Genomic DNA, 57,671 nt, shown 5'->3' with positions numbered 1-57,671 from the left:
CTTCATACTCGCACTAGCCATTTATCTAAACTATTGGCAAAAGCCTGTTTATCCGCTTGAGAAAAGGTATCCGGCCCACCGGTATGCACGCCAGAACCCCGCAAGTCTTCCATAAAATCCCGCATCGTCAGTTTTTGTTTTATATTATCGACCGTATAGAGCTCGCCGCGAGGATTGAGAGCCAACGCCCCCTTTTCAATGATCAACGCCGCCAAAGGAATATCTGCGGTAATCACCAAATGCGTTGGTTCAACATGATCAACAATATATTGGTCCGCCACATCAAAACCTGCACCCACGCGAATTTGGCTGATATAGGGCGATGGCGGTATACGGATCATTTGATTGGCCACCAGCACTAGCGGCAAGGCTTTGCGCTCAGCCGCCCGAAACAGCATTTCTTTAATAGGATTGGGACAAGCGTCGGCATCGACCCAAATTTTATAATCACTCAATGTTATTTACTCAATACGTTAATGCTGACTGACAGTGGAGTATCATATTTGGTTTAACCTAAGCTATGGTGCTAAACGGTCAATATCCCACTCAGCTTGATGACGGGTGTAAATAAAACGATCATGCAGCCGATGCTCACCGCCCTGCCAAAATTCGATACTTGAAGGCCGCACTAAATAGCCCCCCCAAAAACTGGGTAATGGCACATCACCTTTGGCAAACTTAGCCTTCATCTCGAAGAACTTGCCCTCGAGTACTTGTCTGGCGCTCAGTTTACTTGACTGCTGCGACACCCAAGCGGCAATTTGGCTGTCCTTGGGGCGAGTTAGAAAGTATTTAAGCACTTCGGCGGTAGAAAGCGCCAGTGCCTCACCTAATACTGATACCTGACGCTCTAAAGGATGCCAAGGGAAATGCAAACTGATTTTATTGTTAGCAGCGATCTGCTGGGCTTTGCGGCTACCTAAGTTAGTAAAAAACACAAAACCTGTGTCATCAAAACGCTTAAGTAGCACAATCCGTTGAAAGGGTTGGCCGTGCTCATCAACCGTTGCTACGCACATGGCGGTTGGATCGCTAAGCTCCGCATCCCTTGCCTGCGCCATCCACAGTTCAAATAAATCCATCGGATTTTGCGGTAAATCGGCACGTCTTAAGCCGCTTTTGGCATACTCGCGGCGAATATCACTCAGATCTGTCATCAGGTTTCCTTAAGCAAACGGGCAGTCCAATCGTGACAATAACCTTAATTACATCCAAAGGTCATCGCATTAATGACATAAGTTTATCACGCATAATAGAAAGCGTAGCCTTTCTCGGCATCAATAATCCATAAAAATGCTAAGAAAAAAGCCAAGACATACGCCTTGGCTTTTATCATTAACTTGAACGCGAACATCGACTTATTGATAAGTGCTCATTACAGCGGTTAATGGTAACCGTTCAACTTAGTTACTTTTTAACTAAGCCTTTGCCAACGGCCCACACATGTAGCATTTCAAGGCCCAGCGTTGCGCCGGCTAATGCCGTAATGTCGGCAGAATCATAAGCGGGCGCGACTTCTACTACATCCATACCCACAATGTTCATACCACGTAAACCCCGGATGATTTTCATCGCTTTATCGCTGCTTAAACCACCGCATACAGGCGTGCCAGTACCAGGGGCGAATGCTGGGTCTAAACAGTCGATATCAAAGGTTACATATAACGGCATGTCACCTACCCGAGCACGAATTTGTGCCACTATGTCATCGGCGGTGATGTCGTTAGCGGTGGCGGCATCAATGACCTGATAACTATGGGTTTCACGCTTGTACTCAGTACGAATACCCACTTGCACAGAATGCGCAGGGTCGATAAGCCCTTCACGTGGTGCATGGTAGAACATAGTGCCGTGATCGTACTTGCTACCTTGGCTATAAGTGTCGGTATGTGCATCGAAATGCAATAGTGCCATTTTGCCGTATTTTTTATAGTGGGCACGCAGCAAAGGCAGCGTCACAAAGTGATCGCCACCAAAACTTAACAGGGTTTTGCCAGCATCCAGCACTTGAGTCGCAAAGGCTTCTAAACGCTGGGTAAAATCTTCAGCATCACCACAGTTAAAGACTAGGTCACCTGCATCAACAATGTTAATACTTTTACTTAGGCTAAAATCCCAAGGCCAACGAGTGTCTTCCCAGGCTAAGTTAACCGATGCACGGCGGATTGCATCTGGGCCCATACGGCCGCCAGAACGTCCTGTGGTTGCCATATCAAATGGTAAACCAATCACAACAACGTTAGCATCACTTTCCAGTGGTTTGAAGTTAAGCGGTTGGCGTAAATAACCAAACGCGTTGGAATACAGTGAATAATCTGGTTTATCAGCAATCGTGGTCATACACACTCCCAAAAGCAAACGCCAAAAATTTACATGAGTTCAGGGATCAGCACTTCAGTTTGCAACTGCTGATAGTGACTAAAACCGATATGATAACCTTGCTCAGTCGTGAATGAGCCACTCGCTAAGCATAAATGGGCAGGAAATTCCTGCGTTGAATAATCAGTATTAAAATTGATAATATCCCAGCTCTCGGGGGCAAACAGCGTTAATAATCGCCCCAACAGATGGTGAGAATACCGCGCTAAATCAAGATTAGTTTCAAAACTCACGTAAGAGCTTGCACAAGTCTTGTCGCTTTGTGGCGTAACATGCAAAGTAACATAATATTTTCCCCACAAGCCGTTCATCGAAAAACCTGTAGGGGTAAATAAATGCGCGTCTATCTCAAATTCAGGAAATAAATACTTAAATCTAAATGCAGCGCACAACTCATCACAACTGTGTGGGCCACCATTAAGATAGTCGGCGAGCTCGCCACGAATGTGGTACATCAATAGCTCACTCGTGCAGTCATTTTTTGCTGCTTGATAATCGCTATCAGAGCAGAAAAAATAATGATGGTGACTGTCTAAATGCCCCACTCGACACGCATTACCTGCAATACGTTGCCGCAGCTTGCTAATATCATCAGCAAAACTGCTGGCTTGCAAATGTGCTTGGTATTCATTTTTTCGCTGGTAACTCACCAGCGCCATTGAGGATGAACCAAGCGCATCAATAAAATAACAAGCGGCGTCCACTAAGGTGCTAGTACCGCAGGTAAGTATAAGGAACCGGTCATGCCACACAAACAAGCTAGACTCACTCAATAGATAGGCATCGCACTTGGGGTTACTGATGTGCGACAGTATTTCAGCATGGGCGCAGTTGACTAAGGCCGACCAAAAACTCACATCGAGTTCGCGTAAATTCGGCGTAGATGCCGTCACGATAATCTCCAGTTTTTTTTCTGAGCCTTCAAAAAACATCAAATCCTTACCCCATTTGTCGTTGATATTGATAACTTATTCTTGCTATACCTCGTCATTAAACTGGGTCAGCTTTTATGGGCGCTAGAAAGCAAAAAATCAGCCTAAGTGACCTTAGACTGATTTATGTTAACACACTAAATCTTAAGAAAAATCTTCTAAGTAAGTGTAGCCTTTGAGGCCAACTTGCAGTTCTTCCAAAATTTGTGCACGTTCATCTTCGGCAATATGCATATTCACTAACTCTTCATAGGTACGCATAAAGGCCACCGCATCTAAGTTAACGTAACGCAATACGTCGGCAACCGTGTCACCTTCCAATACCGATTCAATGTTAGTGACACCGTTCTCTTCGATACGAACAACCGCTGAGTTTGTATCACCAAACAAGTTATGCATATCACCCAAAATTTCTTGGTATGCACCCACAAGGAAGAAACCAATAAGATATGGACTATCGGCGCTCCACGCTGGCACTGGTAGTGTGGTTTCAATCCCTTGACCATCTACGTATTGATCAACAATACCGTCAGAGTCACAGGTGATATCGAGCATCACAGCACGGCGCTCAGGGGCTTTATCTAAACCTGATAACGGCAATACTGGGAATACTTGATCAATACCCCAAGCATCGGGTAATGATTGAAATAATGAGAAGTTAACAAAAAACTTATCAGCTAACTTTTCATTGAGCTCATCAATAATCGGTCTGTGATAACGGTTTTTCGGACTCAATAACCCTTGCACTTCATGGCAAACTCGTAGGTTAGCCTGCTCAGCCCACGCACGCTCAGCCAAAGTTAATTGACCTAAAGCGAATAACGAATGCGCTTCTTGTAAGTCACTTTGACTATCGTGATAAATCTCAATTAGCGCACGTTGGTCAGCACGGCCGCTGATCTCAGACCATGAATGCCACATATTATGTAATAACTGTGGTGATTCTTCTGCTGGCGCTTGAATATTCTCAGGATGATACGCTTCAGTACCGATAACATCGGTGATCAACACTGCGTGGTGCGCGGTTAAGTAACGGCCAGATTCTGAAATAATACGTGGCATAGGCTGCTCGTATTCATTACAGATGTCAGTCAATACATTAACAATATTGTTAGCATATTCGGTCAGACCATAGTTCATTGAATTATTACTTTGGCTACGTGTGCCATCGTAATCCACCGCTAAACCACCGCCGACGTCAAAGCAATTAACGCTCGCGCCTAATTTACGTAATTCACAGTAAAAACGACCCGCTTCACTCACACCTTGGCGAATATCGCGGATGTTGGCAATTTGCGAACCTAAGTGGAAATGCAACAACTGCAACGAATCCAGCATATCATTTTGCTTAAGCTGTTCAACCACCAGCAAAATTTGCGCAGCAGATAGACCAAACTTAGATTTTTCGCCGCCGCTCGCCTGCCATTTGCCTTTGCCTTGAAATGCCAAACGCGCACGCAAACCTAAACGCGGCGTTACGCCCAAACGCTTAGACTCAGCCAACACCATCTTCAGCTCAGACAGTTTTTCTAAAACGATATAAACCTTATGACCCAGCTTTTCACCAATCAGTGCTAAGCGGATATATTCGTTATCTTTGTAACCATTACAAACGATAACTGAACTGGCTTTTTGCGCCATGGCTAACACAGCCATCAGCTCAGGCTTACTGCCCGCCTCTAAGCCCAGTTGTGGCACTTCTTTTGATGCCTGACTCGCAAGGATCTCTTCTACCACGGTTTGCTGTTGGTTTACTTTAATTGGGTAAACCAGCAAATAGTCCGCCTGATACTCATATTTTTGTATCGCTTGGTCAAATGCTTGGCACAAACTGTTCACTCTGTGGTGCAGAATTTGCGGAAAACGAACTAGCACAGGTAAAGCGACGCCCGCTTTAACCATGTCTTTGGCTAGCTCATTTAAGCCAATCTTGTAATCAGGATTTTGTGGATCCGGTGATACTGTTACTTCACCTTGATCGCTAATCCCATAAAAACCTTGGCTCCAGTGAGTAACATTGTACCCAGCACGAGCATCATCAATAGACCAATCATTCATTATTATTTAGCCCGTCTAGTAAAAAATGGGTTAAACGGTTATGGCTTTATAGCACAACCGCCCGTTCGACAAACCCAGGCAAAGGGACACCTTACCTGACATACACGAAGGTGGATTTCACCTTCTCCTTAATGCCGCAACGTCACGTTATTGTAAGTGACATTGCCGCGATTTTCATTAACGCGCAAGAGACAATTCACCTCAGCGCATTTTATCGTATCTTCTTGAAGGTAAAATAATTACCTTGCTTCAGTAAAGCTATCTTTACTTGCTTCATGTGTATTGACCCTAAGGCTAAACAGTACAAATAGCGCCAAAAAGCCAAATAAAGTCCTCAGCCATATTCTTAAAACATCAAACCAACAAGCAGCTTAAGACGTTCGCAAGAAGTTAAGACCTTCAGAAACGGGTAACACTAATAGAAAACGACAACCGATAACACTGAACTCGCGAAAACGCTAAACCAGTTTATCTCTAGGCAAGATTATTTTAACAGGGGACTATTGGCTTCTTCGCGGCCAGAATTGATGCGGATCAACGTGAGATGCTTAAGGCCGGTATCATCATATGGCACAACAATCGAGTGTTGGCATTGTGACACTTTGAGGCAAAGTGTAAAAAATGGATGCTTGTGCATTAGCTAATAAAAACCCTCTTAACCCCATGTAACTTGATATTTGTTAACTACATGGTTAATGACGACTGAACCATAAAAGCGTATTACTCACGTAATATTTTTCGAGTCTGCAACGAGCAATGTCGCTGAACGGCGCAATTAAACCGCGCTATGTCTTAGAATGCAAGTAACAATCTCATTTAATCTTTTACATTAAAATATAATAAACACTCACGCAACAAACCCTAGATGCATCACGCAATAACCACATTATTTATCAGTGACTTACGAGGATAACTCTAGTGCAAGCCTGTTCAATATTTTTTAATGGCACTTGTAACAATTTCTAGTATTTCCCCTTACAAATAGCCCTAGATTTTGTGTGTAAATCCGCAGTGAGTAATAAAGCGTTTATAGCTCGCCCAACATCACCGCTGGACTTAAGTCAAATCTGCGCGGATTAACCACCTAATTAGGCGAAGATAAAACCTAAAAACAATAATGCTGCAGTTTCAGCAGCAAAACATATATAATCGCAGCCGAATCACATTCCATTATGCACAGAGAGATACATGGTACAGATAGGTAAAACCTGCAAACTTGAGGTTGTAAAACAAGTCAACTTTGGTGTGTATTTAAACGCACACGAATTAGGGCAAGTACTGCTGCCAAACAAAGTCACCCCTAAGGACTGCCAAGTCGGTGATTTGCTTGACGTGTTTCTGTATCTAGATTCTGAAGATATCGTGATTGCTACCACGCGGCGCCCACTGGCTCAGGTCGGCGAATTCGCTTACTTAAAAGCCGTCGCAACGGGTCCTTATGGCGCCTTTTTAGACTGGGGATTAGATAAAGACTTATTATTGCCCTTTGGTGAGCAACACAAACCTATCGAAGAAGGCCGTTCTTATCTGGTCTATGTACACGCAAACCGCGCTGATGAGCGCATCATGGCCTCATCAAAAATCGATAAATTTCTCGATAAAACTGAACCAGACTATACCGTTGGTCAGCAAGTTGATTTATATATTGGCGGCACCACAGACTTAGGCTACAAAGCCATTATTAATCATGCCCATTGGGGAGTGATTTTTGAAAATGAAGTATTCCAAAAACTGCGTTTTGGCCAAAGAGTTAAAGGCTTTATCAAACAAGTGCGCAACGATGGGAAAATCGATCTTGTGCTGCAACAAGGCAGTAAAGAAGAGTTAGATAAACACGCCCACATTATCTTAATTAAACTCAAACAAGCTGGCGGCTTTTTACCCCTGACCGATAAAACCGATGCTGAAATCATTTACGATCAGCTTGGCATGAGTAAAAAAGCCTTCAAAAAAGCAATAGGCGGTCTATTTAAAAGTAGCCGACTGAGTATCGATAATGACGGTCTGCGTTTAACTGAAACGGCAGAATAATTAACTCTATTCAGCACTTAGCATTAAAGTTGTACAGTTTAGCGCCACTAAGGCAGAGTTCGACTGACAACTCCTAGGATATTAAGCATGGCTCTGTTATAAACAAAGCCATGCTTTTTTCTTTGGAGCTTATATGGAACTCACGTTACACGAAGCCAGAGTCATCGGATGCCTGCTTGAGAAAGAAATCACCACCCCAGAGCAATATCCACTCTCGTTAAACTCACTCACCTTAGCCTGCAATCAAAAAACCAGTCGCGAGCCGGTACTCGATCTTAGCGAAACCCAAGTACAAATTGCCCTCGATTCCCTCACTAAAAAGCGTTTACTTAGTGAACAATCGGGATTTGGCAGTCGTGTGGTCAAATATAAGCATCGATTCTGCAATACTGAATTCAGCGAACTGCAACTGTCACCCGCAGCGCTCGCCATTGTCTGTTTGCTGTTATTACGTGGCCCACAAACACCCGGAGAGTTACGCACTCGCAGCAATCGTTTGCACGAGTTTAAAGACGTTGTCGAAGTAGAAGATTGTATCCGCCAATTGATGAGCCGTGAAAAACCGTTTTTAAAACAATTGCCCAGAGAAGCTGGCCGCCGCGAATCCCGCTATATGGAATTGTTCTCAGCAGCTTCTGCGCAGTTAGAAAGTGTTAGCTCATCATTTCATGTGACGACAAGCAATCCCCATATATCTGCCGAGTCTGAGCCACCTGCGCTAGTCAAAAGAGTGACCGAGCTTGAGCAGCAAGTCGCCGAGCTAACACAAAAACTCGATGAGCTAACACAAAAACTCGATGAGCTAATCGCCTCGTTGAGCTAAGTATTGTGGAAACATGTGCCATTTACATCTAAGTCGAATGGCACTAATAGGCTGAGCCATTGTCTACCTGAGCATGTCTATCGATGCGTATTCACCCAAGGGCAGATATTTAACCTCCCTAAATTTTAGCGCCAAGAATAATAGAGAAAGCACATGACCCATAATCCACCGAGTAGTTTCAACAACATGCTTCTCATCGCCATGTTTGAACTGCGAAAATTTTTATTCAACACCCGAGGGATCATCGCCTTACTTGCCTTCGCTTTAGTCTGGGGCGTATTACTGCTATATCCCATTCAAAGCGCATCAGCCATGTTGTTGCAGCCTAATGTGAAAGATATCATTGATGGCTTATTTGGCGTCAACACCCTCAATGTACTCTTTGAGTGGCCGGTAGCAGAAATGGCCGTGTTTTGGTGTTTTGCACTGTACTTGTTCCCGATGTTTAGTATTTTAATTGCTGCGGATCAATTTTCCTCGGATAAAACCCGTGGCACACTGCGGTTTTTAACCATACGCACCAGTCGCGACAGCTTATTATTTGGTCGTTTTCTCGGCCAAATTTTAATCCAGAGTTTGCTTATCCTATTAACGATTATCGCCACAGTCGTACTCGCGCTCAGCCGTGACAGCCAACTCTTGTTACCAGCATTAAGCTCTGGCGCCTTAGTTGGCCTTAACCTCATCATAGTGATCTTGCCCTACACGGCAGTGATGACCTTATTGTCTTTATATGCGCGCACGGCGCGCCAAGCAATGGTGTTTGCCACTATCTTATGGACTGTGATTTCTATTGCTATCATGATATTAAGCAGTCAAGCGAGCGTACTGGCACAGCTACAATGGATATTACCCGGTGCTCAGTTATCGAATATGCTCAATACTAATGGTCTTTACAGCTTAGTCTACGCACCTATTCCACTGTTACAAACCGCTGCAGCCCTCTTGCTCGGCAGAATTTATATGCAAAGGAGCTCGCTATGAGTCTGATCCAATGCCAAGGACTATCACAATTTTACGGCAGTAAAAAAGCGCTGAATAATGTTAACTTTAGCCTAGAAGCAGGAGCACCTATCGCGCTTGTAGGTCCAAATGGCGCGGGTAAAACTACCCTATTTAGTCTGTTATGCGGTTATTTATCCCCAAGTGCTGGCAGCATAACCATACTCGGCGAAGCGCCTAACAGCCCTAAGCTACTGGGTAAAATTGCCGCGCTGCCGCAAGATGCTGCACTGGATCCTAACCTGACGATTGTGAGCCAACTCTGCTTTTTCGCGCGGCTGCAAGGTATGAGTGCAGAACAAGCCAAACATGAAGCGATTCGCGTATTGGCTTTAGTTGATTTAGCCGATGTTGCAGAACAAAAACCACCGAGCCTCAGCCACGGCATGAGTAAACGGGTATCGATTGCACAGGCGCTAATTGGCTCACCCGAGTTAGTGTTATTAGATGAGCCGACCGCGGGACTCGACCCTGCTAATGCAAAAAAAGTCCGCGAACTGGTCAAAGCTTTATCGCCCACTACTACCTTTATGATCAGCTCCCATAATCTTGATGAGCTCGAAAAGCTATGCGATCAAGTGTTGTATTTAGATAAAGGCCAGCTAAGCCAAGCCGTATCGATGCATGCATCGACCGGTAGCGATTACCTCACCTTAACCATGCAAAGCTGTGATAGTGAGTTACTGCAAGCGGAAGTGGCCAAACTGGCGGGTGTGGTCAACATTAGCTCAAAACAGAGCAATGTATTTATTATCCAGCTTGCCATTGATGAAGATAAATCTCAGGACAGCGATATTGAAATGCATCTATTTAGCCTCTTCAACCAACATAAATGGCAATATAAAATGCTCCTTAAAGGTCGCACGTTAGAAGAAACCCTATTTTCGTAGGTTAAACACTTATCGCTTAAGCGCAGTACACTTTGCGTTTAAGCGATAACGCTTAAAATAAAAACCTAAAACCAACAATGTTTACGACAAACTATAAACATCAATTATCTTACGCACTACAAACCTGCCAATAAATAACCACTCTCGCACTCTGCACTCGCTATGACTTCCAATATGATAATACGCTTGTTATAACTTGCCCTCGATTGAACTTAAGCTGATTTCAGAGGTTTGTATGAACAAAGCACAACTTGTCCGACGTATTGCAGCTGAGCTTAATGCCTCACAAGCGAGCACTAAACCTGTGGTTGAGCAGATATTGCAACAGATCCACATAGCCTTGAGTGAAGGCGAAAAAATCTTCCTGCCACAATTTGGCACTTTTGAGCTGAGATACCATTTAGCTAAAACCGGTTGCCATCCGCAAACGGGTGAGGCCATTGAAATTGACGGTTACAACCAACCAAGCTTTAAAGCCTCAACCACATTAAAACTGCAAATTAATCGCTAGAATTGAAGAAAGTATATGAATTTTTGTGCAAAAAAACCTCCGCAAGCGGAGGTTTGGGTTACCCAGGGAGGCGGATAACTTAAAACTTTTGGTTAAGTCTCAGGTAATAAGTACGACCTAACACATCATATAAACCTACGTTCACATCACGATAATCGGCATAGTTGTAGCTGTGTGGTGTTTCAGCATCAAACACATTATTAACCCCTACTGTAATTGAACCGTTATAAGCATGACTATAAGCAAGTTGGATATTATGTTTAAAGTAGCTAGAGTAATCGACATAACGGTCGGTTTCTTCTAACTCATTATAATAACCCGCTGATTGGCTACCGATATATACAACTGTCCAAGCGGCTGAGAAATCGTCATATTTCCAGCTTGTGGCAAAGTTACCACGCCAATCTGGAGTATCAGTCAGACCCGCATAATCAATCATTTCAGCATCGGCATTATCTTGCTTTTTAAAGTCAAGCACATGCGTCAAGTCCAGCTTAAAATTGAAATCACCAAAACCGGTCTCAAAGTTGTATGCCGTCACAAAATCAATACCAGAGGTTTCAACTGTCGCTAAGTTGCGAACTCCAGCTTCAATATATTCAATTTTGCCATCTGGGCCACGAGTAACATAGGGAGATGAACCACTTTTGATTTCATCACGTAAGATATCATCGACATCAATAGATTCAATCTTATTGTCATAGGTAATTGAGTAATAAGACAGTTCTAAGTTCCATGCATCACTAACGTTCCAGACGCCACCCAAGGTTAATGAATTACCTTCTTCCGCTTCTAAATCTGGATTACCGCCGTACCAAGTTTTATGTTGGTTATTGGTATTACAATATATTGCATCCACATTACCAGATTGATTACACCAGAGAGAATCAACACTCTTCTCAAAACTTAAAGACTGAGACGAGAACATTTCGCTCATATTAGGTGCGCGGAATGAGTCACCATAGCTCGCACGCAACAGTAAAGTGTCCACTGGTCGCCAGCTCAAACCAAACTTAGGCACCACGGCATCGAAAGTTGATGAGTTAACCACGGCACCTTGAGGGCCAGTTAACGCACCTTCCTGCTCATAACGCTCATAACGCACTGCCGCAGAAAACTCAACATTGGCGGGTAAACCAACTTGAAACTCTAAATACGCCGCACTACGATCGCGTGTGGCATCAACATCATCACCACCTGAACCACCAGAAATAATTCCCGCAGCTGACTCTGGATCGCTGGTTTGCTTGAACTTGATCATTTCATATTCAAGTCCACCCACCATAGCCACAGAAAAATCGTCTTCTTCTATCAACAAAGCAGAAGCCAATCCATCAAACTGTGTACTTTCAAACTTGCCTTGATAAACTCCTGTATGCGCCGCTTTACGATACAGTTCTGTCATCTGCTGATTCCACTGCTCATAATTCATACCAGAGGTATTAAAAATATCATATTGCTCTGAATCAATTCCCTGTTGAATGATATCGTCGTTTAGCAAGTTATAATTAAAGCTATTAGTTGTCGATGCAGCGTGCTGAGCATTTAATTCCCAATCAATCCCGTCGCCAACATTAATCGTGCCCAAGAAACCGGCTAAAATATCAAAATTATTGGTTTCAGTTAACGTGTCACGCTCGCCAAGTTGCGCACCGCGCATATAAAGCGTCATATCCTCACCGATAGGATTAAATTTATTACCGGCATCCATTACAGGGTAATTAGTCGATACTGGCGTGCCCGCATAACGAGACTCAGTTTCTGCTAATGAAGCGGATGCCCGACCTCTAAATTTAATATCTTCTGTAATTTCATAGTTGAAATTAGATAAAACAGAATTACGAGTTTGGTCACCAAATAATTTAGTCACACTGCCAGGATCATATAAACAACGACCACTCGCATCATCCATTGATGTATTTTCGGTTTGTTGGCATAAATCCGCATTACTGACCCAACTCGAAGCCGCTTTACCATTAGGCACCGAGCTAAAGCTACTCAAAGAGTTATAACTTGGATCGTTAACTCTCCAAATATCACGATCCATTACAGCTTTAGTATCATAATATTCATAGGTTAATGTAATGTTGCCTTTGTCTGTATTGTAACCCGTTGCAATTGATAAACGATTGGCGTCCCCACCTTCTACACTCGGTTGCTCAGTACTGTAATCAAGCTGCACTCCTTGGAATTCTTTCTTGGTGATGATGTTAATCACGCCAGCAACCGCATCAGAACCATAAACAGCTGAAGCGCCATCTCTAAGAATTTCAATACGTTCTACAATAGCCATTGGAATTGAAGATGTATCTGCCACAGAGCCTGAGCTCGAGCTAGTGCCCGGCATACGACGACCATCAAGTAATACCAATGTTGCTGAAGATCCTAAGCCTCGTAAATTGACATTACTGGTCGAACTCGCTCCCGAACCATAGCCGGAAATACCACGCCAAGAACCAAAACTATTAATTGCAGAGTTATTCAAAACATCTGCAACGGTTTTTTCGCCCGTCATGGCAATATCGGCAGCGTTAATAACTGTAACAGGTGAAACTGTTTCCATATCCACTTGTTTGATACGAGAACCGGTAACTTCAATACGTTCAACTTTTGTATTTTCTTCAGCTGCAAAACTTAATCCAGAAAAAACTAAACTACTTGTTGCTACAGTAATTAAACTAGCGCGCACGGCTTTAGCCGTTAAGGTTAAACAACTCATCAATGACTCCTTGATTCCAATAAAAGCTATTTTTAATTTTTATATTTTTGTCACGAACTTAACTTCGTTGCGACAATAATGTTAACGAGCCACATTTAAGTCAACAAATAAAAAACAAACAGCTTCACATATAAACAAATTGATACATATCAAAAGAAAGGTGATGAGTGTTTTAAAGGAATAGATATTGTATATCAGCCTGTTAACAGATAGCTGGCAAAATAACTTACAATACAGCGATGGGATACATATAGTTTCATTTGTTGCTAACTTTATTTAAAATCGTGGATTAAGCTACGTTTTTTCACATTTTAATATGCGACTAAATAATAACCATAAAAAATGCCACTCTATTGAGTGGCATTTTATTTAAAAAGTTATTACTCGTTAGAGTTGGCAACCTTCAACATTTTTTGAGTTTTCATAAACAATATCGCCTACTGGATTATAATCTGCGGCAACAATCGTTTGTTTTTCTTTTAAGAAGCTATATAACAAGTCAGCATCAACATAACCCGTTTGAATTGGGCTTTCTAGTTTAGGATAACCGTCACCGCCCGCAGCATTAAAGCTAGGTACAGTGAATTTATATGTGGCTGTAGGGCTAAAATCTTTACCACCAATATCACTAATAGTGGCTGTTTTAGCCACACAGTCGATAGTCATTTTAACGCCAGTGATTTGTGCATAACCACCTGAATCTATTTGAAGACTACCTACAGCACCTAAATAAGTCGCGATTTCAGTGCCAGTCATTTCGTTCAGAGTCACCATGTTACCGAATGGTTGAACGGTCAGCACATCACGGTAAGTAATATTGCCAGGCTGGATAGAAGCACGAACGCCACCTGAGTTCATCACACCAAAATCAGCCGTCACTTTGGCACTTTGAGCCATCGCTAACATACGGCCTAAGTTTGTTTGCTTATAACGCACGTTTGCGCGCTCGCCATCTAACAGGGCATCGGTCGTCGCAATCACTTCGCCTAACTTATCTTGGCCTTTTTCTTGATAGTAAGACAAAAGTTCCTTTAATTCAGCGTCAGGTTCTATTTTAGTCCCGGCTAAATCAGCTGTCTTCTTACCTGCATCATCCAGTTTGCGCATGTTAACAGGCACAAGCTTGTAGCTCGCTAAATGCAGTTCACCGTTAAAGTATTCAAAATCTGCACGACCAACATATTTGCCCCATTCATGGGCTTGCATGATCCAAGTCCCATTTTGTTTATCTGGTGCACAATCATCGCCCGGATTAAATGCTGCATAGGCTTTGTTGTCAGTACCTGGTTCCATACACACTGGGTTTTGTGAGTGGCCACCAATAACGACTTGTAAATCACCTTCTTTCAGTGCGCGAGCCATAGCAACATCACCAGGAGCATTGCTACCATTTTGCCCATCGGCATAGTGACCCATATGCGTAGTGGCAAAAATAATGTCAGCTGTTTTGGCATCTTTAATTTCTTTAATGACTTTAGCAACTTCCACTTTAGGATCAGTAAAAATTAGATCGCTAACATACTCGGGATTACCAATTTTAATCGTGTCTTCGGTGGTCAAACCTATCACCGCGACTTTCAATCCATTCATATCAAATACTTTATAGGCTTCAAAATAACGTTCGCCTTGAGTACCATCAGCATTTTTACGGTAAATATTGGCTGCTAACATAGGAAATTCAGCGAGACGACGCTGCATGTCTAAAATAGACAATGGATTATCGAACTCATGGTTACCCACTGCCATAGCGTCGTAGCCAATTTTATTCATACCCGTAAAATCAGGGATTGCGTCTTGTAAATCTGATTCAGGTACACCGGTGTTAATATCACCGCCAGAAAGCAGTAAAGTTTGCCCGCCATTCTTACTCACTTCGGTACGAATACTGTCAATTAGCGTTTTACGTGCCGCCATGCCGTACTCGCCATCACTATTTTCCCAAAAACGGCCATGGTTATCGTTAGTGTGTAAAATCGTAAAAGTCGTACAGGCACTGCCAGCTTCTGCACAAGTCGTTGCCACATTATTGTCATCATCATTATTATTACAACCCGCAAGCGCCGCTAAAACAGCAGTGGCAACGAGCCCTTTAATAAGCATATTTCTCATTAGATCAACCCTTAATTTTAATTATTTTATCATATGATTTTTTTACTGAACTCCATCAAGCTCAGCGTCAAGAATAATAACAAATAATAAAGACAATATGTGTCACTTTTATTAAAAATTTGATGTCGACATGGGGTTTTATGAACTTTTTTAGATGGGTTTGTCTTGTGCAGGAAATAAGCTTTTATTTAAAAATCTACATATTCAGATAACACAATTAAAAAACAATACCGAAGAGCAAAAACCCTTTATTATAAGTGACTTAAAAACATTTAAATATAAAACAATTGTCCCGTTAAAAAAACAAGCACGTGGAAATATAACGTTACCGCATGCTTGTTTTATCAGCAATTAGATATATCTACATTTCAAATCGCTGTAGTAACCACTTAGAAATCTCTTTTAATTGCGCTGGGATCACAGAATGCGGCATAGGATAAGTTTGCCACGTAACATTATAGCCACCCGCGATTAAGGCTTCTTTTGCTAATGTACCAGCGGATAATGGCACTACATCATCTTGCAAACCGTGTTGCTGTAATATAGGTGTATTGCGATTAGCCGTACTTAATTCAGTAGGCAACACATCTCCTGTGGGCAAATAGCACGATAATGCCATTATACCCGCTAACGATTCAGGGAAACGTAGTCCACAAAATAAACTCATTACCCCACCCTGACTGAATCCTGCTAATACGATACGCTGACTCGCAATACCCGCTGCGATTTGCTCATTGATTAATGCGGCAACCATTTTTTCTGATACCAGAACCCCCTGCATATCAGCTCTGTCGTGCAGATCCATACTTTTAATATCGTACCAAGCGCGCATCACATAGCCACCATTGATGGTCACGGCTTGCTCTGGTGCATGGGGGAAAATAAAACGGATAGCATGATCGGTTGGTAAACCCAGTGCTGGCACAATGGGGGCAAATCCGGCGCCCGAATCCCCTAATCCATGCAACCAGATAACCACGGCCGTTGCTGGTGTTTTAGGCTCAACCACAATACGCTCAAGAGAAACTGACATACTAAAAAATCCCCAATTCGATATTAAATATTCATCAACTAAAAATGATGATCAATCTATAAATTAAATACGCCGTACTACTCTAGCGTACTTTATTCTGCATCCATTCCCAGCACATTTTGAATCGCACGTAACTGAGCATTTGAGTCTAATACTAAGCTCCAACGCACACCGCCACCATCGGCAATTAACATAGGGGGCTGACGTCTTAAACTAATATCTTCCGCACTCACTTGCAGTACGATACTGGCAACATTGAGCCGCACCTGTACTTCAAACTCAGTGACAATTAACTTACCCTGTGAAAAATCTAACACCATTTTTATAATCGCCCTATGTGAAAACGCCGCCATCATAACAAACTTGTTGTACTTTACCGCTGCCATTTCCCTATCAGTAATTGAGCGATTAAAGTTTGATTACATTTGAGCTAACAGTGAGATAACAAATCGAGTGAATTATCAGGTAAACTTTTGTGCACTAACCCATGGGCTGATAAAAACCAAACAGAATTGCTATTGGTTGTCACTCCAAATTCAAACCAAAACCAAAACACTTAATCATTAGGCTGTAAAATAATGTTGTCATTTCACCGTACGGTCATTAGCAGTGCGCTTCTTTTTGCGCTGCAACTAGTTCCCATTGCTCACGCTAATAACGCACCTAATATTTCAGCCTCAGAGCTCGCAGTCACATTAGCACCAACAGAAATACCACAGAACCAAGATGCGTTGACCTATGCTAATTACACAGAGGTCAGCGTGAGTCATATCGAGCTTGCCCTCACTGTCGATTTTAAGCAAAACCGCTTATCCGGTGAAGCTACCCTCGATTTAGCTTGGCATAAAGCGGGTAAAACACTCATCTTAGATACCCGAGATTTAACCATTAGTAGTGTAAGCGCTGTGAATACAGCCGGTAAATGGCACAGTGTGCCCTTCACTTTAGCTAAAACAGATGGCGTTAAAGGTGCAGCGCTGAGCATCAACCTTACTGAAGAAAATACTCAAAAGGTTAAAATAAATTACCATACATCGGATAATCCTTCTGGTATTCAATGGTTAACTCCAGAGCAAACCCAAGGTAAACAGTTACCTTTTATGTTCAGCCAAAGTCAGGCAATTCATGCTCGCAGCTGGATCCCACTGCAAGATACGCCCGCCGTGCGCCAAACCTATAGCGCAACAATTACCGCCGATAAAGCTATTACTGTGGTGATGAGTGCCGATCGAAAAATTCTGTCTAGCACCCAAACTCAATTCACTATGCCGCAGGCTATTCCAGCTTATTTAATTGCCATTGCGGCCGGGCATTTAACGTTTTCGCCCTTGAATGATATCTCTGGTGTTTGGGCCGAACCTGAACTTATTGATAAGGCGAGTCAAGAATTTTCTGACACACCACAGATGATCGATATCGCTGCTAAGCGTTATGGCGATTATCGTTGGGGACGTTATGACTTGCTCATTCTGCCACCGAGCTTTCCTTTCGGTGGCATGGAAAACCCGCGCCTTTCATTTATCACGCCAACGGTCATCGCGGGCGATAAAAGCTTGGTGAGTCTCATTGCCCACGAACTTGCTCACTCTTGGTCGGGTAATCTGGTGACCAACGCCACATGGCGCGATCTCTGGCTTAATGAAGGTTTTACGACCTATGTTGAGAATCGTATTATGGAAGATCTCTATGGCAGCGACCGAGCACTAATGGAGCAAACGATCGGCTATTCTGGGCTGATTGCCGAATTAGCAGAGTTAGACTCTAGCGACTCTGTATTGCATTTAGATCTTGGCGGGCGATCGCCTGATGAGGCTTTTAGTGGTGTGCCTTACGTAAAAGGCCAGTTATTTTTAGTCTTTCTTGAACAAAAATTTGGCCGTGAACGCTTTGATGCCTTTGTCAAAAATTATTTTAATCACTTTGAATTTCAAAGTATTACTACAGCGCAGTTCCGTGAATATTTATCTTTAAATTTACTCCAAAAATACCCCAACATTGTCAGCGAAGCTGAAATCGACACTTGGATTGAAGGTGAAGGTTTACCGTCATTTTTAGTGCCGCCAAATTCCCATGCTTTTGACGATATTGATGCCCAAAGACAAACGTGGTTAGATGGTAAACACAGTGCAAGCGAGTTAAAAACCAGCAATTGGTCTGTTCATCAGTGGTTACGATTCATTAATGAAATGCCAAGAATCAATCTAGACCAAACCAAACTTGCCGAACTAGATAAGGCGTTCCATTTTACTGGTACTGGCAACAGTGAGATTGCTTTTGCATGGTACTCACTCGCACTAGACAATGGTTATTACGCGGTATTACCCGCATTAAAACAACACTTAACCAATATTGGCCGCATGCGTTTAGTTGTACCTTTATACCAAAAACTTGCTGGTACCGAACAATATGACTGGGCTAAAAACGTGTATATCAATGCTCGCCCCGGTTACCATCCACAAACTCAAGCAAGCCTCGATGCCATGTTTGCTGACAAACCACTCCAGCACGAACATAGCCATTAGCGTTAGTAAGAACGATTAGTGATATATGACGTTATTAGCCGTTTCGATAAACGTTAAGTGTTGAAACCCATAAAACAAAAAGCCCAAACCTAGGTTTGGGCTTTTTGTTTTATGGGTTTCAACATCGATTTATTCACTCATTCTGAACTTAGTGTACAGAAAGGAGCCAAACTCGAAGCTTAAAAATTAATGGTGATGGCCACCAGCACCATGGGCATGACCATGGGCAATTTCTTCATTACTCGCGTCACGGGCACCGACAACTTCGATATCAAATGTCAGTTCGCGGCCCGCTAATGGATGGTTAACATCCACAGTTGCCATAAACTTACCCACTTTAACGATAGTCACTTGGCGTTGACCTTGGTCTGTATTGACCACGGCAGCCATACCCGGTTTCCATACGTTGGCACCGATTAAATGCTTAACCGATACACGTTGGTGTGCATCCGCATCAGCCACGCGTTCACCGTAGGTGTCTGCAGCAGGTAACGTCACGGTAAATTTCTCGCCAATCGCTTTGCCATTAATTGCGTTTTCTACGCCAGGCATCATGTTGTCATGGCCATGTAAGTAAGCAATGGGATCACGTCCTTCGTTGCTCTCGATCACATCGCCTTTCTCATCACGCAGTGTGTAATTAAACTGCACAACCATATCGTCTTTAATGCTCATCGAATATCCTTTGATTTTCTTCGATTTCAATTGTGGGCCGAGCTTAACAAAACTGGGCTTTTCACTCCACTTTTTTATCCGCCCACATGCCGGCGCACTCAAGTTACAACGTTATCCCTAATGCAGTAAAAACCTCTGGACTTGGAAAACCATCGGCAATCATGTTTTTACTGCGCTGAAACGCTTGAATGCCCGCGGTAGAGTTACGCCCCAATACGCCATCGGGTTTGCCCACATCAAAACCCACTTCATTGAGTTTGGCTTGTAGTAGCTTAACTTGTTCACGGCTTAAACGTGCCTGCTCTGGTGGATTTACAGTTAACGCAGGGCCGCCATTAATCCTGTCAGCTAAGTGACCCACTGTAATGGCATAAAACTCGGAGCGATTCCAACGCATGATGACATTAAAATTCTCATAACCTAAAAATGCAGGGCCAGTATGACCTGCGGGTAAATATAGCGCTGCTTGGATATCAACCATAGGCAAAGGTTGACCATTAGCTTGCGTCACATTCAATGCCGCCCATTGTGATAGCGGTAAAGGCTGTTTAGCACCTAAATAGTTGTAGTTATAATCTTTTGGCAATAGGACTTCACGCCCCCAACGCTGGTTACGTTGCCAACCTAAATGTTGTAAAAAGTTCGCTGCAGAGGTGAGCGCATCGGTGGTGCTATTCCATAAATCAGCCTTACCATCACCATCAGCATCGACAGCATATTTAGCATAGGCAGACGGCATAAATTGGGTGTGACCCATAGCACCAGCCCATGATCCCACCATAGTGTCATCATCAAACTGATATTTTTCTTTCAGTTTTAAGGCTTGCATTAATTCTATGGTGAAATAATTACTACGGCGTGGCTCACAGGCTAAGGTAGCCAATGAATTGAGTACCGACATTTTTCCTTTATAGGAGCCATAGTTAGTTTCAAGTCCCCAGAAAGATAATATATATTGTGGCGGCACCCCATATTCTTGGGCTAATTTATCGAGTAACTCGCGGTGTTTTTGTAGTAAACGCCGACCTTCATTAACGCGCCATTCGGTTGCGCGTTTACTGAAATAATTATCGAAGGTTTGACTAAATTCAGGTTGTTGTTGATCAAGCTCAATCACCCGCGGAACAAATTGTAAATTGGCAATGGTCGAATTAATGGTCGCCTCTGACAATCCTTCTGCACGTGCACGTGTTTGCAACCGGGCCAAGCACATGGGAAAGGCTTCTTCATTCAATTGTACGCTAGCACTGATATCGGGCAGTTGATTGGTTTCAGTAGTATTTGTCGTTACGTTAGTATTGCTATTCGCCGATGGCGCACTAGAACAAGCACTCAAACTCACGCAGGTGGCAATACTCGCAAACAAATAAGTTAACCCTTTAATTTTAATCAAATCAATAACTCCAATACTTGATTTCACAACCGTCAATGTGTTGTGACAGCAACACAATCATTTACCTTTTTAAGGTGGCCTAACCTTCAGGAAATATTCGCTTTGGCATAACAAGATAAAAGGTGAGCAATAAGCCGTCTCTTTTAATGGCCAATAACCTTAAAAATTTTCATATTAAAACGCCCTTAGATTATCTTCATTAAGATAAACCTACCAATCGCTGATAATCCTGACCCATAGCGGCGCGTAACACAATCCTTATCACGCTAAATACCTTATACCAGCGGTATATTGCTCAGATATCAAACAGCAGAAAAATCTTAATAAAGAATCCCTTGGTATCGCAGCATGTTACCGTATAATAGGTTTGTTAACAGCACACATCAAAGAGACCTATCATGACTGAAATCAATACGGCTTTGGCTGGCTTTATCAAAAATGTAAAACAACATCAGACGCTTTGGGGTCTAATGGATGAAACTGGCGAAGGCTGGGTCGTTTGTGATTCTTCAGAATTTGAAGACACGGATGTGATGCCATTATGGTCAAGCGAAGCAACTGCAAAATCCCATTGCAGCGATGAATGGCAAGACTACCAGCCAATTGCTATCCCATTAGAAGAGTTTTTAGAATACTGGGTATCTGATCTCAACGATGATGGTGTGTTGATCGGTGTCGACTGGCAGACTGACGAAGACTGTCTTGAGCTTGACCCTATTGTTTTAGCGAAAGATTTGGTTGATGTTGAAGAAGTTTAATTGCTTCAATACACCATTAAACACATCAAGGATTGAGGTGCTCAACCCTTGATGTCTGCTATCCCACTTATTGATATCCCTTTCGATAAACGCCATAGTTGTTGGTTTTGTGGCGAACCTAGCTATCAACACTTCGAATATATTCAGCATGCACATACGCCGCACCCTTCTTTAGCGGTACCTGCTTGTAGTGAATGCCTGCGATTAGCCAAACAACATACACTGAGTTCAATTTGGGATTGCCGCATGGCCGTTAAAGATGCGCTAATGCGTATCTATGCAAAACATCTCGCTATTGGAATTAATTGGACCGAAGAAGAACTCGCTGAGTCTGAGTTTTCCTGTAAAGTATTTGAAGGCTTTAAGAAAAGCGCTTGGATGATGTATTTAATTGCCCGCGACCGTATCAATGCGCCTGGTTGGCCGTTGGCATTAGAAGGCGAAGAAATTGACGACCAAGGCTACAATGCTGGGTTTGAGTTTGATGGCGTAACCTTCAACTCAGTCCATACTGCCATTCAGTACTATTCAACTCAATTCACCTTAGATCCCCAGTTTTTTGCCGAACTTGTCCGTCTAGTCGGCCGAGCAAGGTTCAACTACGCCTTAAGGCTCGCCCGTATTCATATTGCAGCTGCCAAAGAAATGAAACGCCAAGTATTACAAGATGTCGAGGCCGACTTAAACCTCTGATTGAAATGTCTATGCTTGAAAAGCTTAGTAAAATGTTTTAGTTAACATATCTATAACTGTTCAAAGACTAACAATTTGATAAGCTAAGTTTGGCTTCAAATTGTATTCGCACGATGGCAAGGTAACAATCAAAACCAATGCCACCAACGATCCTTTTATCGTCGACCATTGATGGCTTAAACCATATTAAAGATTAATAATTTGTCTTAATCTTTCTTGTACTACTTCGACCAATAAATCTGGCTGAAATTTAGAAATGAATTTATCACAACCGACTTTTTCAACCATCGCATGGTTAAAGCTGCCGCTTAAGGAAGTGTTGAGGGTAATATACAAACCTGCCATCGCTTTATCGCTACGCACTTCAGAGGTCAGTTTATAACCGTCCATTTCTGGCATTTCAGCATCGGTAATCATCATTAATAATTCTTTTGAGACTTGCTTGCCTTCATCGCGCCATTTTTGTAATAGCGTCAATGCTTGCAGACCATCGGATGCTTCAATAATTTCGATACCCAGTTGCCCTAAGGTGTCACGCACTTGGCGTCTCGCCGTTGAAGAGTCATCTACGATCAAAATTTTTCTGCCAGGCATTTCATGGGCTAAAGTTTCATCGAGTACACCTTCGGATAAGCTAATATCATAATGAATGATTTCTGCCAGCACTTTCTCTACATCAATAATCGACACTAACTGTGAATGGCCTTGATGTTCGATACGTGTAATCGCTGTCAGATAATTATTACGACCAGCCATTTTAGGCGGCGGTAAAATATCGCTCCATGTCATATTAATAATGTGCTCAACTTTCCCGACTAAAAACCCCTGCACGCTGCGGTTATACTCAGTAATAATCATGTTGGCATCATCATTTGGCGGCACGGGTCGAAAACCAATAGCTGAACGTAAATCAATCACAGGAATAGAAACACCCCGGATATTCGCAATACCTGAAATGTGTGGATGGCTACCTGGCATGGCATTAAGCGGTGGAAGTTTGACCACCTCTTTAACTTTAAAAACGTTAATGGCAAATAATTGTGTCGAATTAATGCTAAAAAGTAATAACTCGAGTCGGTTTTCACCCACAAGCTTGGTTCTTTGATCTACGTTTGCAAGTATATTTGCCATAATGCTGCTTCTCTACTATTGAGGAAAGCCTTCCCCACATGCCACGAATTAATCCAAATTATAGCGGTAAACTCACATGAAGAACTATGCTAAAGGTCTATTTTATATAAAAATGACCTTTATTCATGGCAAAGCGCGATTCTCACTTCGTGATTATCCGTACAGATATCCACTCAATACCATTTTATCGCATGAGCACGTACAAAAAATTGCCGCCCGCACTCCATAACTCTCGCCATGATGAATTAACCTGATACTTTCTGCGCTAACACCATACCCGCAAGATTAAAGACATTTCTATCACATACAATCTTAAAACCAGTTTTGCGCATCACAGTGAGTAATTCACTGTGATTAAAGCGATGCTGCTGAGGATGCTCAAACAAGCGCCGACTCAACGGATTACAAATTGCGGCGCGGTACAAATCCTCTACCACGAAATATCCGTTGGGTTTTATTACTCTTTCGACCTCCTTAATAGCCGTTTGCCAATCTGGAATATGGTGGAATACGGCGAAATCGAACACTATGTCAAACTCACTATCAGCAAACGGTAAACGAGTGGCATCAGCAACCGAAAAACTCAGCCCTTTTATCACCTGCGGACGAGCTTGCCAGCGGGATTGAGCGGCTGCGACCATTTCAGCATCGATATCTATAGCCGTAATATGGCCTGCGCCAAAATGCTCACGGATCAACTGAATACCGTTACCAAATCCACAGCCAATTTCTAATGCGCGCTCACAAGAAGGCATAGGTTTTGGCATCATCGAGGTCAATAGGCGTGCTTCGACATGATTTTGTAGCCAAAAACGTAACGGATGTTGCACCAGTTTTTTTTCAAATGGATTTAATTTCATGCCATCCTCTAACTATGGATAAATTATTGTTGAATAATTTTACTGATCGAACTGCCATTATGGTACGTAATGATAGAAACATAAGTTCACCAGAGGCCACAATGAAATTACCTCTTTTTCCCTTACCTATCTGTTTATTACCCGAAGGTTATACACAACTACGGATATTTGAACCTAGATATAAACGTTTAGTTGCCGAATCGTTAAAGTCCGGCCAAGGCTTTGGTTTGTGTATGCTTGAAGAAGATAATAACACCATACAATCCATTGGGACCTTAGTGCATATTATTGATTTTGAAACCTTAGCCGATGGGCTGTTAGGCGTCAGCATTCAAGGCTCACAACGCTTTAAGCTGAATGAAATTAGCATCGAAAGCGATGGTTTGAAACGCGGTGATGTCAGCTTAATAGACAACTGGCCTACCGCGCACATTGCCAGTGATGAGCGTTATTTAAGTCAGATGTTACAAAATATCCTTAAAGAATATCCGCAACACCTTAAGCATTATCAAGACGAACAGTTTGATGATATAGCCTGGGCATGCCAGCGCTGGTTAGAAATATTGCCGGTGCAAGCATCTGAAAAATATAGTTGTATTAATACATCTGACCATATTATGGCCCGAGATTTATTGCGTTCTGTGATTAAATAATCCTGTGAGTGATCCTTTATATAATCCATGCCGTATTGATTGGAAGTTTGACAGCAAAGGTTGCTATAAACGTTAACCAAGCCACTCAATATTGTCGTTACGAATATCAAACTCAGCATTAGCCTCTGGGGTACGAGCGAGAAATGGAAAATATTCAATCACAAAGCAGGCAAAATCGGTATCATGGACGCATTACGTCTCTGACTAACGCGGCTATGGATAACGACACTCCTGCTCACACAAACTTAGAGTCACAAGTAGATGCTTTGGCGATGTTAATGCTACAAATCGCAGACAACAGAGACAAAGCCGCTTTTGGACAACTATTCCAGCATTTTATGCCCAAGATCCGTGCTTTTGGTTTACAAAGATTAAATCAGCAAGGCTTGGCTATGGATTTGGTTCAAGAAACCATGACCAGCGTTTGGACTAAGGCTCATCTGTACAATGCAGAAAAAGGGGCGGTGACCACTTGGGTGTTTACCATCATGCGTAATCAATGTTTTGATATGCTAAGACGGGTACAGCACAACAGGGAAGATACCTTCGGCGATGATATTTGGCCTTTGTGTGATGCAACCTTAGAATACGATATACAGCCCGATCATAAACTAACGGCTCAACTCCTAAAGCATCTAGATGCCCTCCCCTTAGCACAAAAGCAAGTCGTGCAAGGTATCTACATGCAAGAACTCACTCAACAAGAACTTGCTGACGCCTTAAAAGTGCCTATCGGTACGATAAAGTCGCGTTTAAGGCTAGGACTAGAAAAGTTGAAAAGTTTTTTGGAGATACACAATGATTAAGCATCATCCCACTCAAGACCTACTCGTCAACCATGCTAATGGCAATTTGCCTTTATCAATGGCAATGGCTGTTTCAGCTCACAGTTCTTTATGCGAAACCTGTAGACAACAACTTGAACAGTTAACAGCACAGGTTGCAGATTTAGTATTAGCCCAACCTAAAATTTACGACGCTTATCCCGGTGAAGAAACGATGACAAGTGAGGTCGTTGATGTCACCACTCAAGACTCTGCACTGGATATGGACGCTATGATGGCACACATCATGGCTCAGCCAGTTGCAACAAATATACCGAATAATGCACCGTTAGCGGTTCAGATAAAACAACAGCATTACACTGTTCCGTCAGCATTTAGACAGCATTTGAGCCGACCATGGCAAATTTTGGGTAAAGTTAGTCGTATGCGTTTTGATGTTGATGAAATGAATACCCGTGCCAGCTTGCTGCATATTGATGCCCAAGGTGAAATCCCCCAACATACCCATAGAGGGTATGAATTAACGCTCCTATTGGCAGGAGAGTTTGCAGATCTAAATGGCAACTATGTGCCAGGAGATTTTATTGTGCTCGATGGCCAGCATCAACACTCGCCGAAAACGGTTAACGGATGCCTATGTTACACAGTGTTAGATGCACCACTGCATTTTACTAAGGGCATAAGTAAGCTACTTAATCCTATTGGTGAACTAATTTATTAAGTGATTAAGCGTTGCAAATAGCTATTTAACCTGAACTCGGGATAGTGGCTGTGGTAACTAATTAATCTTATTACCTTATTCGAAAAATTAACTCTACAGAGGTAGTTTTTCCGTTATCAAGGCAAGTTTGCGTACCTAATAGTGGGCTATTAGTAGCAAAGTTAACGTAGATAAAGGGGAAAATAACCTGTAGAGACGCAGAGCTTATCCCGAGCTCAGGTTATTTAGCCACACAGATGATTAAAAACCCATTTAAACACTCTATTTAAATGGGTTTTTAATTTCCTCAGTATCAACAAAACCATCATTTGGGGCTTGAACGATAGTGGCCACATACAAAAAAACATCACCCTTAATGTAATTTTTATCTTATAAATCAAAGTAATATATAGACCTCATTCACTTATAATCAACATAAAAAATAAATAGCTACATTTCTTTAAAATTAAACTTGCATATGCCTTTTTTGTTGATATACTGCGCACTGTTTTGAGATACACCTTGTTGTTTACCTTTTTAACCCAGCCTGATATTTAGCAATCAGAGTTCGGTCCTCATAAAGAAAGCCTACTACAAGCAAAACCCCCTAAACTAAGCTGTTCGATAGCATAAAAATCATGTTGTTATGCATGTGAACTTACTGTTCTATTGGTTGTCATAGTATTGTCATTAAACTATGTTCAACTGCTAGAATTAAGTTATTCCATGACGTAATTAGTAGCGTGAATTATTTATCGATTAAGCATCTCTTGATTAATGAATCAAAGATGGGGTAACCTCGATACTCAATAGAACAAATCTTTCGCACATTGCTAAGGATATTTTATAGCAACAACTATCTCACCCAAGGGTGAATTAATAAAAAGGAGTGTGGCATATGTCATACAAAATTAATGGACATGAAATTACAGTAAACTTCCCTGTAGATTCAATCTCAGTAAATAAAACATCAATTGCTTTTACCGATAGACAAGGTAAAAACAGACAGACTTTTTCTAAGCGTACAGAAGCCATTAGCTTTATGAAGTGGTTATTGTCAGCTAACAAATAAGTCACCAGTACCGCAGTAATTGTTTACTTAAGTGTATTTAATATCGGTTTCCATTCTTTTCACAACACCGAGCACTTCAGTAAATTGATAGCCGAATGTCACAAATACGCTATCCCTTCTATGTCACTATGACACAATCATTTGGTTCAGGCTGTATCTCTACTCACACAGATATCTGCCGAACCAAATGAAAAAACAAGACTAAGATCACACTTTACCATTCCAGCATCCACTAATATTCACGCGAATATTCACGCGTATGCTTAGAATTCAAGGTCAAGTCTATGTCAAAGCCAACTACTCGTATCGCAATGCAAACCATGATCGGCAATATCAAAGACAAAATCCCCCTCAATTTAGAAGAAGCACAAATGTGCCAAGGTGAGTGTCTGGGATGCTCAAAAAAAATGTTAGAGATGCTCGATACCGAAATTAGCTATTGGCAATGTAGCGATACTGAACCGGGCTTAAAGGATTTAAAAAATCTGCAAAATATCAGCGAACGCACTTATAAAATTCTCAAAAGAAATCGTTTAGTTCCTTAATAAATAATGATGTTGATACTGACTATATTTAATATTTAAATATTATTTCTGTCATATTTACGTTGGTAACGCGGTAGCATAGTTGCATTTCCCAGTAAGCCACCTTGATGTAAATACATCAGCGGACCTCGATGACCGTGTAGTAAATAATCCTCAAGCACAATAAAACCTAAAGGGTCGTAGAGTAATTCAAACTCAACACCAGAGGCACACACTCGTTGCCACATGACATAAAATTCAGCATAAAGTTTTCCAAAATGATATTTCTTACCGGTATTAATAATTTGTGGATGTTCACTAATATCGGCATTAAGCATCGAAAACTGCAAACGTAAATAATCATCCCCACCAACAACTGCGCACGTTTTCACTCGAATATTAGTGTGGTGGCGAATAAAAGATTGATTTAAAAATAATGCAGTGGTTCCTGTGCCAGAAGGTAAAAATACTGTTAAATCGTCCAACTTATTAGCTTGAGCAAAGTGCATTATCTCTTTGGCTAATATACTCACGCCATATTCAGCATAAGAGCAACGCCCACCTTCAGGTATAAACAATGCTGTAGGCTCATTTTTTAACACATTTTTTTCGATATAATCTTGACAGCTTAAATGCGCTTCTATGTCTTTATCTACGAGTGTTGTTCGAGTATTAATCAGCGAGCCTGTATCAAGTTCAAGTTGCGGAGTCAAAGCAGGCCTTCGCGCCATAATGTCACTTAAATCGATAATATGGGCGTCATTAGCCAATGCTGCAGCATAATTTCCCGTAGGATGTTTAATAATTTGGCTTGCTATATGATCAACATAAAAATCACACTGCCAACCTTTTAGTTTTGCCAGCGCAGATAAAGAATACAGTGAGTTAGCTAAGGGCGATCCGTGACCTATTACTTTATTGATACCAGCAAAATCATGATCTAAAAAATAAGCGAATTTACGCGCCTTGTTACCGCTAAATGCTGGATGCAGCAGATCATCACGCTTGAGAAAAATCTCTCGATCAGCAAAAGAAAAAATATCAACAGGAGTATTTGCAAACATAAGACACTCAAACAATGTGATACTCAGGCTTTTTAAGCCATGAAAGTTGATGGCTAGTGTAATTATTCATCGAATAAATGCAATGTTTCACTAAAATTTAGTGAAACATACTAAACTCTCAAAATGGACACCTATAAGGCAATGATTTAATTATACTTAATAGTTGGCACAATTCTCGCTACTTCTAAACTCATGATTGATTTATCTGCGCTTACTATGTGATTTAACAAGGTAAAAATAAGGAATTTACGATGTCGTTATTACGCTTAATATTTAATATTGCTTGGTTTGTGCTGGGCGGATTTGTGATGGGACTCGCATGGTGGTTCGTTGGGATCCTATGTTTTATCAGCATTATTGGTATACCCTTTGGCCGCGCTTGCTTTGTTATCGGTGAAATGGCCTTCTGGCCCTTTGGTCAAGAACAAATCAATCGTCGTCATTTAACAGGGCGGGAGGATTTGGGTACTGGGACCCTCGGTATGCTAGGTAATATTATTTGGTTTTTACTATTTGGTATATGGTTAGCCATCGGCCACCTAGCCCATGCTTTAGCCTGTTTTGTTACGGTTATTGGTATTCCCTTTGGGATCCAACATCTTAAACTGGCCTTGCTTAGCCTCACACCCATTGGCCAAACCGTAGTCGCAAAAGTTTAATACATCAACTTATTAACTATTTATACGTTGTTACCCACGCAATTCATTCTTAAGAGTGGATTGCATTTTTATATTAAAAACTAATGTTGGTTATAGAGCGCTGCTTCAATAACTTTCTCAACATCAATTTGCGCTAATCCTTGATCAAAAGTATCTCGCCAGCGACGGCCTTCATCAGTATTACGAAAGGCAATATAAAGCTGTTTATTCGCAAGAATATGTCGATTAATTTGCAACTTATCCGCCAAAGGCTGTAACGATTTTTGTTTGAGTAAATAGTGCGATACGTTCACATCCATTACTGCGGCATCGATGCGCCCAGCAGCCACTTTTTTGATATTATGCTCATCCGATGTGACCGCTTCAATCGGTTGAACCCCTGATAAAACCATAGAATCAAAAGCTTGAATATTCACATAATCTTTCACTACACCTAAGGTATAACGGTTGAGATCTTCAATAACGTTCCAGTTCATTGGATGCGCTTTCTGCTCAACTAACCCCAAAGAGCTGACACCAATCGACTTAGAAAAAATAAAATTTTCAGTCTCATAATAATACTCAGGAAAATAGCCTAGATAATCAGAGTGAGGCATAGAGGCTAATTTAACCGTTCGGCTCCAAGGATAAAAATCTACCTCTAGTTGGTGTCCCATCACTTTTAATGCTGCTCGCACCACGGCAATACTCGCGCCCTGCTCCACGAGTATTGGTCCAGAATAAGGCGGCCAGAGTAAAGATGTGAGCTTTAACGTATCCGCTTTGGTGATACTTACCCCCATCAAAATGAGGCAACATAACATCGCCATTGAGCGCCGCCACACCATACGTAATTCCTTAGTCAGCTTAAAATTAATTATATCAACCATAGGTAATTTAGGTTTTAACGTTAATGAGTTAACACTTTTTTATTCGTTTTATGATTATAACCATGAAGCTAAAGATGAGGAACTGAAATTAACAATAATGCTACATAGGCATCTGAATGTGAGAAATAAACTAGAAATGGTGATCGTGTTGACCGATTATTTTAGCAATAAGCTGGGCAATAAGTTGAACAACAAACTCGGTTAAAATATAAGCCGCATAATGCGGCTTATATCGTAAAAATCCTATAAATATTATTGAGCCTATTTCACTCAAGTTAAGCCAATTTACCCATTAATATCTTGATATAATTCTTGGTACATTAGCTCGCGCATTTTGAACTTTTGAATTTTCCCCGTCACGGTCATCGGATACTGATCAACAAACTTGATATAACGTGGCACCTTGAAGTAAGCAAATTTCTCAGTGAGGAAATGACGAATATCGGCCTCAGTAATTGTCGCTCCGGCGCGTACTTTAATCCAAGCACACACCTCTTCACCGTATTTATCGCTTTGTACCCCAAAAACCGCTGCATCTTGCACATCTTTATGGGTGTAAAGTTTCTCCTCAATCTCACGGGGATAAATATTCTCGCCGCCGCGGATAATCATATCTTTAATACGGCCAACAATTTGTACGTAGCCTTGTTCATCCATTTGGCCAATATCACCCGAGTGTAACCAACCAGCACTGTCTATTGTTGCTGCGGTTTTTACAGGATCGTTCCAATAACACTGCATAATGCAATATCCACGACTACACACTTCACCGGGTTGACCAATCGGTAACACATCACCAAATTCATCGATAATTTTCACTTCTGTATGGGGCAAAGCACGGCCAACAGTGAGGACTCGCTTCTCAATCGATGAATCAATTTCGGTAATATGATTGAGTGGACTGCATTCTGTCTGACCATAACCTATCAGTACTTGCTGCATAAACATGAGGTTTTGCACGCGGCGCATCACTTCTTCAGGACACGTCGCTCCCGCCATAACACCAGTACGTAATGAACGTAAATCAAACTGAGCAAAATCAGGGTGTTCAAGTTCGGCAATAAACATCGTAGGGACGCCATGCAGAGCTGTACAACGCTCTAACTCAACCACCTGCAAGGTTGTCAGCGGATCAAAGGATTCACCCGGGAAAATTGCCGCAGCACCTTTGGCCAAACACACTAAATTGCCGAGCACCATGCCAAAGCAGTGATATAAAGGCACCGGAATGCACAATTTATCGTTACAGGTAAACTTCATCGCCTCTGCGACTAAATAGCCATTATTCAAAATATTATGATGGGATAAGGTCGCGCCTTTCGGGCTACCTGTGGTGCCAGAGGTAAACTGAATATTAATGGCATCGTATGGGCTTAACTCTTTACCGATACGCTCAAGTGCCGCCCTATCATCAGCGCTCACATCAACGAGCAAATCATTAAAGTTAAGCATCCCAACAGACTTATCTGCCCCCATGCGGATCACAAACTCAAGTTCAGGTAAGGCACTTGCCCGTAATTTACTTGCGGAACAAATGGTTAGCTCAGGCGCTAATTCATAGAGCATCTCAAGATAATTACTGGATTTAAACTTATCGGCACAAATTACTGCGCGGCAACCCACGTTACTGAGCGCATATTGCAATTCTTCTGGGCGATAAGCAGGATTAAGACACACCATGATGGCGCCAATTTTAGCGGTCGCATATTGGGTTAGGCACCATTCAATATTATTGGGTGACCAAATACCGACTCTATCTCCGGTCTTAATACCCAGTTTTAATAGCCCGGTGGCCAAAGCGTCAATTTGTGCAAGATATTGACGGTAATTCCAGCGAATATGTTGATGATGAACGACAACCGCCAATTGCTCTGGATAAGTTGCAGCGATGTGGTCAAGGTATTGACCTATCGTTTTTTCAACGAGTTTAGGCGATAACACACCGTGAAACTCACTGAGGTTGAGCGGGCTAGTAACTGTACTGGTCGTTAGGACTGACATGAAGGCCTCCGTGCATTTATTATTATGATTAGCAGATTTAAACTAACCAATGCATATAGCATGTCACAAGTAAAAAAGTACATTATTAGACTAAAGAGTAAGATAAACCATATAAATACAATATCTTAACATCTACAATTAACCAGCCATCAACTCAACAGGTATGGGAGATTTAGATACATTGAGGTTTTGCAGCCGTTCAACAATGGCTAATAAGATTCCTTGGCGACGCATGTTTTCTAGTACCCCAGGGCTAAACACCTCCAATCGTGTCATTGCCGTTAACAGCAATTGGCACTGAGCAATAGTTGCATCACGAATATAGTCGGGTTTGGCCACCAAGTAACTGTTATTATACCAATAATCCCAATTAAAATTGCCTAATAGCCAACCTTCTGTTGTCAGATCATTAATAAATTCCAGCATGCGACCATGGCTTACATTGGTCTCACCCGCGGTAAAATCCTGACAATATTTAGTGTATAAACCGCAATCGGTCACTCTTGGTAACGTTCCCATAAATACCCCATGAGTCTTGGTTGCCATCAACTTTAACAAAACATCAGTACAATACTTTTGTCTTTGCAAACGACTTTACATAATCAATAAATTCAAGGTAAACCCTGTAATCTGAACCGCAACTTAATCATATCCATATAGACCGCAGTGCACTTAACTGTGGCAGGCCATTAAATTAAGATAAACTCACACGATTCAGACGCTTTACTGATAATTGATATAGAAGGATACAAGATGAATTACTGGCTTATGAAATCAGAACCGGACGAGTTCAGCATAGATGATCTTATGGCCTGCCCAAACCAAACGGAGGCTTGGCATGGTATACGTAACTATCAAGCGCGTAATTTTATGCGCGATATGATGCAGATTGGCGACCAAGCATTTTTTTACCATTCAAGCTGCAAAGTGCCGGGTATTGTTGGTATTGCCGAAGTGGTTACGCGTGCATATCCCGATAGATCTGCCTTTAATCCTAATTCTAAATATTTTGATCCTAAATCTGATCCCGCTCAACCAAGATGGGTAAGCATTGATATTCGCTTTGTGGAAAAATTTAACGACATTATTCCATTAAGCTTAATAAAATCACTCCCACAATTAGCTGACATGTATTTAGTATCTAAAGGGTCAAGGCTCAGTATTCAACCTGTAACAGCTGAACAATGGCATGCAGTGCTCATGCTTACTCGTTGAATTAAGCACCATTACTCAGAAACGTTCAGCTAGGGTTCATTTTAAATACACTATCGTCACCGCATTAAATCAATGTATTTGGAACCACATATGAATAAATTAACTGCTGTTGTTATCACAGGACTCGTGCTCAGCTTAATGACATCTATTACAGCCTTCGCTAAAGATGACCACAAGCATAAACATTACAATGGCCATAAACACTATTATGAATATGATGACGATGATGATGATGATGACCACAAACATAAACACAAACACTACAATGGGCATAAACACTACAAAAAAGTCTACTACGGCAAGCCTCTCCCTTCCGGCTGGTATAAAAGACTTCATCGTGGTGATGTGCTTGAATATGATATTTATCATCGCGGCCACATTGTAGAGCCTTTAAACAGAGATGGCATTGTGAGAATTCAAGTTGAAGACGCATGGATAAAACTCGATAACAACAGTCGCAAGATTCTCGATATCGTCAATATTATTACCGAATAGTCACACTAGACGTTGGTTGAATGGCTAATAAATGTACTTTTACGAGCACGCTCAGTTCTTATTCGGGCGTGCAATTATCCCTATAATATTTTCATAATCGATTTTCTATCTGTATTTCTATTTTCCCCCCAAATCGCCGCAGGTTAACGACCATAATTACAATAAAATTACATGTTGATATTTATCATATCTTTACTATCTGATACTTGGTCAGCGATTAGCTGAATGCTAGACTCTGCTAATTAATATGCGTATTAACTGCAATTAAACTTCTTGGGTAGTGCTAAGCGTTTTAACCAATACGGAAGCTAAGCACCTTAAAACCATTTTTACTCAGTACGTTACATCGAATCGAATAAGAGATGTGCTATCACTCGCGCAGCCAAAAAACTGAACGGACTAAAGCTACCACTTAGTAGCCCCCATAACATCCCTATCATGACCGCAGACTAAAGCTGGATTTGAACAATGGAAAGCACCTCACTTCAACGGGTTAAGCAAGCAGTGATTGCGGGATTCTGGGCATCGCTGGCCAGTATTTCTGTGGGTTTTCTATTTAAACTTTGGTTGGCCCAATGGGTTGCCAAAGCTGATTTAGCGCTGTATCACACGGTTATTGATATCATCTCGTTGTCGTTAATCCTCATGACCGGATTTCGCTCCTCTATGGTAGTGGCCTACTCACAAACTAAACAAGATATGGACATCACCAATATTTTTCGCTACTGCCTTATCGCGATTGTCTTGTTAACCTGGGGTTTAGTTCTACCTTACATCAAACATACGCTTCAACTTAATGTAGAATATTTTCAATTGGTTGGCATAGTATTAAGCATGGGGTTTAAGGTTTACTTTACTAATCAAATTGCGATGTATCGGCTCTATGCCATATCCAACAAAGTCACTTGGTTAGAACCCCTCGCGCAAGTCGTCAGCTTTTTGATCTGTTTTTATGCTTTAAAGCAAACTGCAATCGCATCACTCTTTTATAGCATGACGCTATCATCGCTTATCATTGCCTTATATATGTATTTGAAAAAACGTAAGGATATCGCAACACCGCCCTTAGGGGCTGTGCATTTTGATACCGATTTACGCAGTTTTATGAAAAAAAGCCTAACGGCGTCTATGGAGGCCGGTGCCAGTATCTTGATGATTTACATCACAGTATTATTGACTATTGCCTATTTCAGCATAGATGAATTAGGGGATTTCCAAGTCGTGGTGCGACCAATGATCACTTACCTCACCTTGCTATTTGTCTTTCCGATTTATCGTTTTGTACTGCCCGAAATTGCAGTGTGCGTGCGAGAAAAACGTGTTATTGAGGTGCAACAGATTAAGTCATGGCTTATTAAAATATCTTTGTTAGTCAGCGGCTTATTTTTTATATTAATGCTGTTTGGTAGCAACACTCTCATTGCTTGGTTATTCCCCGAGCAATACCTTAAAGCGGCGCCCGTATTACTGCATTTCTCTATGTTTTTTATTTTTATGATGCTCAATGGTTACCAGTTGGCCTATATCAAAGCCCACGGTTATTTTACCCAAAGTCTACTCATTCGGCTCGCCGGTATCGCGGTGCTGGTTGGCACTTTTTATCTTTATCGCCTCCACACAGAGAATGTTGTCGCCGTTATTTTAGCTTTAGGTACGGGTTATTTAGTCATGTATCTGATGGCTAAAATAATAGAAAGACGTATTCAGCGAACAATTAAAAACGATTAAAAAACTCATTAACCATACAGAAGGGCCCTGCCAACTAGCCTAAAAACCTATCTAGCAAAAACGTGGTTTAAGCGATGAAACATGGCAGTTTTTCAACCCAAACCAACGCCATCAAATTGTTCTGTCTTAGCAAACTCTTCTAAAATTAACTCCGTAAACAGCTGTCCTGCACGGCCTAACGGACGCTCTAATGTCGAAACAAGTTGTGGAGTAAACGTAAACCGGCTACCACCAACAAAGTCGATTTCAACTAACTCACCCTTGGCCAACTCTTCTTGTATTAAAAAGTCCGGTAACCAGCCAAAACCTAAGCCTTTTAAAAGGGCATTCTTTTTCATGATAAAACCGGACAGATAAAACACTTTATCTCCGCCAAATTGCATTTCATCACGATAGCTTTTATTGGGTGATGAGTCTTCAATGGTTAATTCCACATGCTGTTGCAGCTCAGACAAACTAATTGTGCGAATAAAAGATAAAGGATGCGAAGCACTGGCCACCAGCACGCTGGTGATAGCAGGCAAAGGCTGCGGATGATAATAGGGGCCAGTGCGATAATCTTTTACTAACATCAAGTCAGCGTTATCACGCTCAAATCTGTGTTGCACGCCGCCTAAAAACTCCATATTGAGCTGAATTTTAGTGGGGATCTGATGCTCTGCCATACGCTTTAAGGCGCTCATAATTGGTTCCATCGGCAAAGCACCATCGATGACTAATTCAAGCTTTGGCTCCCAACCTTCGCTAAAGCGACTAGCGAGATGTTCAATGTTTGCAAGGTGTTGCAGTAATCTTCGCCCTTCAGCCAAAATTACGCGCCCCTCTTGGGTCAATTCAGCACGATATTGTTCACGGCTAAAAAGCTGCACTCCTAAATGCTCTTCCAACTTTTTAACTTGATAGCTCACGGCTGATTGCGCCTTATGTAACCGCTCCGCCGCCTTAGCAAAACTGCCTTCTTCCACCAACACTTGCAGCACATTAAAGGCATCAATATCGATACGCATAGTCACTCCTTGGCGCTAATGAAAATGTCACGCTAACATTCAAATCCGTAAAGATTAGAATACCATCTATTTTTTAGATTATGATAGCGCATTAATTATTCTTTTTTTTGTTCATCTAAACCACTAAATTGATAACAAGATCACATAACAATAACGAAAAACAAGGCAGCAAATGATGCTGCCGCACTGTAAACCAAGGATGCTTCCATGCCATTTTATGTGAAACAAGGCCAAATCCCCCATAAGCGCCATATCGCATTTGAAAAGGAAAACGGCGAGCTTTACCGCGAAGAGTTGTTCTCAACCCATGGTTTTTCTAATATTTATTCCAATAAATATCACCACAACATGCCAACCAAAACGTTGGATGTTGCGCTTTACAACCTAAGCCACGGTGCAAATTGGGAAGACTCGCTGGTTCAAAACTATAAACTTGATTCCCGCGATGCCGACCGTGAGGGTAATTTTTTCAGCGCCCGTAACAAAATTTTTTATAACAATGATTTAGCACTTTATACCGCTAAAGTTACCAGCAATACTGATAAGTTTTACCGCAACGCCTATGCCGATGAAGTGGTGTTTGTCCACGAAGGCGAAGGCACACTCTACAGTGAATACGGCACGATAAAGGTACTCAAGTGGGACTATTTAGTGATCCCCCGTGGCACCACTTACCAACTAAAGTTTAATGATTACAGCAATGTGCGTTTATTCGTCATAGAGTCATTCTCGATGGTGGAAGTGCCTAAACATTTTCGTAACGAGTATGGCCAGTTATTAGAATCAGCGCCCTATTGCGAACGCGATTTGCGCGTGCCGACGCTGCTAGATGCCGTGGTTGAACGTGGCGCTTTTCCCTTAGTGTGCAAGTTTGGCGATAAGTACCAACTCACCACGCTCGAATGGCATCCCTTTGATTTAGTGGGTTGGGATGGTTGCGTTTACCCTTGGGCATTTAATATCACCGAATACGCACCAAAGGTGGGAAAAATCCATTTACCACCGTCAGAACACTTAGTCTTTACCGCCCATAACTTTGTGATTTGCAACTTTGTACCGCGCCCTTACGATTTCCATCCGAAATCGATTCCAGCCCCTTATTACCACAACAACATTGATAGTGATGAAGTTTTATATTATGTCGATGGCGACTTTATGAGCCGTACAGGCATTGAGGCAGGTTACATGACTCTCCATCAAAAAGGGGTCGCCCATGGGCCGCAACCGGGTCGTACCGAAGCCTCTATCGGCAAAAAAGAAACCTATGAATATGCAGTGATGGTAGACACCTTCGCCCCACTGAAATTAACCGAACATGTACAACATTGCATGAGCAAAGACTACAACCGTTCTTGGCTAGAAAACTAGCCAAAAGCCACCAGCGCTCCAATTCAGGGACTACGAGAGTGGCAACAGTTGAATTAAAATAATGAGGAAAACATCATGGCAAGCGAACTAAATCCACTGGGCTTATTAGGTATCGAATTCACAGAATTCGCTAGCCCTGATACTGATTTTATGCACAAAGCCTTTATCGATTTTGGTTTTTCACTGCTGAAAAAAGCCAAGAATAAAGACATCCTATATTACAAACAAAATGATATTAACTTTCTGCTTAACACTGAGCGCAAAGGGTTTTCAGCTCAGTTCGCCAAAGGCCACGGCCCAGCAATATGCTCTATGGGCTGGCGTGTAGAAGATGCAGGCTTTGCCTATCGTGTTGCCGTTGAGCGTGGTGCAAAGCCCGCTGATGACGCGAATAAAGATTTACCTTACCCTGCCATTTACGGCATTGGTGATAGCTTAATTTATTTTATCGACACCTTTGGTGCCGATAACAATATCTATGCTACTGATTTTGAAGATTTAGATGAACAAGTCATTACTCAAGAGAAAGGCTTTATCGAAGTCGACCACTTAACCAACAACGTCTATAAAGGCACAATGGAGCATTGGGCAAACTTCTATAAAAACATTTTTGGTTTTACTGAGGTACGCTACTTTGACATCAGCGGCGCACAAACTGCGTTGGTGTCCTACGCCCTGCGCTCGCCAGATGGCAGTTTCTGTATCCCGATTAACGAAGGTAAAGGCAGCGATAAAAACCAAATAGATGAATACCTGAAAGAATACAATGGCCCAGGTGTGCAGCATTTAGCCTTCAGAAGCCGCGACATTATTAAGTCTCTAGATGCAATGGAAGGCAGTTCAATCCAATGCTTAGACATCATTCCCGAATACTACGACACCATTTTCGAGAAATTACCCCATGTGACCGAAGACCGTGAGCGCATCAAACACCACCAAATATTGGTCGATGGCGATGAATCCGGCTATTTACTACAGATCTTTACTAAAAACCTGTTTGGACCGATTTTTATCGAAATAATCCAACGCAAGAATAACTTAGGTTTCGGTGAAGGTAACTTTACCGCTCTGTTTGAATCAATTGAACGGGATCAAATGCGCCGCGGCGTGCTGTAACGTTTATCTCGCCTATAAAAAACGGTGCGCCCTGCGTACCGTTTTCTTTTCCCAGTGTTAAATCATCTGTATTTACACAAAAAATCAGCTCCGAGTTTTTTAGGATTATTCCACTAATGGGTTTAATAACCCTACCTATTTTACGCAATACAGCAAGCAGGCATGATCTTATTCACAATACAACCAGCACCAGTGTTGTTTAAATTATCAACAGTTAAAAGAACAAGTAAAATACGAAAACTCGCATCGTTTAGGTATGGCTATCGTTTCAACTAAACCCCTTATTTACAGGCTAAATTAATGCCACAAGCGAAATACGCAACTCACACATTGGCTAACCCCGTCATTTTTATTACACTAGCGCCCTTCTTATTTTCAACCAAGACTAACTAAACCATGCCAGATTTTGCATTACTTGCAGTGTTTATCCCGACCTTCTTTTTTGTTTCGATTACGCCGGGCATGTGTATGACCCTCGCTATGACGCTCGGCATGAGCATTGGTGTGCGCCGCACCCTATGGATGATGTTAGGTGAACTGGTTGGAGTCGCACTCGTCGCCACCGCCGCCGTTATGGGCGTAGCTAGCATCATGCTTAATTATCCAGAAGTATTTCAAGTCTTTAAATGGGTTGGTGGGATTTACTTAGGCTATATTGGTGTGCAAATGTGGCGCGCACGGGGCAAGATGACCTTACCTAGCGATACGGATACTAATCCAAGAGCAAGTAACTTAACCTTAATCACCCAAGGCTTTATTACCGCCATTGCCAACCCTAAAGGCTGGGCATTTATGGTATCGCTACTGCCACCCTTTATTAATGCTGAGCGCGATGTCGCGCCGCAACTGCTTGCGCTACTGAGTATTATTATGGTGACCGAGTTTGTTTCAATGTTAGCCTACGCCAGCGGCGGCAAGAGCCTGCGCATTTTTCTTAGCCGTGGCGATAATATTCGCTGGTTGAATCGTATTGCAGGCAGCTTAATGATTGGCGTAGGGATTTGGCTTGCCGTCAGTTAACTCGTTTAGGATTAGCTCACTGTGAATTCGCTCACAGCGAGTCAATAATCCCATACAATAATATCTGTTAAATACGCGCTCAATAAAGTCTTATTTTAAGGCTTTACTCGGGCGCTTTTTTGTAGGGCAACACAGCGCTCATCTGCGCCATATATTGTTGTACTTGTTGGGTTTCTTGCGTGACAAAATCCGTAATAGCGTCCTTAAAGCCCAAATGGGCAATGTCATGGTAGGAATACATTTCTACGGGCTCGAAACCACGCAACACCTTGTGTTCGCCCTGAGCACCAGCATCAAACAGTGCCAACCCATGCTCAATGCAATATTCAACCCCTTGATAGTAACAAGCCTCAAAGTGTAAGCCATCAAGCTCAATTGTTGTGCCCCAATAACGGCCATATAAGCATTTCTGTCCTTCGGTATTCTCGCCCCTTAAATATAAGGCACCCGCCACCATTTCTCCTTTTGCGTCTTCAACCACCAGCAAGCGTATTTGCGATGTGAGGTGCTCAGCTAATTGATAGAAAAACGCGGGCGTTAAATAGCCGCGATGACCCGAGCGTTTAAGGTAGGTCAGTTGATAGCACTGAATAAATGTTTGCCATTGCGAACGGGTGACTTGCTCGCCTTCGACAAATTGAAACTTAAGATTAAAAGGTTGTAACTGTGCCCGCTCCTTTAAGATATTTTTACGTTTACGAGAGTTAAAACTCGACAAAAAATCATTAAAATCCCGATAACCACGATTATGCCAATGGAACTGCGTACCTAAACGCTTTAAGTGCGAATGGGGGGAATGTTCAAATAACAGTGTTTGCTGTGCGCTCACAAACAGACTGTGCCATGAAGAAATCGGCGAATCAGCCGCTTTTTGCGTTAACTGACGATTTAATGCCGATAGCATTAATGCCGCTACGCGCATGTGCTCGATATTTGTCAATTCGGGCTTAATGCCCATTCGTCGCCCTTGAACGGGAGTAAAGGGAGTGGCATTGACCCATTTAGGGTAATAATCAATACCATGGCGCTCGTAGGCTTCGGCCCATGCCCAATCAAACACATATTCACCATAGGAATGCGTTTTTTGGTACAAGGGCATCACGGCAACCAGCGGTAATGCATTAAAATATTCGGCGGTTTGCAAACTGATAAACGCCCCGTCATCCAAAGGTTGAAAATGCCTATCGTCTCCCATTTCATCGCTTAATACGCGACTGGCATCAAACACACATAAATGTTTTGGCGTCCAACCCGTTGCAATACAAGCTGAGCCGCTTTGCTCAAGCGCTAACAAAAACTCATGACGACAAAAGGGATTAGCCTGCCCCATTACGCTATTCCACGCGCGGGATGGGATATCAGCAATAGCACTCGCAAAGGCTAGGATAAACTGAGTCATAGGGTAAATTCTCGTCCTTTATGGGGCTAATAAACGATACACGGTTGCAATTAAGCCTAATTCTCGGCACATTGCATAGCCCTAATGAAAATAAATACAGGATTGGATATGCATCCAACAAAAAAATTTAGACCCTTGATTCTCGCTATTGCGATGGCGCTTCCCTTAGTATCGTCACCTAATTTACTCGCCGATGAATCATCAATTTTTAGCCAGATGGCCACAGCGCAACCTGTGTGGGCCAAGCATGGCATGGTAGCAAGCCAAGAAACACTCGCCAGTCGCACTGGTATTGAAATTTTAAAACAGGGCGGCAATGCGGTTGATGCCGCAGTGGCCGTAGCCTTTAGCCTCGCGGTAACATTACCTCGCGCGGGGAACATTGGCGGCGGCGGTTTTATGCTGGTACATATCGCCAAAGAAAACAAAACCATCGCAATTGATTACCGTGAAATGGCGCCCTCTAAAGCTAATAAAGATATTTTCCTTGATGAAAATGGCGATGCGGTTGAAAAATTGAGCCGTGAGCATGGCCTTGCTGTAGGCGTGCCGGGCACTGTTATGGGCATGAGCTTAGCCCTTGAAAAATATGGCACCATGACACTAAAACAAGTCACGGCGCCCGCCATTGAGATGGCGCAAGAAGGCATTAGCGTCACGCCAGATTTAGCGCAATCCCTTGCAGGGCTTAAACGCCGTATGAGCCAATGGCCAACTACGGCAGCTATCTTCTACAAAGCCGACGGCAGTGACTATCAAGTCGATGATGTGCTTAAACAGCCCGAATTGGCCCACTCATTAAGTCTTATTGCCCAAAAGGGTACTAAAGGTTTTTACGAAGGTGAAACTGCGACAAAAATCGTCAAAGCGGTGCAAGATGCAGGCGGCATTATGACCTTGGACGATCTTAAACAATACAAGGTTGTCGAACGTGAGCCTGTGCGCGGCGAATACCGAGGTTATGAGGTGGTTTCTATGCCGCCACCGTCATCGGGTGGTGTGCACATTATTGAAATGCTCAATGTATTACAGCAATTCCCAATTGATAAACTCGGCCAAAATACGGCGCAAACAATCCACTTAATGACAGAAACGATGAAGCGTGCCTACGCCGATCGTAGCGAATATTTGGGCGATCCTGATTTTTACAACGTCCCAGTCAAAGCGTTAACCAGTAAAGATTACGCCCAAAAAATTGCCAGCCAAATTTCAATGGATAAAGTCACGCCAAGTACCGACATAAAACCGGGAAAACTGGCGCCCTATGAGAGCGATCAAACCACTCATTTTTCAGTAGTTGATAAATGGGGTAATGCGGTATCAAATACTTACACGCTAAACTTTAGCTATGGCTCAGGTTTAGTCGCCAAAGGTACTGGCATTTTACTCAACAACGAAATGGATGATTTCTCAGCCAAAGCTGGTGTCCCCAATGGTTATGGCTTAGTTGGCGGCGATGCCAATGCGGTTGAAGGCAATAAGCGCCCACTGAGCTCAATGAGCCCCACCATAGTAATGAAGGACGGTAAGCCCTTCCTCGTCACCGGTAGCCCAGGTGGTTCACGCATTATCACCACCACTTTGCAAATCATCATGAATGTGATTGATCATGGGTTAAATATCGCTGAAGCCAGTAATGCTGCAAGGGTACACCATCAATGGTTACCCGATGAACTGCGCGTTGAGTCCAGCTTAAACCGCGATACCATTTCCTTGCTCGAAGCCAAAGGTCACAAAGTAAAAGTACAATCTGCCATGGGCAGCACCCAGTCAATTATGGTAAATGAACAGGGAATTTTTGGGTCTTCCGACCCTCGCCATGCAGGTAGTGAAGCCATCGGTTATTAGCATATCTATGACGCCGATTTTAGTGAAAAAGATGAGTGTTAAGAGATAAGAGGAAGGAATGACCTATTCGATATAGATCATAAACCCTGAATAAGGCTTGTCTCGCAGCTCAGCGAATGCAAACTCTCAATTTAAAAACCCCTGCTATATATCACTGTATAAGCAGGGATTTTTATTGTGTGAGTAACAAGTTATCGTACTGAACCTAGCTAACTTTTTGACCTAATAGTTTAGGCAAACTGTACTGGGTGACCAGTTATTTCAGTTATTGGGATCTTAACGTTGGCTGGTATCGACTCATATAGGCTTGCCATGGCATTCACTCATCGACACGGTGAATACAAACCTAAGGTTTCTGAGCTTATGAACGAGAGCCATGGCGAACTGGCCGTTAAACAAGGATATTGTTCAAGTCCGTTTGGATGTTCAACCTCCCCTTCTGATGTGAAAGGATTCACAAATGCCGAGATGGTATGGATGCCAAAAAGTGGCCATGAGGTGGACGGTCGTCTCACAAATCGCTATGGCTCATCTTTCGAGCATTAGCGTAACTTATTGGTTATAAAGACAGATCTAACACTAATAGTTTTTTTGCTAAAGTGTGTTGCGAAGCTAAACCGAGTAAACTGGTAACTGTTCCGCTTTATTTCCTGTTAACTGCCATATTTTCTTTGTAGCTTATTTCGTCTTAAATGACGAGCCATCGCTTCTGTCGTCGGATATTTAGGTAAAACTAACCACAAAACAACATAAGCAAATACAGGAATAGCAAAAAACAAGCTAGTCAACAAAAATGCGAACCTAATGCTGCTTTTTCGCAAATTGTAATATTTTGCAATACCTGAACAAACTCCTGCAAGAATCACGGACTCTCCACGTGTTAGAACTTTTACATTATCTAGGCTTTCCATGCCACCTCCGTTTGACTGCTAATGTCTTAGTATTTATGCGCTGTCTGTAGGGCGTAAATCACTGATTGGACTTAGCGACTGCCACATACATTTCAATGCGTATAAATGATGCTATAGGAGTTTGCTTTTTCTCGGTAGTTTTTTATACCATTTGGAGGGTAATTATTTAACCGCCGATAGTTCGATAAATGCCGCGGTATACATTTTTAGATTCTGCATAAATTGCTTGTGGGTGATGAATTCTTTTTCGGTATGGCCTGTGTATTCCACGCCCGGCATGGCTGGACCAAAACTTAAGGCATTGGGGAATAATTTACTGTTGGTAGAGCCGCCAATCGCAACGGGTTTGGGGTCAACTATACCCGTGAAGTGGGCAAACACGTCGAGCAGGGTTTGTTGCTGCGGTGCACCTTCCATCACCATAGGCTCGCCCCAATAGCTTTCAATATCAACAAGCTGCACTTGGTGTTTATCCTGCCACAGGGTTAAGGCTTCACGGGCTTGTTTAGTGAGTAACTCTGGTGTTTTACCAACAGGGCGACGCAAGTTAATAATCACCTCAGTGCCCTTTTGCGTTTCACTTACAACTGTGGGTGCCAATGTCAAAGGCCCCATAAAATCATCTTTATAGGCTAAGTCACCAAACTGCTCAGCATAAATCCCTAAACCCACTAATTCATTAATAACGGCAACCGTTAAGGATGCCGCTGTTTGTGGCCAAGGCGCATGAATTTGTTCATTGCTCAGATCATTACTTAGATCATGGCTCAGATTGTTACTTAACAATGCTGCAAGATGAGTTACCGCATTCACGCCATCTTCTGGGGTTGACGAATGTGCAGCTTTACCGTCGGCAAAAATATGTAGCTTACACAGGCTATCGACGCAGTGGTTTTCAAAACGATATTTCATCCCTTGCTGCGCTGCGGCTTTGGTTTGCAATTTAGCCAGCAATGCGGGTGAAACCGCCTCAATTTGCGCCTCGGCTTGCTGCGGTACTTGGCTGGCAAAATAACCACCAGAGAAAGCTGTTAACGTGGGAGTTTGAGTTGCAGCCTCTGCTTTAGCGTCTCTATTGGAGATCGTAATATTGGGTACAGTAAACGCAATCTTACTCCAACCTTTTTCGGCGGTGACCACTGGGTATTCGGCATCAATAGTAATGTTCATATCCGCAGGTGTGTAATGGGTGAGAAAGGTTTGAAGTGGTTCCCAATCGGATTCTTCAGCTAAATAAACTAACAATTCAATGCGTCTATCTCGCTTAATTTGCTTATCTTTAATCGCCTTCATCGCATACATGGCAGTAACAATGGCGCCTTTATCATCTTCTGTGCCACGACCAATCAATTTACCCGGCTCAGATTGGCTATCGAGTAAGTAAGGGCTTTGCGCCCACAACGCAGGATTGGCAGGCTGCACATCGCCATGGGTGACAACTCCTAATTTTTTAGGCTCGCCCGTGCTAGATGACGTCGCATCTAAACCAATTAAGATGACATAACCATGATCGACATAATCTAAACCCAGTGTTTGACTCAGTTGTTGTAAGCTCGACTTAAAGCCCACAAAGGCTGGATTTGTGTCTGGGGTTTGCCCTTCAACGGCTTGAGTATTAAAGCTAACTAACTCAGCCAAACTTTGCACCATGGCCGCATCGTATTTAGCGACAGCATAATCGGCGACCTTAACGGCATTGGAGCTTAACTGGGGAATGTTAGTGTTTGCAGCAACATCTGTGGCAAGACTTTGCGGAATAATAGCACTGGAGGCTGTCAGTAACGCCAAGGATAAAGCCAAACGCACGGAAATACGTGGAATATAAGATTGAGACATACTAGATCCTGTTATTGTTATTAGTGTTAGGACCGTACTGCAAGAGACGGTTTTAAAAGGAATGAAAAGGTTGGTGTTGCCGTGATTAGCATGACTTATATTCTCTATATAAGTGCACGACTTAACTCAGCTCACGTGCCAACACGCTAATTCGCAATATGGTTTGAGCCTATTTAGTTTGCCATATTGGTTTGCTTAAATACCTGAAATAAAACATTTGTTACAAATAAAACACAAAACCAATAGGTTCTAACCTGCGATACATGTTAAACAATCACCTTAATAATTAATTGTTTTAGCCGTTCTCAGATTGTTCACTTCCTGAAATCTATGGTTATCAAAATCTATGGCTATCACCTATTCCAGCATGCATAACAATAATCGACCTAACGGGGAACCAATAATGAAGGGACTAACCCTTAAAACGCAAGCCCTCAAGCCACGCACCGCTAAACTCACACTAAGTGCCATTGCTTTAGCCTTAACCTTAGGTGCTTGCAGCGCACAACAACCCGATGCCAGTGTGCAAGCAAATGCAGCGCCTAATGCCGTTTCAGCGCAAATTATCAGCCAGAATGCGACCAATCCATTCTTTAAACCCTATGATACTTTTATGGAAATCCCAGACTTTGATAAAATCAAACCTGAACATTTCCTCCCCGCATTTAAAGCGGGTATTGCCCAGCAACACGAACAGATGCAAGCCATCGTTGATAATAAAGCTAGGCCTACCTTCGCTAATACCATTGAAGCAATGGAGTTTTCTGGCGATTTGGTTAAGCGGGTATCGAATGTTTTCTTCAACCTAACAGGCGCCGACACCACCCCAGCGTTGCAGGCGATTTCGAAAGAAGTGTCGCCGATGTTATCGTCCGCTGAAGATGACATTTTGCTCAATGACAAACTATTTCAAAAAGTCAAAGCGGTTCATGATGCAAAAGACAGCTTAAAGCTCAATACCGCGCAAGCAAAATTACTGGAAGATACCTACAAATCTTTCACCCGTGGCGGCGCTAATTTAAGTGAGCAAGATAAAACCAAACTGCGCGCATTAAACGAAGAAATCGGTAAACTCAATCTCACCTTTGGTGACAATCTACTCGCTGAAACCAATGCCTTTGAACTTGTTATCGATAGCAAAACGGATTTAGCTGGCTTACCCGATGATGTGATTGCCACCGCCTTTGAAACCGCTAAAAAGCGTGGCCACGAAGGTAAGTGGGTATTTACCACTTCTCGCCCTTCTATCACGCCTTTTTTAACCTATGCCGATAACCGTCAATTACGTGAAATCTTGTATAAAGGTTATACAGAGCGTGGCAATAACAATAATGCCCACGATAACAAAACCATCCTAGCTAAAATTGCAGCCCTACGCGCAGAACGCGCCCAGTTGATGGGCTATAAAACCCATGCTGATTTTGTGTTAGAAGAACGCACCGCTAAAACGTCCGAAAACGTTTACGGCTTGCTCAATAAAGTATGGCCAGCCGCGCTTGCCCAAGCCAAAGCTGAAATGGCTGATATGCAAGCCATGATCGATAGCCAAGATAATAAGTTTACGCTGCAAGCGTGGGACTGGGATTACTACGCCGATAAAATTCGTGTAGCGAAATACAGCTTTAACGAACAACAAACTCGTCCGTATTTCTCACTTGATAGCACCCTTAAAGGCGTGTTCTACACCGCGAACCGTTTGTACGGTTTGACCTTTAAGGAACGTACCGACTTACCCAAATACAATGCAGAAGTGCGTACATGGGAAGTTTACGATAAAGACGGCACATTAATGGCTATCTTTATGGGCGATTATTTTACCCGCGACAGCAAGCGTGGCGGCGCCTGGATGAACTCCTATCGCAAGCAGTACAATATGAATGGCGTTGATTCTAAACCCATTATTGTTAACGTACTCAACTACCCTCGCCCTGCGGGTAATGAGCCAGCATTACTAACCTTCGATGAGGCTAGTACGTTATTCCACGAATTTGGTCATGCGCTGCACGGCATGTTATCGAAGGTAGAGTATCGCTCACAGGGCGGCACGGCAGTACCACGCGACTATGTGGAGTTCCCATCGCAAGTGAATGAAAACTGGATGACACAACCAGAAGTGTTAGCGCAATTTGCCAAACATTATAAAACTGGCGAAGTGATCCCGCAGGAATTAGTGAAAAAAATCCAAGCGGCGAGTAAGTTTAACCAAGGTTTTTCAACGGTTGAATATGTCGCGGCCACTAAGCTTGATTTAGATTGGCACACACTGACTGACACCACGCCAAAGGATGCCGCCAAGTTTGAAGCTGACTCATTAGCGGCCATGGGGTTAATTAATCAAATTAGCCCACGCTACCGCAGCACCTACTTCTCGCATATTTTCGCGGGCGGTTATTCTGCAGGTTACTACAGCTACCTTTGGTCGGATATTTTAGGCGCAGATGCCTTTGAAGCCTTTAAAGAAAATGGCATTTTCGATAAAGCTACGGCAGATTCCTTCCGTAATAATATCCTTTCAAAAGGCGGTAGCGACGATTCAATGCTGATGTATAAGAACTTTCGCGGTAAAGAAGCGGGCATAGAGCCGCTACTGCGTAGTCGTGGCTTACTGGCCGAGTAACCTCGTCAATAAGGGTTAACAGTAAGATAAATAACGGGAGCATAGGCTCCCGTTATTTTTGATATTACAGCATAAATAGAGCTATGTTCATTCGGTTAGAATTTAACTATTGAGAATACTGATAAAGAATTAGATTTAATAAATTAAAAAATCAGATAGTTAACCTTTATATTATCCATTTAAAATAGTATGCGCCCAGTATTACTAGATGAATATTATCTATAATGACAACGTAGGTATTAATCCGTTTTTTAAAAAATAAACTTAGCCACACATGTTATCTTTCTACTCAACAATGTGTGCGTATTAGCAAAAGATCACAACTGCGGAGACTGAAATGAGCTCTACCCTATTAACTGACCGCGTCAGAGTTTTTCTCAATCAGTTTCGCCACCGACTGTGGGTAAAACCACTGATCGTTTGCCTGCTTTCAATAATGGCAGCCTTAATCGCAAAATTGGCTGATGGAACTGGATTAGCACAGATCACACCTGAGATTTCATTAAACTCCATTGAGGTACTCTTATCCATCATGGCATCAAGCATGCTGGTGATTGCCACATTTTCCGTGGGTTCTATGGTATCGGCCTATGCCTCTGCGGCAACAACAGCAACACCACGATCCTTCGTATTAGTTGTTGCCGACGATGCATCTCAAAATGCACTTTCGACTTTTGTCGGTGCTTTTATTTTTAGCATAGTAGCCCTTACTGCGGTAAAAAATAGTTACTTTCAAACGGCAGGTTTATTTATCCTTTTTCTGCTAACAGCGCTGATCTTCAGCGTAGTGATTTTTACGTTTGTGCGCTGGGTAGATAGCATTGCTCGCCTCGGACGTATGGGCACAACGATTGAGAAAGTAGAAATAGCGACCGCTGCATCGCTAAAGCGGCGAAAGCATGCGCCCACCCTTTGCGGCGTATCAGTGAGCTCAGAGGCTAGCGGACGCGCGGTACATGCGGTTAATGTCGGTTATGTTCAATACATCAACATTGCGGCACTGCAAAACTGGGCTGAAAAACATAAAATGCGCGTGGTGATCGCGGCATTACCGGGCACTTTTGCTGCTCAAAATCGACCATTAGCCTACATTCGTGCCGATTCAGGCGATTTAACCGAGCTTGATAATCCCCCCGTTTTAGCAGCATTCCAGATTGGTGACGTGCGTCTTTTCGATGATGATCCACGATTTGGATTAGTGGTATTGTCGGAGATTGCTGGACGCGCGCTGTCGCCTGCGGTGAACGATCCCGGAACAGCTATTTGTATTATAGGAACCCTAATACGATTGTTTACGCTATGGGATGAGCCTTTGACAGATAATGACCGCCAAGCACCCGAGTACAATCGTATCGAAGTGCCTGAAATCTGCCCTCATGATATGTGTGATGATGCTTTTACGGCAATTGCTAGAGATGGCGCTGGCATAGTTGAAGTGGCGGTACGACTCCAAAAAGCCCTCAGTTCTTTAGCATCGAGCCATGATAAAAATATACGCGCCGCCGCTGAATACCATAGTGAATTAGCATTAAAACGTGCAAAAATCGCACTGAATGTCGCAGAAGATTATAAAGCCGTGCAAGCTGCCGCGCAGCAGATTAGCCAGTGACTCTAGCTGTGCGTCATATTTTATAGAAGGTAATAAAAAGGCTTGCTAGGTTTCCCTAGCAAGCCTTTCATTTTAAATAACCAACCGATTAGTCGACTAAACCACGGCGCTTTAACAGTGCCTCTGTTGTCGGTTTTTTACCGGTGAAGTGAATATAATCTTGCATAAGATCTTCACTGTTGCCTTTAGATAACACTTCTTGACGGAATTTATCACCATTGTCGGTTTTTAAACCGCCCTGCTCACTCATATAAGCAAAGGCATCGGCGGCAAACACTTCAGTCCACAAATAGGCGTAATATCCCGCGGAATAACCACCAGAGAAAGCATGGCTAAAGTAGCTCGACTTATAACGTGGTGGAATAGGCGCAAAATCAAGGCCGTGTTTAGCTAATACTTGGTGCTCAAACTGCTCAACATCACTAATTTGTGTGTCTGCGCTGATAGAGTGCCATTCCATATCTAACAAGGCCGCTGAAAGATATTCAACAGTATCAAAACCTTGACCAAACTTATTTGCGGCTAGAATTTTATCAAGCAGCGCTTTAGGAATTGGCTCACCCGTTTGATAGTGTTTGGCATAGTTAGCAATTACAACAGGATCGATATTCCAATCTTCGTTAACCTGTGAAGGGAACTCAACAAAGTCACGCGCTGCTGATGTGCCAGCAACGCTTGGGTATTTCACCTGCGAGAATAAACCGTGTACCGCATGGCCAAATTCATGGAACATAGTGGTCACTTCATCGAAGGTCATCAAGGTTGGACCATCGGCTGGCTTAGGAATATTAAGCGCGTTGTAAACAACAGGTTTAGTGCCAAGTAGGCCGCTTTGGGTGACAAACTCATCCATCCACGCGCCGCCGCCTTTGCCTTCACGGGCATAGGGGTCAAGATAGAATAGCCCGATAGAACTATCATCTTTATCAAACACTTCAAAGGCTAATACGTTGGGATCCCACACGGGTAAATCGGTACGCGCTTTTAAAGTGATGCCATACAGTTTATGCATGGCGAAGAATAATCCGTCTTGTAATACCGTATTAAACTCAAAATAGGGCTTGATAGTGCTCTCGTCGAGGGAGTATTTCTCTTGACGCACTTTATTAGCGTAATAAGCCCAGTCCCAAGGTTGTAGTTCAAAATCACCGCCCGCTTTTTTAATCTCAGCTTGAATGTCAGCCGCTTCCACTTTAGCGCGCGCCAGCGCTTTAGGGGCTAAATCATCGAGAATTTCATACACTGCTGCAGGGGTTTTCGCCATTTGGTCTGCAACCGCATAGGACGCCCAGGTATCAAAACCCAGTAAGTTAGCTTTTTTAGCCCGTATTTGCGCCATTTTGACAATCAATGGACCATTACTTGCCACCGAACGATGCGCCGAGGTTTGCCACACTTTCTGGCGCAGCTCTCGGTTATCTAAACTCGCCAGCACAGGCTGGCGCGTAGTATTAACGAGAGTAATTAAATAACCCTCTTTTCCGGCAGCTTTAGCCGCTGCGGCTAAGGTGGCGATTTCGCTATCAGATAAACCAGCTAACTGCGCTTTATCGGTTACAACAATCACATCATCTTTAAATGATTTTAAGCTGTTTTGTGAAAAATCCGTCGCTAAGGTCGCAAGCTCGGCATTAAAGTCGCGCATCTTGGCTTTGTCTTCGGCGGACAATTTCGCGCCAGCACGGACAAACTGCTCATAATAATATTCAACTAAACGCTGATCTTCTGCATTCAAGCTGCTCTTTTGTTGATACACGGCTTCAACACGGGCAAATAACGTTGGGTCGAGATAAATATTATCACGGTGGGCAGATAACTTAGGCGCAAGATCCGCTTCCGTTTTCTGAAAATCATCATTTGAAATCAAACCCGCAAGATTGAAGAAAACCCGCGATACACGGGTTAATAATTCACCCGATGTTTCCATTGCCAGAATGGTGTTGTCAAAACTAGCAGCTTGTTTATTATTTACGATTGCCGCGATTTCGACATCATGGGCTTTCATGCCCTGCTCAAAGGCAGGCGCATAATCCGTCGTATTAATCAGATTAAATTGCGGCGCTTGATCCTGCAGTGGGCTCTTGTTCAGTAGCACATTAGTCGCCTCAGCTTTAGTGGCTGTTTGCGTGGCAACGGCATTTTTGGCTTCATTGGTATTTGCTGTAGGCTTGTCTGAACAAGCACTCAGTAATAAAGCTGCAGCCACGGCTGTAGTAATAACGGACTTACGCATATTAACTCCCTTCAATGTTGTCGCCCTTTCGATTGTATTTTTAAAGTGAAAGGTGCGTGTTAATGAATTTTAGCTTGCGGTTTAAAATAATCAGTCTAACGCATTCTATTTTAAGCCGTCCTGTTTAACGAACACGTATGATATTTACGTCAATTTCGATGAGCTACCTTAACAACTTATGCCTATTTCAGCCAAGTTTTACCTGCATAGTTAACCGTTAATTTGTATCACTTTATGTGTGTTTCCTGCCTAAATGTGCCTATGCCAATTTTAAGTTAAATCGAATGTACTTCAATAAGGGTTATGCATATGCAAGCAGGAATGATGAGCACTGATTAAAATTTGATGGAAAAAGAATTATTTAACTCAACTCAATTGAATATTTCAAGCCGAATATTCTCAACGTGGATACCTATGTCCGTTAATAAAACGCCGTTCTGATAAAGTAGATTAATTATTCTTAATATACTTTTCACTGTAGTAATCTAGACATGGCTGTAACAAACATACAGAACAAATAGTTTGTTATTTAGACGAATACACTATCAATCACAATTTAACATTACTTTATCGAATTAATGTCACACTTAGATCATAAAATGTCTTTATAATTCTTACTCGTTAACTTGGTGACGAATTAACCTAACAGTTAAATTACGCTGAATTAACGGGATGATGGGCATGTTCTTTACGGGACATGCGTTGGGGTCAAATAAATATAAATAGAGATAACTATGTTAAATAAGAAAATACTTGCAGTGATGATCACTGCAGCCCTTGGTGTGAGTGCCTGTAACTCAGATGATGACACCATTATTCAACCTGATAACAAACTCGCTCAAGCCGATTTACGGGTACTAGAAACCACCGATTTACACACAAATATCATGGATTTCAATTACTACAGTGGTAATGATGACCCAACTATCGGCCTAGCTCGCACCGCAAGCTTGATCCATGCGGCCCGCAGCGAAGCTAAAAACAGTGTGTTAGTCGATAACGGCGATCTACTGCAAGGCAGCCCAATGGGCGATTATATGGCAAAAGTTGGCCTGCAAATGGGCGACATTCACCCTGTTTATAAAGCCATGAACCTATTAGATTATGAAGTCGGTAATATAGGTAACCATGAATTTAACTATGGTTTAGATTTTTTAAATAAATCTATTAGTGGTGCAGGTTTCCCTTATATCAACTCAAACGTTTATTGCGCTAACGATAATGGCTGCTGGAATGAAGTTAAGAAAGGTGAAAATTTATTTACCCCTTATATCATTAAAGAAAAACAAATTATCGACAGTGAGGGCAATAGCCAAAGCATTAAAATTGGTTATATTGGCTTTGTACCACCGCAAATTCTATTGTGGGATAAACAAAATCTTACAGGCAAAGTAACGGTTGAAGATATTGTTGAAACAGCGAAAAAATATGTCCCCGAAATGAAGGCTAAAGGGGCTGACATTATTATCGCAATCCCTCACTCAGGTATTGGTTCGTCTGAAAATCCTGGCGATCCTATGGCTGAAAACGCCACTTACGCGTTGACTTACGTTGACGGTATCGATGCGATTTTATTTGGCCACAGCCACTCCATCTTCCCAGATGCGAAATATGCTGACTTACCGAATACCGATGTGGCTAACGGCTTACTAAACGGTGTCCCCGCAGTAATGCCAGGCCGTTGGGGTGATAACTTAGGCGTGGTTGACTTTAAACTTGAACGTAAAGACGGAAAATGGACTGTTATCAGTGCAAAAACTGAGGCTCGTCCGATTTATGATGGCACCAAAAAAGTCCCTCTGGTCGAAGCTGATGCCGCTATTCATGATGCCGTTGCGGCAGAGCACCAAGGCACTCTCGCTTTTGTGGATGAATCTATCGGTGTCGCTGCGGCAGATATGTATAGCTTTCTCACCTTAGTGCAGGACGACCCAACGGTGCAAATCGTTTCCGATGCGCAAATCGCTAACGTGAAAGCGAAATTACCCGCAGCATTACAAGGGCTACCAGTGCTGTCAGCCTCAGCCCCCTTTAAAGCGGGCGGTCGCCATGGCACAAGTAGCGATGCAGACCAATTTGTACAAGTTGATAAAGGCCCTCTGACCTTTAAAAACGCTGCAGATTTGTACCTGTATCCCAATACTATGGTGGCAGTCAAAGCAAATGGCGCCGAATTGAAAGATTGGCTCGAGTGCTCAGCCAACCAGTTTAATCAAATCGATGCCACAAAAACTACGCCGCAGGGTTTAATTAACTGGGATGGTCATCCAACCTATAACTTTGACGTGCTAGATGGCTTAACTTATAAGATTGATGTTACACAACCGAGTAAATTTGACAGTGATTGCGCGGTGGTTAATGCCAGTGCAAACCGTATTGTAGATTTAAGCTATACAGACGAAAACGGTAAAGTCATTACAGGTGAAGAGCTTGCGACAAAAGAGTTTATCGTCACCTCAAATAACTACCGCGCTTTTGGCGGTAAATTTGCAGGTACAGGTAGCGATCATGTTGTTCTGGAGCTACCAGACACCAACCGCGAAGCATTAGCCGCCTATATCACAGAGCAGTCTAAGTTCAACGAAGTGACGGGCAAGTACGACGCCATGGTTAATCCAAGTGCCGATTACAACTGGGATTTCAAAACGATCACCACTAACGTCACATTAGATATTCGCTTCGAAACCCAAGATAGCGACAAAGCCGCAGCCTTTATCAAAGATAATCAGCAGCGTGCAATGAAGAAGATTAGCAAAGACAGTCTTGGCTTCGCCGTTTATAGCATTGACCTAACCCAATAGACGTTCAATAACAAATATCACTCTCAAAAAGGCTCTTCATGAGCCTTTTTTTATTCCCTGCAGATAAAATTAACGCTAATCAGCGTTTCATATAAACGACTTATCGCCATTAGGGTTATCATAAACCACACTGAGCATTACCCGCTTTGTGCCGCCAGATATTAGCCTTATTATTTAGCGGCGCTCTTGTAACAACTGAGAAAACGTATGAAATATCAATCAATCTTATGTGCCACAGCGTTAATGCTGAGCACTGTGCAACCCGCTACCGCCGATGTGAATCTAAAGCTACCTAAAAACACTGAAGTGCTAACAGTCAATGGTAAACCAGCAGTAAAGAGTGGCGAACTCATCTTAGCCGATGGTATGAATCAAATTGCCTTTCGTTATGCTGCACAATACCGACAACAGGCTGATTCAGTACATTATCTATCTGACGTGTTAGTTATCCGTTTTGATGCCTCTGAGCAAATATTGACGCTTAAACTTGCTGCTATAAACTCAGCCAAAGACGCAAAAAAATTTAATGAATCAGCCGAGTTGACGCTATTAAATGCTCAAGATGAAGCGGTGAGTTTTACCAGCGATAAATTGATTAAGAATGGGGTTCAACTGGGACGGGATTTTGAGCACGAAATACTGCAGTACAACCTTAGCGATCGCCCCGCATCATTGAACATCACGATGTCACAATCGGGTAATGCCATGGTACCACCGTCAACCAAAACACTATCAGCAGGCCAGCCACAAATGCGCCAAGCTCCTGCCATCGCATCCACAAACTTGCTCGCACCAGCAGTGATGACGTCAACAGTCTCTGCGGTCGATGATAAGGTTCAGCAAGCTACCCAGCCTAGCCAAACTGAAATCAGCCAGATACTTGATTATTGGTATAAACAAGCCAACGACAATACTAAAGCCAGCTTCAAGGCTAAAATCAATCAAAAGTGATTCATTCAATAATATACTAGCGTTGTGGAGGCTAGCTAATCCACAACCCTACGAACACAGTTTCAACAGTCAATAGTCAAACCGCGAGCTTCGTGTGAAACTGGTGACTCTACATATAGCTCAATAGCATTTAAACAGTTGAATTATTTTTGAGGCTTTGAATCTAAAATCACAGACGCAAAAAAGCCAGCTTATTCAGCTGGCTTCGTTACATCTCATCGAGATAATTAGGCGCTTGGCGATGACCTACTCTCACATGGGGAGACCCCACACTACCATCGGCGCGTTTGCGTTTCACTGCTGAGTTCGGGATGGGATCAGGTGGTTCCACAAGGCTATTGTCACCAAGCAAATTCTTACTGGTTAATTGTCCGTCTGACGGTATTGTCTCCTCGCTACTGTGCTCATGTACTAACGTACACTCCGCGCCTCGCTCGTCACGGCTTTGTCAGCCTAACAATTACCTGCGTAATTAACCTTTTAATAATAATTCGGAAAGCTGATTTCTTACTTGAGTTCGACAAGTACAAGGAGGTACTTGATGTCATAAATGCAGGAGCATTTTATGACCACTTTATTAAGTGTCACTATTCGTCTAAGGCCATATAAAACCCATCTGGGTTGTATGGTTAAGCCTCTCGAGTCATTAGTACATGTTAGCTCAACGCCTC

The 57,671-nt window shown here is 42.5% G+C and carries 47 protein-coding genes and 1 rRNA gene; 25 read left to right on the top strand and 23 right to left on the bottom strand.

Translation table 11 applies throughout. The features are described from left to right. Positions 1-2: 2 nt before the first annotated feature. The 5 genes from BW947_RS10975 to speA form a co-directional block, all read right to left on the bottom strand. Positions 3-455 (bottom strand): YaiI/YqxD family protein, encoded by a 453-nt coding sequence (locus tag BW947_RS10975; protein WP_076499539.1) that lies wholly within the window; start codon positions 453-455, stop codon positions 3-5. A gap of 63 nt (positions 456-518) precedes the next feature. Then, entirely contained in the window at positions 519-1,157 is a 639-nt protein-coding gene (pdxH, locus tag BW947_RS10970; RefSeq protein ID WP_076499538.1) for a pyridoxamine 5'-phosphate oxidase, read from the bottom strand. A 250-nt stretch (positions 1,158-1,407) separates the two neighbouring features. After that, positions 1,408-2,340, bottom strand: a complete 933-nt coding sequence (gene speB / locus BW947_RS10965; protein WP_076499537.1) for an agmatinase — start codon at positions 2,338-2,340, stop codon at positions 1,408-1,410. A 29-nt stretch (positions 2,341-2,369) separates the two neighbouring features. Next, a complete protein-coding gene (locus tag BW947_RS10960; protein ID WP_076499536.1) occupies positions 2,370-3,311 on the bottom strand; it encodes an adenosylmethionine decarboxylase in 942 nt (313 codons plus the stop codon). 144 nt (positions 3,312-3,455) lie between these two features. Further along, the gene (speA, locus tag BW947_RS10955) at positions 3,456-5,369 is read right to left on the bottom strand and encodes a biosynthetic arginine decarboxylase (protein WP_076499535.1); all 1,914 of its coding nucleotides are present in this window, start codon (positions 5,367-5,369) and stop codon (positions 3,456-3,458) included. Between the two features lie 1,188 nt (positions 5,370-6,557). Here speA and BW947_RS10950 point away from each other — a divergent pair. From BW947_RS10950 to BW947_RS10930, 5 genes are all read left to right on the top strand, one after another. Then, entirely contained in the window at positions 6,558-7,400 is an 843-nt protein-coding gene (locus BW947_RS10950; protein WP_076499534.1) for a CvfB family protein, read from the top strand. Positions 7,401-7,533: 133 nt separating this feature from the next. Beyond that, entirely contained in the window at positions 7,534-8,223 is a 690-nt protein-coding gene (locus BW947_RS10945; protein ID WP_076499533.1) for a YceH family protein, read from the top strand. 153 nt (positions 8,224-8,376) lie between these two features. Continuing rightward, complete coding sequence (locus BW947_RS10940) at positions 8,377-9,207, top strand: ABC transporter permease subunit (RefSeq protein WP_076499532.1); 831 nt, start codon at positions 8,377-8,379, stop codon at positions 9,205-9,207. Next, entirely contained in the window at positions 9,204-10,115 is a 912-nt protein-coding gene (locus BW947_RS10935) for an ABC transporter ATP-binding protein (RefSeq protein ID WP_076499531.1), read from the top strand. The genes BW947_RS10940 and BW947_RS10935 overlap by 4 nt, the downstream gene beginning before the upstream one ends. A gap of 235 nt (positions 10,116-10,350) precedes the next feature. Then, entirely contained in the window at positions 10,351-10,626 is a 276-nt protein-coding gene (locus BW947_RS10930) for an HU family DNA-binding protein (RefSeq protein WP_076499530.1), read from the top strand. Positions 10,627-10,705: 79 nt separating this feature from the next. On the opposite strand, the gene BW947_RS10925 is transcribed toward BW947_RS10930, so the two are convergent. From BW947_RS10925 to BW947_RS10905, 4 genes are all read right to left on the bottom strand, one after another. Continuing rightward, positions 10,706-13,345, bottom strand: a complete 2,640-nt coding sequence (locus BW947_RS10925; RefSeq protein WP_076499529.1) for a TonB-dependent receptor — start codon at positions 13,343-13,345, stop codon at positions 10,706-10,708. A 387-nt stretch (positions 13,346-13,732) separates the two neighbouring features. After that, positions 13,733-15,454 carry a bifunctional UDP-sugar hydrolase/5'-nucleotidase UshA gene (gene ushA, locus BW947_RS10920; RefSeq protein WP_076499528.1) on the bottom strand — a complete coding sequence of 574 codons (1,722 nt, stop codon included), beginning with the start codon at positions 15,452-15,454 and terminating at the stop codon, positions 13,733-13,735. 361 nt (positions 15,455-15,815) lie between these two features. Continuing rightward, positions 15,816-16,487: an alpha/beta hydrolase gene (locus BW947_RS10910; RefSeq protein ID WP_076499525.1), complete on the bottom strand. Its 672-nt coding sequence runs from the start codon at positions 16,485-16,487 to the stop codon at positions 15,816-15,818. Between the two features lie 92 nt (positions 16,488-16,579). Further along, positions 16,580-16,807 (bottom strand): DUF3389 family protein, encoded by a 228-nt coding sequence (locus BW947_RS10905; protein WP_076499767.1) that lies wholly within the window; start codon positions 16,805-16,807, stop codon positions 16,580-16,582. A gap of 258 nt (positions 16,808-17,065) precedes the next feature. Between BW947_RS10905 and BW947_RS10900 the strand changes: the two genes are divergently transcribed. After that, on the top strand, positions 17,066-19,009 hold the full coding sequence (locus BW947_RS10900; RefSeq protein ID WP_076499524.1) for a M1 family metallopeptidase: 1,944 nt from the start codon (positions 17,066-17,068) through the stop codon (positions 19,007-19,009). 186 nt (positions 19,010-19,195) lie between these two features. Here the strand turns inward: BW947_RS10900 and BW947_RS10895 are convergent, their stop codons facing one another. Both BW947_RS10895 and BW947_RS10890 read right to left on the bottom strand, forming a co-directional pair. Further along, the gene (locus tag BW947_RS10895; protein WP_076499522.1) at positions 19,196-19,684 is read right to left on the bottom strand and encodes an FKBP-type peptidyl-prolyl cis-trans isomerase; all 489 of its coding nucleotides are present in this window, start codon (positions 19,682-19,684) and stop codon (positions 19,196-19,198) included. Between the two features lie 103 nt (positions 19,685-19,787). Continuing rightward, complete coding sequence (locus tag BW947_RS10890; RefSeq protein ID WP_076499520.1) at positions 19,788-21,077, bottom strand: lytic murein transglycosylase; 1,290 nt, start codon at positions 21,075-21,077, stop codon at positions 19,788-19,790. Positions 21,078-21,475: 398 nt separating this feature from the next. On the opposite strand from BW947_RS10890, the gene BW947_RS10885 reads away from it, so the two are divergent. Beyond that, on the top strand, positions 21,476-21,835 hold the full coding sequence (locus BW947_RS10885) for a DUF2750 domain-containing protein (RefSeq protein WP_076499519.1): 360 nt from the start codon (positions 21,476-21,478) through the stop codon (positions 21,833-21,835). A 51-nt stretch (positions 21,836-21,886) separates the two neighbouring features. After that, positions 21,887-22,528 carry a hypothetical protein gene (locus tag BW947_RS10880; RefSeq protein WP_076499517.1) on the top strand — a complete coding sequence of 214 codons (642 nt, stop codon included), beginning with the start codon at positions 21,887-21,889 and terminating at the stop codon, positions 22,526-22,528. Positions 22,529-22,714: 186 nt separating this feature from the next. On the opposite strand, the gene BW947_RS10875 is transcribed toward BW947_RS10880, so the two are convergent. Further along, a complete protein-coding gene (locus tag BW947_RS10875) occupies positions 22,715-23,659 on the bottom strand; it encodes a chemotaxis protein CheV (protein WP_076499516.1) in 945 nt (314 codons plus the stop codon). A 245-nt stretch (positions 23,660-23,904) separates the two neighbouring features. Next, on the bottom strand, positions 23,905-24,519 hold the full coding sequence (locus tag BW947_RS10870) for a class I SAM-dependent methyltransferase (RefSeq protein ID WP_076499514.1): 615 nt from the start codon (positions 24,517-24,519) through the stop codon (positions 23,905-23,907). Between the two features lie 101 nt (positions 24,520-24,620). On the opposite strand from BW947_RS10870, the gene BW947_RS10865 reads away from it, so the two are divergent. From BW947_RS10865 to BW947_RS10850, 5 genes are all read left to right on the top strand, one after another. Continuing rightward, positions 24,621-25,172, top strand: coding sequence for an LON peptidase substrate-binding domain-containing protein (locus tag BW947_RS10865; RefSeq protein WP_076499765.1), 552 nt, complete (start codon positions 24,621-24,623; stop codon positions 25,170-25,172). Positions 25,173-25,315: 143 nt separating this feature from the next. Then, complete coding sequence (locus BW947_RS10860; protein WP_076499512.1) at positions 25,316-25,978, top strand: sigma-70 family RNA polymerase sigma factor; 663 nt, start codon at positions 25,316-25,318, stop codon at positions 25,976-25,978. After that, positions 25,971-26,678, top strand: coding sequence for a ChrR family anti-sigma-E factor (locus BW947_RS10855; RefSeq protein WP_076499511.1), 708 nt, complete (start codon positions 25,971-25,973; stop codon positions 26,676-26,678). The genes BW947_RS10860 and BW947_RS10855 overlap by 8 nt, the downstream gene beginning before the upstream one ends. An 877-nt stretch (positions 26,679-27,555) precedes the next feature. Continuing rightward, positions 27,556-27,729: a hypothetical protein gene (locus BW947_RS18615; RefSeq protein ID WP_006082106.1), complete on the top strand. Its 174-nt coding sequence runs from the start codon at positions 27,556-27,558 to the stop codon at positions 27,727-27,729. Between the two features lie 284 nt (positions 27,730-28,013). Next, complete coding sequence (locus BW947_RS10850; RefSeq protein WP_076499510.1) at positions 28,014-28,274, top strand: hypothetical protein; 261 nt, start codon at positions 28,014-28,016, stop codon at positions 28,272-28,274. Between the two features lie 35 nt (positions 28,275-28,309). Here the strand turns inward: BW947_RS10850 and BW947_RS10845 are convergent, their stop codons facing one another. Further along, positions 28,310-29,317: a 1-aminocyclopropane-1-carboxylate deaminase gene (locus BW947_RS10845; RefSeq protein ID WP_076499509.1), complete on the bottom strand. Its 1,008-nt coding sequence runs from the start codon at positions 29,315-29,317 to the stop codon at positions 28,310-28,312. Between the two features lie 251 nt (positions 29,318-29,568). Between BW947_RS10845 and BW947_RS10840 the strand changes: the two genes are divergently transcribed. Continuing rightward, a complete protein-coding gene (locus BW947_RS10840) occupies positions 29,569-29,976 on the top strand; it encodes a YccF domain-containing protein (RefSeq protein WP_076499508.1) in 408 nt (135 codons plus the stop codon). Positions 29,977-30,056: 80 nt separating this feature from the next. On the opposite strand, the gene BW947_RS10835 is transcribed toward BW947_RS10840, so the two are convergent. From BW947_RS10835 to BW947_RS10820, 3 genes are all read right to left on the bottom strand, one after another. Continuing rightward, positions 30,057-30,803, bottom strand: coding sequence for a substrate-binding periplasmic protein (locus BW947_RS10835; protein ID WP_076499507.1), 747 nt, complete (start codon positions 30,801-30,803; stop codon positions 30,057-30,059). Positions 30,804-31,130: 327 nt separating this feature from the next. Next, positions 31,131-32,846, bottom strand: coding sequence for an AMP-binding protein (locus BW947_RS10825; protein WP_076499505.1), 1,716 nt, complete (start codon positions 32,844-32,846; stop codon positions 31,131-31,133). A 138-nt stretch (positions 32,847-32,984) separates the two neighbouring features. Beyond that, on the bottom strand, positions 32,985-33,365 hold the full coding sequence (locus BW947_RS10820; protein WP_076499504.1) for a DUF6508 domain-containing protein: 381 nt from the start codon (positions 33,363-33,365) through the stop codon (positions 32,985-32,987). Between the two features lie 234 nt (positions 33,366-33,599). Between BW947_RS10820 and BW947_RS10815 the strand changes: the two genes are divergently transcribed. The 3 genes from BW947_RS10815 to BW947_RS10805 all read left to right on the top strand — a co-directional run bounded on the left by BW947_RS10815 (position 33,600) and on the right by BW947_RS10805 (position 36,284). After that, positions 33,600-34,061, top strand: coding sequence for an EVE domain-containing protein (locus tag BW947_RS10815; protein ID WP_076499503.1), 462 nt, complete (start codon positions 33,600-33,602; stop codon positions 34,059-34,061). A 90-nt stretch (positions 34,062-34,151) separates the two neighbouring features. After that, positions 34,152-34,556, top strand: coding sequence for a hypothetical protein (locus BW947_RS10810; RefSeq protein WP_076499502.1), 405 nt, complete (start codon positions 34,152-34,154; stop codon positions 34,554-34,556). A gap of 468 nt (positions 34,557-35,024) precedes the next feature. Continuing rightward, positions 35,025-36,284 (top strand): polysaccharide biosynthesis protein, encoded by a 1,260-nt coding sequence (locus BW947_RS10805; RefSeq protein WP_076499501.1) that lies wholly within the window; start codon positions 35,025-35,027, stop codon positions 36,282-36,284. 92 nt (positions 36,285-36,376) lie between these two features. On the opposite strand, the gene BW947_RS10800 is transcribed toward BW947_RS10805, so the two are convergent. Beyond that, on the bottom strand, positions 36,377-37,291 hold the full coding sequence (locus BW947_RS10800; RefSeq protein ID WP_076499499.1) for a LysR family transcriptional regulator: 915 nt from the start codon (positions 37,289-37,291) through the stop codon (positions 36,377-36,379). Positions 37,292-37,498: 207 nt separating this feature from the next. On the opposite strand from BW947_RS10800, the gene BW947_RS10795 reads away from it, so the two are divergent. From BW947_RS10795 to BW947_RS10785, 3 genes are all read left to right on the top strand, one after another. Further along, a complete protein-coding gene (locus BW947_RS10795; RefSeq protein ID WP_076499497.1) occupies positions 37,499-38,659 on the top strand; it encodes a homogentisate 1,2-dioxygenase in 1,161 nt (386 codons plus the stop codon). Between the two features lie 75 nt (positions 38,660-38,734). Then, positions 38,735-39,775: a 4-hydroxyphenylpyruvate dioxygenase gene (gene hppD, locus BW947_RS10790; RefSeq protein WP_076499495.1), complete on the top strand. Its 1,041-nt coding sequence runs from the start codon at positions 38,735-38,737 to the stop codon at positions 39,773-39,775. 396 nt (positions 39,776-40,171) lie between these two features. Further along, positions 40,172-40,795: a LysE family translocator gene (locus tag BW947_RS10785; protein WP_076499492.1), complete on the top strand. Its 624-nt coding sequence runs from the start codon at positions 40,172-40,174 to the stop codon at positions 40,793-40,795. Positions 40,796-40,898: 103 nt separating this feature from the next. On the opposite strand, the gene BW947_RS10780 is transcribed toward BW947_RS10785, so the two are convergent. After that, positions 40,899-42,194, bottom strand: coding sequence for a GNAT family N-acetyltransferase (locus BW947_RS10780; protein ID WP_076499490.1), 1,296 nt, complete (start codon positions 42,192-42,194; stop codon positions 40,899-40,901). A 108-nt stretch (positions 42,195-42,302) separates the two neighbouring features. On the opposite strand from BW947_RS10780, the gene ggt reads away from it, so the two are divergent. Further along, the gene (gene ggt / locus BW947_RS10775; RefSeq protein ID WP_076499488.1) at positions 42,303-44,042 is read left to right on the top strand and encodes a gamma-glutamyltransferase; all 1,740 of its coding nucleotides are present in this window, start codon (positions 42,303-42,305) and stop codon (positions 44,040-44,042) included. Between the two features lie 653 nt (positions 44,043-44,695). Here the strand turns inward: ggt and BW947_RS10770 are convergent. Beyond that, a complete protein-coding gene (locus tag BW947_RS10770) occupies positions 44,696-44,953 on the bottom strand; it encodes a PspC domain-containing protein (protein WP_076499485.1) in 258 nt (85 codons plus the stop codon). A 162-nt stretch (positions 44,954-45,115) separates the two neighbouring features. Then, positions 45,116-46,789, bottom strand: a complete 1,674-nt coding sequence (locus BW947_RS10765) for a dipeptidase (RefSeq protein WP_076499482.1) — start codon at positions 46,787-46,789, stop codon at positions 45,116-45,118. A 403-nt stretch (positions 46,790-47,192) separates the two neighbouring features. On the opposite strand from BW947_RS10765, the gene BW947_RS10760 reads away from it, so the two are divergent. Together BW947_RS10760 and BW947_RS10755 are read left to right on the top strand one after the other, a co-directional pair. Further along, positions 47,193-49,406, top strand: a complete 2,214-nt coding sequence (locus BW947_RS10760) for a M3 family metallopeptidase (protein WP_076499480.1) — start codon at positions 47,193-47,195, stop codon at positions 49,404-49,406. A 337-nt stretch (positions 49,407-49,743) separates the two neighbouring features. Further along, a complete protein-coding gene (locus BW947_RS10755; RefSeq protein WP_076499479.1) occupies positions 49,744-51,015 on the top strand; it encodes a DUF2254 domain-containing protein in 1,272 nt (423 codons plus the stop codon). 88 nt (positions 51,016-51,103) lie between these two features. Here BW947_RS10755 and BW947_RS10750 read toward each other — a convergent pair whose 3' ends face one another. After that, positions 51,104-53,248: a M3 family metallopeptidase gene (locus BW947_RS10750; RefSeq protein ID WP_076499478.1), complete on the bottom strand. Its 2,145-nt coding sequence runs from the start codon at positions 53,246-53,248 to the stop codon at positions 51,104-51,106. Between the two features lie 734 nt (positions 53,249-53,982). On the opposite strand from BW947_RS10750, the gene BW947_RS10745 reads away from it, so the two are divergent. Next, positions 53,983-56,049 carry a bifunctional 2',3'-cyclic-nucleotide 2'-phosphodiesterase/3'-nucleotidase gene (locus tag BW947_RS10745; protein WP_076499477.1) on the top strand — a complete coding sequence of 689 codons (2,067 nt, stop codon included), beginning with the start codon at positions 53,983-53,985 and terminating at the stop codon, positions 56,047-56,049. Between the two features lie 207 nt (positions 56,050-56,256). Further along, positions 56,257-57,000, top strand: a complete 744-nt coding sequence (locus BW947_RS10740) for a DUF2057 family protein (RefSeq protein WP_076499475.1) — start codon at positions 56,257-56,259, stop codon at positions 56,998-57,000. A 233-nt stretch (positions 57,001-57,233) separates the two neighbouring features. Here the strand turns inward: BW947_RS10740 and rrf are convergent. Next, positions 57,234-57,349 (bottom strand): 5S ribosomal RNA (gene rrf, locus BW947_RS10735). Between the last annotated feature and the right edge of the window lie 322 nt (positions 57,350-57,671).

Origin of the sequence: Shewanella morhuae, from assembly GCF_900156405.1 — a bacterium.
GTDB lineage: Bacteria > Pseudomonadota > Gammaproteobacteria > Enterobacterales > Shewanellaceae > Shewanella > Shewanella morhuae.
The sequence above is the reverse complement of the archived record's forward strand: the minus strand, read 5'-3'. Positions and strand labels throughout refer to the sequence as shown.

Bases quoted from the DNA above. Each gene is read 5' to 3' on its own strand.
- pdxH (WP_076499538.1), bottom strand. From the start codon at position 1,157: ATGACAGATCTGAGTGATATTCGCCGCGAGTATGCCAAAAGCGGCTTA.
- speB (WP_076499537.1), bottom strand. From the start codon at position 2,340: ATGACCACGATTGCTGATAAACCAGATTATTCACTGTATTCCAACGCG.
- BW947_RS10960 (WP_076499536.1), bottom strand. From the start codon at position 3,311: ATGTTTTTTGAAGGCTCAGAAAAAAAACTGGAGATTATCGTGACGGCA.
- speA (WP_076499535.1), bottom strand. From the start codon at position 5,369: ATGAATGATTGGTCTATTGATGATGCTCGTGCTGGGTACAATGTTACT.
- BW947_RS10950 (WP_076499534.1), top strand. From the start codon at position 6,558: ATGGTACAGATAGGTAAAACCTGCAAACTTGAGGTTGTAAAACAAGTC.
- BW947_RS10945 (WP_076499533.1), top strand. From the start codon at position 7,534: ATGGAACTCACGTTACACGAAGCCAGAGTCATCGGATGCCTGCTTGAG.
- BW947_RS10940 (WP_076499532.1), top strand. From the start codon at position 8,377: ATGACCCATAATCCACCGAGTAGTTTCAACAACATGCTTCTCATCGCC.
- BW947_RS10935 (WP_076499531.1), top strand. From the start codon at position 9,204: ATGAGTCTGATCCAATGCCAAGGACTATCACAATTTTACGGCAGTAAA.
- BW947_RS10930 (WP_076499530.1), top strand. From the start codon at position 10,351: ATGAACAAAGCACAACTTGTCCGACGTATTGCAGCTGAGCTTAATGCC.
- BW947_RS10925 (WP_076499529.1), bottom strand. From the start codon at position 13,345: ATGAGTTGTTTAACCTTAACGGCTAAAGCCGTGCGCGCTAGTTTAATT.
- ushA (WP_076499528.1), bottom strand. From the start codon at position 15,454: ATGAGAAATATGCTTATTAAAGGGCTCGTTGCCACTGCTGTTTTAGCG.
- BW947_RS10910 (WP_076499525.1), bottom strand. From the start codon at position 16,487: ATGTCAGTTTCTCTTGAGCGTATTGTGGTTGAGCCTAAAACACCAGCA.
- BW947_RS10905 (WP_076499767.1), bottom strand. From the start codon at position 16,807: ATGGTGTTAGATTTTTCACAGGGTAAGTTAATTGTCACTGAGTTTGAA.
- BW947_RS10900 (WP_076499524.1), top strand. From the start codon at position 17,066: ATGTTGTCATTTCACCGTACGGTCATTAGCAGTGCGCTTCTTTTTGCG.
- BW947_RS10895 (WP_076499522.1), bottom strand. From the start codon at position 19,684: ATGAGCATTAAAGACGATATGGTTGTGCAGTTTAATTACACACTGCGT.
- BW947_RS10885 (WP_076499519.1), top strand. From the start codon at position 21,476: ATGACTGAAATCAATACGGCTTTGGCTGGCTTTATCAAAAATGTAAAA.
- BW947_RS10880 (WP_076499517.1), top strand. From the start codon at position 21,887: ATGTCTGCTATCCCACTTATTGATATCCCTTTCGATAAACGCCATAGT.
- BW947_RS10875 (WP_076499516.1), bottom strand. From the start codon at position 23,659: ATGGCAAATATACTTGCAAACGTAGATCAAAGAACCAAGCTTGTGGGT.
- BW947_RS10870 (WP_076499514.1), bottom strand. From the start codon at position 24,519: ATGAAATTAAATCCATTTGAAAAAAAACTGGTGCAACATCCGTTACGT.
- BW947_RS10865 (WP_076499765.1), top strand. From the start codon at position 24,621: ATGAAATTACCTCTTTTTCCCTTACCTATCTGTTTATTACCCGAAGGT.
- BW947_RS10860 (WP_076499512.1), top strand. From the start codon at position 25,316: ATGGAAAATATTCAATCACAAAGCAGGCAAAATCGGTATCATGGACGC.
- BW947_RS10855 (WP_076499511.1), top strand. From the start codon at position 25,971: ATGATTAAGCATCATCCCACTCAAGACCTACTCGTCAACCATGCTAAT.
- BW947_RS18615 (WP_006082106.1), top strand. From the start codon at position 27,556: ATGTCATACAAAATTAATGGACATGAAATTACAGTAAACTTCCCTGTA.
- BW947_RS10850 (WP_076499510.1), top strand. From the start codon at position 28,014: ATGTCAAAGCCAACTACTCGTATCGCAATGCAAACCATGATCGGCAAT.
- BW947_RS10845 (WP_076499509.1), bottom strand. From the start codon at position 29,317: ATGTTTGCAAATACTCCTGTTGATATTTTTTCTTTTGCTGATCGAGAG.
- BW947_RS10840 (WP_076499508.1), top strand. From the start codon at position 29,569: ATGTCGTTATTACGCTTAATATTTAATATTGCTTGGTTTGTGCTGGGC.
- BW947_RS10835 (WP_076499507.1), bottom strand. From the start codon at position 30,803: ATGGTGTGGCGGCGCTCAATGGCGATGTTATGTTGCCTCATTTTGATG.
- BW947_RS10825 (WP_076499505.1), bottom strand. From the start codon at position 32,846: ATGTCAGTCCTAACGACCAGTACAGTTACTAGCCCGCTCAACCTCAGT.
- BW947_RS10820 (WP_076499504.1), bottom strand. From the start codon at position 33,365: ATGGGAACGTTACCAAGAGTGACCGATTGCGGTTTATACACTAAATAT.
- BW947_RS10815 (WP_076499503.1), top strand. From the start codon at position 33,600: ATGAATTACTGGCTTATGAAATCAGAACCGGACGAGTTCAGCATAGAT.
- BW947_RS10810 (WP_076499502.1), top strand. From the start codon at position 34,152: ATGAATAAATTAACTGCTGTTGTTATCACAGGACTCGTGCTCAGCTTA.
- BW947_RS10805 (WP_076499501.1), top strand. From the start codon at position 35,025: ATGGAAAGCACCTCACTTCAACGGGTTAAGCAAGCAGTGATTGCGGGA.
- BW947_RS10800 (WP_076499499.1), bottom strand. From the start codon at position 37,291: ATGCGTATCGATATTGATGCCTTTAATGTGCTGCAAGTGTTGGTGGAA.
- BW947_RS10795 (WP_076499497.1), top strand. From the start codon at position 37,499: ATGCCATTTTATGTGAAACAAGGCCAAATCCCCCATAAGCGCCATATC.
- hppD (WP_076499495.1), top strand. From the start codon at position 38,735: ATGGCAAGCGAACTAAATCCACTGGGCTTATTAGGTATCGAATTCACA.
- BW947_RS10785 (WP_076499492.1), top strand. From the start codon at position 40,172: ATGCCAGATTTTGCATTACTTGCAGTGTTTATCCCGACCTTCTTTTTT.
- BW947_RS10780 (WP_076499490.1), bottom strand. From the start codon at position 42,194: ATGACTCAGTTTATCCTAGCCTTTGCGAGTGCTATTGCTGATATCCCA.
- ggt (WP_076499488.1), top strand. From the start codon at position 42,303: ATGCATCCAACAAAAAAATTTAGACCCTTGATTCTCGCTATTGCGATG.
- BW947_RS10770 (WP_076499485.1), bottom strand. From the start codon at position 44,953: ATGGAAAGCCTAGATAATGTAAAAGTTCTAACACGTGGAGAGTCCGTG.
- BW947_RS10765 (WP_076499482.1), bottom strand. From the start codon at position 46,789: ATGTCTCAATCTTATATTCCACGTATTTCCGTGCGTTTGGCTTTATCC.
- BW947_RS10760 (WP_076499480.1), top strand. From the start codon at position 47,193: ATGAAGGGACTAACCCTTAAAACGCAAGCCCTCAAGCCACGCACCGCT.
- BW947_RS10755 (WP_076499479.1), top strand. From the start codon at position 49,744: ATGAGCTCTACCCTATTAACTGACCGCGTCAGAGTTTTTCTCAATCAG.
- BW947_RS10750 (WP_076499478.1), bottom strand. From the start codon at position 53,248: ATGCGTAAGTCCGTTATTACTACAGCCGTGGCTGCAGCTTTATTACTG.
- BW947_RS10745 (WP_076499477.1), top strand. From the start codon at position 53,983: ATGTTAAATAAGAAAATACTTGCAGTGATGATCACTGCAGCCCTTGGT.
- BW947_RS10740 (WP_076499475.1), top strand. From the start codon at position 56,257: ATGAAATATCAATCAATCTTATGTGCCACAGCGTTAATGCTGAGCACT.